This window comes from Dorea sp. AM58-8 (genome assembly GCF_003464045.1).
GTDB lineage: Bacteria > Bacillota > Clostridia > Lachnospirales > Lachnospiraceae > Claveliimonas > Claveliimonas ammoniilytica.
The window spans coordinates 115343-173013 of record NZ_QSDM01000004.1 but is presented as its reverse complement, the minus strand read 5'-3'; the positions used below and the strand labels follow the sequence as shown (position 1 = coordinate 173013).

Below are 57671 nucleotides of genomic sequence, written 5' to 3'. Positions count from 1 at the left end.
TTGAACCATTGACCGTAAAGCGTACAACCATTCGCAACCGTATTGCAATGACACCAATGGGAACAAATTATGGTGAAGCAAACGGAGAAATGAGCAACCGTCATATGAATTATTATTCACTTCGTGCAAAGGGTGGCGTTGGTCTTATCATATTAGAAAATGCAAACGTAGAATATCCGGTTGGATCAAATGGTACAAGCCAGATCCGTATTGATCATGACAGTTATATGCCGCGTTATTATCAGCTGGTAGAAAGTCTTCATAAGGATGGAGCAACTGTTGCAATTCAGATCAACCATGCAGGTGCATCCGCATCTTCAACGAGAACCGGAGTGGAAACTGTTTCTTCTTCTAATGTTCCAACAAAAGCCGGCGGAGAGATTCCTCGCCCGATGACAAAAGAAGAAATCTTGACAACCGTTAAGAAATATGCAGAAGCAGCAAGGCGTATTCAGGCAATCGGATTCGATGCAATAGAAATTCACTGCGGACATTCTTACCTGATGAGCCAGTTTATTTCTCCATACTATAACAAGAGAACAGACGAGTTCGGTGGATCTGTAGAAAATCGTCTTCGTTTTCCTCGTATGATCCTTGAGGCAGTAAGAAAAGAAGTCGGACCTTGGTTCCCGATCATCGTTCGTGTTTCTGCCGAAGAACGAGTACCTGGCGGAAATACACTGGAGGATACATTAGAGTATCTTGAATATCTTGATGAGTTCGTAGATATGTACGATGTATCATGCGGATTGAATCCATCACTTCAGTATCAGATTGATTCAAACTTCCTTCCAGATGGATGGCGTTCCTACATGTCAAGAGCTGTAAAAGATAAATTCGGCAAACCTGTAATCAACACCGGAAACTACCGTGATCCTAAAATTGTAGAAAAAGTACTCGAGAGCGGTGATGTAGATATCGTCGGAATGGGACGTGGTCTTATTGCTGAACCAAACTGGGTAAAGAAAGTACAGTCAGGTGAAGAAGATATGCTCCGTAAGTGTATCTCTTGTAATGTCGGATGTGCAGGCAACCGTATCGGAGTGAACCGTCCGATCCGCTGTACCGTAAACCCGGCCGTTCCGGAAGGAGACATTTATAAAAAACTGAAAGTTAATAAAAACTGTAATGTAGTAGTCATCGGAGCAGGTACAGCAGGTATGGAAGCTGCCTGTACAGCCGCTGAAGTCGGATGTAATGTCTTCCTTCTTGAAAAGAAAGATCATATCGGCGGCCTTTCCTCCTTCATTTCCAACTTGCCTAGCAAGACACGTATGAAAGATTTTCCGAAATATCTGGAAAACCGTGCATCCAAGCTGGATAACTTATATACATTCCTGAACACAGAGGCCAATGTTGAGCTGATCAAGAAGTTCAAACCAAACATCATTGTAAATGCAACAGGTTCTGTTCCGCTTGTTCCACCGATAAAAGGTCTGAAAGAAAACCTGGAAGCAGGAAATGTCAGTACCATCTTCGACATGATCAATAATGTAAATGACGGTAAATATCCTGATGACGTCTGCAACGGAAAGAAAGTCGTAGTAATCGGTGGTGGATCTGTTGGTCTTGACGTAATTGAATATTTTGCACCACGTGGAGCAGAATGTACAATCGTTGATATACTGCCACAGATTGGTATGCTCGCCGATCCTATCACAAAATGCTCTATGCGTGAAACGCACGACAAATATGGCGTAAAAGAATATGTGGATACAGCTCTTCAGGAGGTAAAGGAAAATTCATTTGTTGTAAAACTTCCAAACGGAGAAATTACAGAGCTTGCATTTGACCTTGGATTCAACTGCCTTGGTATGAAAGCAAACAATCCACTGCTTCCGGAGCTGAAAGAAGCATTCGATGATACAGATGTAGCCATCTATCAGGTAGGAGATTCTGTACGTGCCCGTCGTATTATGGAAGGTACCATGGACGGACGTGCCGTACTGAATGTACTGGAAGCACACGGATATCTTGACCTTGATGAAATCAAATAATTATCTGTGATGCTGTTCCGGACACGGATTGCCCCTAAGCAGACAACGTACCCCGTCTGCTTAGGGGTTATTTTATTCCAAATAAATGCTATAAAAAGGACTGCACACTATTTTCGTGTACAGTCCTGTATCATTCGCACTTATTTTCTTATTTGGAACTTGAATCTGATGAAGATGATGAATCAGACTTCTTATCACTCTTTACCTGAATACAATTCTCTGCCAGGAAGTCTTTTACTTTATTAGTGATCACGATATTCTTAAGTGTATCTTCGCTTGCGATCTCTTTCAATGCATCAACATCTTCGTATCCGTACTGCTCTGCCAGCTTCTTATACTCTTTGTTCAGTTCCTTCTTGCTTGGTGTCAGCTTTTCTTTATCAGCGATTGCCTGTGCTACCAGTCTCTGCTTTACCGTCTCTTTGGCTGCATCTTTGACCTGCTTATTGAAGTCATCCTCTGACATGCTGTAATACTGTGCCAGGAAGTCTTCAAATCCCAGTCCGTAGGAATCTGCAGCATTCTGATACTGCTCTTTGATCTGATTCTCAATATCCTCTACGTCTCCGTCCGGATATTTCTTAACTTCAGCCTTCTCAAGTACTGCATTCCATGCCTCATCCTGAAGCTGTGTATCATAGTCTGTCGTGCTGCTCTCAGTAAGCTGCTTTTTAATCTCTTTCTTATACTCTTTGACCGTCTTAGACTTCTCAGATACTTCCTGTACGAACTCATCGTTCAGTTCCGGAAGCTGCGTCTCACCATTAATGTAATTAACTGTAATGGTAAATGTAACATCCTTTCCTGCCAGATCCGGATTATTGCTGTAATCATCCGGGAACTTGCCATTCCAGTCAAATGTCTCACCTGGTGTGTGACCGATAATAGAATCCTCAAATCCATCGATAAAAGAACCTGATCCGATCTTAAGATCATATCCTTCAGAACTTCCTCCGTCAAATGCTTCTCCATTCATCTTACCTACAAAGTCAATATTAACCGTATCTCCGGCGATAACACCTCGGTCTGTGATCTGCTCGGAAGTAGCATACTGATTGCGAACTGCCTCAATGTAATTATTGACATCATCATCTGTCACTTCAGCCGGCTCTTCCACGTCGTCTACTTCGATACCTTTATATCCACCTACTGTTACGTAATCATTGGATGCGTCATTGCTGGAACATCCTGACAAAAGCATAGATGCTGCAAGCGTTCCTGCAACTAACATTGCTAATTTCTTTTTCATAAATACACCTCGTACTTTCTTTCATCAAACGCTCTTAAGTATATCACATTTAACTTTTCAAAAAAACCTTTTTCACAGAATCTTTATAAAACCGGCGACAGCAGCCTTGATACCTGTTCCTTGATCCGGATCACCATGCCACGGTTCCGGTACATCTTGCGTGTAACCAGCGTGGACTTCTCCATATCATTATGAAATGCCTGTTCCAGCTGTCTGGTCACTCTGGCACTATAGATTACCGCGTTAACCTCAAAGTTCAGTGCAAAGCTTCGAATATCCATATTCGCAGTGCCCATACAGGTCACCTGTCCATCCACGCACAGACACTTGGCGTGCAGGAATCCATTATCATAAGTATAGCATTTGGCACCTGCTTCTATCATCTCCCCAAGATAAGAGTACGTTGCCCAGTATACAAATGGATGATCCGGCTTGCATGGTATCATGATTCTCACATCTACACCTGACTTGGCCGCGATCTTAAGTGCATCCAGAATATCGGTATCCGGTATAAAATATGGTGTCTGAATACAGATGCTTTTCTTTGCCAGGTGGATCAGATGCAGGTAATTATCGCGGATCTCCTGGCTGTGAGAGTCCGGTCCACTGGATATGATCTGCACCGGCTCCCTGCCGTTGCGTTCAAAGTGCGGTGTCTCAAACAGGCGGTCATCCAGGAAAAGGTTCTCTGATGCCGCATAGTTCCAGTCCAGAATAAAACGAATGGCAAGCGACAGTACTGCGGAGCCTTCCAGGCAGATATGTGTATCTCTCCAATAACCGATTTCGGATCTCTGCCCAGATATTCCCTGCCGATATTGAATCCTCCAACAAAACCAATCCGCCCATCAATCACTGCAATTTTACGATGATTACGATAATTTACACGGAGCTGCAATTTACCAAGTACTGCCGGAAAGAACTCTGCCACATGGATGCCTTCTGCTTCCAGCCGTTCCCAGTCCTTATTATGCATGGTGCGACACCCCATACTATCAAACAGCACACGTACCTCTACGCCCTGTCTCGCCTTACGGATCAGCACTTCCTCAATCTGCTTCCACAATTCATCCCTCTTGATAATATAATATTGCAGATGAATATAACTTCTGGCGTGTTCCATTTCCCAGAGAAGTGCTTTGAACTTCTCCTTACCATCTGTGTAAATACGAATGTCATTATTATCTGTAAGCACCGCCTCACAGGCATTCAAGTTGTATAGCATCAACTGCCTGTACCTGTCAAGCTCGGGATCTCTGAACCTGAGTTCCCGCCGATAGATGGATTCTCCCTGCTTGCGGACGGCATATTTAACCTGACCTTCAATCTCCTTCATTCGAAACATTCGATCTTTATGAAAATTCTGTCCCAACACCAGGTACAGGATAAATCCGAGACCCGGAATAAAATAAAGCACCAGAAGCCACGTCCATACAGTCGTCGGATTGCGCCTCTGGAAGAAAATAATCAATATAGACAGTATAATATTAATAATCAGCAGATGATCCATAATCCACCAGAATGACAGGTGGATTCCATCCATCAAAAGCTCTATCATATCTTCACCTCTGCACTCTCAGAACTTATTCCTCTGATAATGCTTCATTATACAATGGTTCTTTTATAAAAGTAACCCCCTAATCATGTAAATTGCTTGCGTTAAGAGAAAAACGATGTTAGAATATGTATTGATTCAGTCGAGACAGGTATATTCTGTTTCACCACAGATCAGAATACATATTTAGGAGGGTTCCCGTGAGTAAAGGTACAATCATTTTATTAATCATATTAGCAATCGTTCTCGTTGCATTGGGTCTTCTGTACTACTTCGGCAATCGTATGCAGAAAAAGCAAGAAGCACAACAGGAGCAGTTAGCCGCAGCAGCACAGCAGGTCAGTCTTCTGGTCATTGATAAGAAGAAGATGAAGCTGAAAGATGCCGGTTTCCCACAGATCATCGTTGACAACACACCAAAGTACCTGAGACGTTCCAAGGTGCCGGTTGTTAAGGCTAAGATCGGTCCGAGAATCATGACCATGATGTGCGACACACAGATCTATGATCTGATCCCGGTTAAGAAGGAAGTCAAAGCTACTGTAAGCGGTATCTATATCACAGGCGTAAGAGGTATCCGTGGTTCACTTGAGACGCCACAGAAGAAAAAAGGCTTCTTCGCAAGACTTCGTAACAAATAATTTCATAATGACATTTAAAAAGAGAAGGTTTTTGCGAACCTTCTCTTTTATATTTTAATTCAGATATGACTTATCCGTCACACTGGATCCCGGAAGCGGGAAACCATTGTCGAAATACTCATCATTTTCGCCCAGTTCTCTCTCAGATAACAGTTCCGTAGATACCTTACCATTATTTAATGTGATACGGCTGATCATCTCATATCCCATATGACCCTGAAGCTGCAGAATGGAATTGCCACTTCCTCCTTTCGCATCTTCATAGAACATGGTGTGTCCACCTGGTATCGTATCCAGATACACGGCAGCTCCGTTCTCGATTGTATAGATATAATACTGATAATCTGCCTCACAGGTTCCTTCCTGCAGCAGAAGTTCTTTTACACCGTCATTGTCAATATCATAGATATAATAATAATTGTATTCTCCATATGCGGCATTCACCTCATCCAGCAGTCCGCCATACAACGTATAGTAATCCGGCGCACTGTTCTGTGACGGCGTCTGCGCTGTAGATGAATCATCTTCCAACGTGTCATCAGATATGTACTGCGGCTGCATATCACCGTATTTAATCTCCAGCTTTACCTTGCCAAGAGCTGACACATCTCCGGTGTCAAAATATGCATAAGGATCTCCACCTTCATTTTCTCCGTGAATACGGAGTAATGTATGGTCTGCCTGATCCATAAAGCGGAACACCGGCATATTATCGCTTCGTATCCAATCTGCATCCTTAGGAAGTCCGATCTGTTCCAACAGATCTGCCATCTGATTTGCCACATCCGCTTCACCGGACCACTCTGAGCCTGCAATCGGATTCTCCTGTCCGGCCTGTACCTGGAATGTTCCATCCGTATAGGTAAGTACAAACGACTTGATCAGCGTTCCATTTGCATACATATAGACATCATTGACACAACTGCCACAGATATAGATCGTGTCGTCACTCTTCTTCAGGAAAATGCCATCATCCTCCTTGTCTCCATACCCAAGCACCGGAATAAGTCCTTCATAGGTTGCCTGAAGCTTCAGTTCCCCATCTTCCATCTCGTACATCTGCAGGTCAACTTCATTGCGCACAATGCTGTCATCATAGTCCTGAGAGAACTCCTTTGCATTATCCAGCGTCAATACCAGCAGTTCTTCCTCGCCGTCATTATCATAGTCTGCTATATACCAGTTCAGTACACCCTTCAGATCATGCAGTGATTCTACCCAGATCACACCAGCTGCATTCTTCTTATACTCACAGGTAAGATCATCCGAAGCATCGCAGCTGCCTTCCTCTTTCTTCAATGTCTTTTCCGGATATGTATAGATCTGGTAACGGGTCTCTACCGCCTTAATCTCACTTTTATCCACATATTTGACCGCTTTTTCCAGTACTTTCTGTGCCTCTTCCGGCTTATCCTGTATAATATACAGATCAGCAAGTCCCAGATACGGCTTACTCTTCTCCGGTTTCAGCTTGATCGCATCCAGATATTCCTTTTTTGCCTTGGAATAATCAAGATCCTTCATGCTTTTTTCAGCCTTAACAAGCTTACCTTCGTACTCTTTCTTATCGGACTGTTTTTTCACCACTACAATCGCCACAACAGCAATGATAAATAAAATCAGAATAATTAACACAATCCATGGCCATTTTTTCTTTTTCTTCTTCGGAGGATGCTTCACATCCGATGGCTTCTTTTCTTTTCCTGATGGTGGTATCACCGGAATCTCATCCTCCACCACCGATGTACCGCATTTGGGGCAGAACTTTCCGTCATCCGGAATCTGCTCCCCACATTTCGTACAAAACATAGCTTCACCTTCTTTCTATCCCACACTTCGGATATTCACCTTTAACTGACATTCCGATACTGCTTCTTCATTTACATCCAGTCCATAGGAAATCTCGACATCTATGTTCTCTTCTTCCACATGAACCTGAATATCTCTCGTATGGATACCTACCAGCACCTCACCGTATGGTGTCTGGTAATTCGTCATATTCATCTTGTCCTTCTCGAATACCATCCTGCTTCCGCTGCGACCGTTTTTTGTAACCTCAAACATGCTGTCACCGGTAATCTTTACCGTATTACGGATAGACCCCGGCATCCCCTCTACGATCTCATCATAAATCACATAATGTTTGCCATTCTTCAGATAATACGTAGCCGGAGTGATGACTTCGATCGGTTCTGCTTCTTCTCCATCGGCATTCCAGTCTCCATAATGCAGACCTGTAATACTGATCAGTACATCCTTTTTCATACCTGTTCACCTGATACTTTCTCTAATAGTCCTCGATATTAATCTGCCGGATCGTTCCCACATCATATGGTAATACGGAATTGGCAAATTGCTTGAATTTCTCTGCCGCATCACTGACATAGAACTCGTACTTGTTAAATTCGTTTACGCCGCGACTGATACCGCATTCTTCCAGAATCTTCTTCAGATCCATAGCTGTCTCATACGCCGGATTCACAATGTGTACCCGATCTCCCATATAACGCATGATTGCTGACCGCAATAACGGGTAATGGGTACATCCAAGAATCATGGTATCCACTTCCGAATCGCGGATCTCACGCAGATAAATATCAATTACTTCTTCGGTAACATGATGCTTGGCAAATCCTTCTTCCACTAATGGCACGAATAGCGGACATGCTTTACCGACTACTTCTGCCTCCGGATCCATTTCCTTAATAATTCTTGTGTACATATTACTGCGGATCGTGCCCTCTGTTCCGATTACACCGATCTTTTTATTTCTCGTCTCTTTGACCGCTGCCCGTGCTCCCGGCTCGATCACGCCAATGATCGGGGTATCGCATTCCTTCTGCACGGCTTCCAATGCCTGTGCTGTCGCCGTATTACATGCGATGACGATTGCTTTTACTTTTTTCGTCTGCAGGAAACGAATGATCTGCTTTGCAAAACGGATGATCGACTCCTTTGACTTACTTCCATAAGGCAGCCTTGCCGTATCTCCAAAATACACGATATTCTCATCCGGAAGCTGACGCATGATCTCCCTCGCTACCGTCAGTCCTCCGACGCCGGAATCAAAGACTCCGATCGGTGCTTTTCTTAATTCTTCTGTATTCACAGTACCCCCTACCTTTCAATAGACTTTTCCACAACTCTAATCCGGTCTTCTCCATAATAGTTCTTCAGCTTCACGATCAGTGCCGGTTCCGCGCACACATTACGTCCTGCCGAAAGCCGCTTGATCGCACGCTCTTTCTTACAGTAAATAACCACTGTATCATTGCCCTCACTCTCTCCAAGCATATCAAAGAGATGTGGTTCATCTTCCCCATATTCCAGCTTGTCTCCGTACTGGATCCACAACTCTCTCTTTGTCTGTTCAAACGGAATGATCGTCTCGCAGATCAATTTGCTCGGCGCATCATCTTCTTCAGACACACGACCTTTTACAAAAACCTTACTGTCCTCGTTCAGATAATTCTGATTGCGCTCATAGTCTCTCGGAAATACCACAACTTCTACCGTTCCCATTAGATCTTCGATGGTCAGGAACGCCATGGTCTTGTTATTCCTTGTATATTTGATCGTCTTATTGGTAATCATACCACCAACGATTTCCTTCGCTCCGTCACGAACCCTTGACCTTCCGGTCTCGTCATCAATCTGGAAGTCCAGCGTTGTTCTGGAAATGCTCTTTTTCCACTTCTCTTCGTAATCCTCTAACGGATGTCCGGTCAGATAAACTCCAAGTACTTCTTTCTCGAACGCAAGCTTATTCTCTTTCTCGTACTCTCCCACTTTCGGAAGCGGAATCTCGAATTCTTTCTTCTGCTCATCATCCACCAGATCAAACAGTGACATCTGCCCGGTCATGGAATATTTCCGCTCCTGATTGACCTGATCCATGATCTGAATGTAGATCATCATGAACTGCTTACGGGTGCCGCCCAGGCTGTCAAATACGCCCGCCTTGATAAAGTTCTCAATCGTACGCTTATTGACTTCCCTGCCACCCATGCGCTCGATAAAGTCCTTCAGGTGCTTAAACTCACCGCGCTCTTTCCGCTCTTCAATGATTGCCTGGATCACCGGTCGTCCCACGCTCTTAATTGCAGTCAGACCAAAACGGATATTGCCGTTCTCTACCGAAAATGTTCCCACACTTTTATTAATATCCGGCGGCAGGATCTGGATGCCCATCTGGCGGCAGCTATAGATATACTCAGCCACCTTACCGGAATTATCTATGACTGAAGTCAGCAGTGCTGCCATAAATTCTACCGGATAGTAGTATTTCAAATATGCAGTCTGATAAGATACCACTGCATACGCCGCTGCATGCGACTTGTTAAATGCGTACTTTGCAAAGTCGATCATCTCATCATAGATTTTATTCGCTGTTGCTTCATCGATACCATTCTTAATGCAGCCCGGTACGCCTTCTTCCTCATTGCCGTATACAAAGTTCTGACGCTCCCGCTGCATAACCTCGCCCTTTTTCTTGGACATAGCACGGCGCAGCAGATCGCTTCGTCCCAGTGTATAGCCCGCCAGATCACGCACGATCTGCATAACCTGTTCCTGGTAGACGATACATCCGTAAGTCGGTTCCAGGATCGATTCCAGCTGCGGACAATCGTAGATGATATCATCTCTGTTATTCTTACCTTTAATGTACTGCGGGATAAAGTCCATCGGTCCCGGACGATACAACGCGATACCCGCGATAATATCCTCCAGGCTGTAAGGCTTCAGTTCCTTCATGAAACTCTTCATGCCCGCACTTTCAAGCTGGAAGATACCGTCTGTCTTACCTGTTCCGATATAATCCAGTACCTTTTTATCATCATAATCGATCTGGTTCAGATCCAGTGCCTTTCCTGTATCCTTCCCGATCATCTCCACTGCATCACGGATCACCGTCAGGTTGCGGAGTCCCAGAAAGTCCATTTTCAGAAGTCCCAGTTCCTCCAGTGTCGTCATGGTAAACTGCGTTACCACTGCACCGTCTGATCCCAAAGACAACGGCACGTATTCATCCACCGACTTCTGACTGATCACGACGCCCGCCGCATGCATGGACGTATGTCTCGGAAGACCTTCCAGACGTTTGGACATATCCACAAGTTCCTGGACCTGCTCGTCTTCCTGATACAGCTTGCGGAACTCTCCATTGGCCGCAAGTGCCTTATCCAGTGTGATATTTAACTCCTGTGGCACCATTTTCGCAATACTGTCCACGAACGCATATGGAAGATCCATCACACGTCCCACATCACGGATCACGCCACGTGCTGCCAGCGTACCAAAGGTTACGATCTGCACCACACAGTCGGCACCGTATTTACGGCTGACATACTCGATCATCGCCTGTCTGCCCTCTGGTTCAAAGTCCACGTCAATATCAGGCATGGATACACGCTCCGGATTCAGGAACCGCTCAAAGAGCAGCTGATACCGGATCGGATCGATGGTCGTGATCCCCAGACAGTAAGAGACAAGACTTCCGGCAGCGGAGCCACGCCCCGGTCCTACCATGATGCCATGATCCTTTGCATATTTGATAAAATCCCACACGATCAGGAAATAATCCACATATCCCATGGTCTTAATAACCGATAATTCATAATCCAGCCTTGTCGTCAGTTCTTCTGACACCGGCTGATAGCGCTCCGCCAGTCCTTCATGGCAGAGCTTATTCAGGTACTCCCAGGATGTCCAGCCGTCCGGCACGTCATATTTCGGAAGCTTTGTCACACCGAATTCAATCTCCACCTGACAACGGTCTGCGATCTTCTGAGTATTTTCGAGTGCTTCCAGCGCATATGGAAACAGCGCCTTCATCTCTTCTTCGGACTTAATGTAATACTGTCCGCCCTCGTAACGCATACGGTCTTCGTCTGCCAGTTTCTTACCGGTCTGCAGACACAGCAGAATGTCGTGCGGCTTCACATCATCCGCATACGTATAATGCACGTCATTCGTTGCAACCAGCGGAATCCCTGTCTCCCTGCTCATGCGCAGCAAACCCTGATTCACCAGTTGCTGCTCCGCAATTCCATGATCCTGAAGCTCCAGAAAGAAATTCCCCTTTCCGAAAATGTGCTCGTATCTCAGTGCTGCTTCTTTACCCTCTTCGTAGAGTCCGCGCGCCACGTATCTCTGCACTTCTCCTGCCAGACACGCACTCAGCGCAATAATGCCCTCGTGAAACTCTTCCAGCACCTCCAGGTCTACTCTTGGCTTGTAATAATAGCCCTCGGTAAATCCCCGGGACACGATTTTCATCAGATTGTGATAGCCTGTGTCATTCTCTGCCAGCAGCACCAGGTGATAATAGCGATCTTCATTGCCCTGTCCCGGCTCTTTGCTGAATCTGGAGCCCGGTGCCACATAGACCTCGCTTCCAAGAACCGGATGAATCCCTGCTGCCTTCGCCGCACGGTAGAAATCAATCACTCCATACATCACACCATGGTCTGTGATCGCCACACTGTTCATGCCAAGTTCTTTTACTCGTGCTACACATTCTTTAATTTTATTGGAACCGTCCAGCAGACTGTACTCTGTATGGACATGTAAATGTGCAAATGCCATTCCATTTTCCTGCTTTCTTCTGTGTCGGCTTGTGCCTTATTTTGCCCGGATGCCATCCGGTGTAATCTCGATCTTACCTGCCTTCAGCAGTCTTCCTACTGCGCGCTTAAACGCATTTCTGCTGAGTCCGGTCTCACGCTTGATCGTCTCCGCATCTGCCTTATCCGTAAATGGATATCCACCTCCACGGCTGTTCATATCCTTCAGGATCTTCTCCGCATCGACATCCATCTGGATAAATGCTTTCTCACGGACACTGAGATCCAGCTTACCATCTGACTTCACACCTGCTACTCTCGCTTCTACACGCTCACCCACATGGAATTTACCATAGGCTTCACGCTTCGGGATCAGTGCGCAATACTGGTCATCTACTGCTACAAACCATCCGAAATTATCACTATGTTCGTAAATGATGCCCTGCACCTTGTCATCTTTCTTATAAGGAGAGTCCTTGCGCAGCATCTCATATACCTTCATAGTTGCACAGAGTCTGCCGGACTTGTCCACATAGAGTCCGACCAGACACTCCTCTCCCTTTTTCAGCTTTGCCGTCTGCTCGCGGAATGGGAGCAGCAAATCCTTCTCCAGTCCCCAGTCTAAGAACGCACCGATGCGTCCGGTATCTGCTACCGTAAGTGCTTTCACTTCACCTAATGTGATCTTCGGCTCTGCTGTCGTCGCGATCAGTCTGTCCTGTGAATCCTTATAGATAAATACTTCTATCGGATCACCGATCTCGATGCCTTCCGGCACCTGTTTGCCCGGAAGCAGCACCTTATCATCATCGGTTCCCAGATATACACCAAATTCTACTTTTTTTACTACCATTAAGGTAACTCGTTTTCCAAGATTCTGTTCTATCGTCATTCTTTATTCTCCTGTAAATTCTACTACGGCATAGATGTGTCCTTCCGGATCACACAGTTCTACTACCGTACGGTTATCTTCTTCTGCCACCCTCGGCAGGATACTGTCATTATACACTGCTGAGTGCTTATACTCCACACGAACCTGATGAACGTTCAGTTCTTTCTCTACAGCTTCCAGCGCCATCTGTACATACTGACAGTTATTCACATGTTCATTCGTATCAATGTGATACTTGCGCACTTTGAATGTCTCTCCGTCTGTCATCTTTTCCGGCAGACGAATCTTGCGTGGCTCATAATGCATCTCAAGCGGCGCTTCCATCCCATATGCATCAATCTCATCCTGTCCCGGCTTAACCGGGCGACCTTTTTGCTTATCCATAAATGTCCATACCGAATTGGCATAAGCCACAGCCTGACCAGACTCATCCACCATCTGGAAATTACGCTCTGCCAGAATTCCTTTGAAACTGGTGGCCCATGTGCTCACCTTTACCCGTTCTCCGATCTTTGGGTAACGCTCGACTACGACCTGCCAGTAAGACAGTACCCATGCCTTTCCTTCTGTCTGAAAACGTTCTACGCCATAACCGATGTCTTCTGACTGAAAGGTACTGCAATCCTGAAAATAATTGATAATTCCCGGCAGTGTGATCGTCCGGTGATGATCGATCTCGCTGTATCTGATCCTGCTGTCAAATGTATAATACACGTTATCTGTCTCCTTCGTATCCTCCGAAAAAGAACCATTTGATCCGAAAGTCGGATGTACAGGTTACCATCTCATAGGCATCCTCATCAACCAGTGTCCTGAGTTCCTGCATGTCCTTCTTATCCGCTTCCACATGCACCGCATCCGTAAAGCAGAGCCCCGGATACAGGCAACACCACCAGTTGTGACCTTCCCCGCTACCAATCCGTATGCGCAGTGCTTCGTATTCACCTTCCGGAAATGTAAGTGTTCCGTAGGTTTTCTCCGGAAATTCATCTCTCGTAAGCTCTGCCGTAACCGTATCTGAACTTCCTGCCCGTCGTACTGTCTCCTGTGCCAGCTCCTTAATCTCCGTAAGATGCTCCCCGATAAATACTTCCATTTCTTTCCTGTCTGCATCCTCCGGCCGGTTCTCATGCAGCCATGCCACAACTTCTTCCTTTACCTGCATCTTGATCTGCTGGTCTCGCAGACTGTCGCTGTCTGCCAGTACATGAAGTCTCAGAACCTGTCCCGCCAGGCTTTCTGTGGCGGCTTCTGTCCTCGCTTCCACCAGCATACCGCGCTGCCACACAAGCCATGCAGTCAGCATCATAGCCATGAAAACTGCAAAGATCAGACAACCGCTCTGCATGATTCTTTCTCGCTCTTTCTGTTGTTTTCTATAATTGTTATAATAGTGTTCCATTATGTACACACTCCCTTCTGTTAGGAGTATATACATATTGTTCCGTCTTTAATCGCGCCCGCTCTTTTTATTGCGGATAAATTCTGCAATCGCCTTTTCCTGATTATCAATGTGCCTGCAAATAATGTCCTTTGCCTGTGCCTTGTCATGTTTTATTACTGCCTGGATCAGGAACTCATGCTCTTCAAGGAGCTGCTCGTACACTTCGTTATTCTTCAGATATTCTACCCGGTAACGGTACATCTGCTCCCGCAGATTATTCAGAATCTGGATCAGTTTCTGATTATCTGTCGCCATATTAATCGCATCATGAAATGCCACATCTGCCTCTGCAATTCTTGTTACATCATCTCCGCTCAGACTCTCTTTAAATACCTGTGCCGCCTGTTTCATCTCCTCAATCTGCGCCTGTGTAGCATGTTCACATGCAAGCTTCACAGACAGTTCTTCCAGTGCCTCTCTCACTTCCAGCACATCCCGCAGATTCTGTTCTGTAATCTCTGCCACCTCAGCTCCCCTTCTCGGGATCATCAGCACCAGACCTTCCAGCTCAAGCTTACGGATTGCCTCCCGGATCGGTGTCCGGCTGACTCCAAGCTTATTCGCAAGCTGGATCTCCATCAGCCTCTCGCCGGGCTTCAGTTCGCCTCTTAAAATCGCCTGCCGCAGTGTATTAAACACTACGTCGCGAAGTGGCAGATATTCGTTCATAGTCACTTCAAAATTGGGTTCTTTCATGGCTTCCTCCTTACATTGTGAACATTGGTCACATACACCTGTCTTGCCAGACCTCTGCTCTTTATCTTGCGGGCACCTTCCTTAGCTGCACCTCTTGTCTTATAAATGCCAAATACCGTCGGACCACTGCCGCTCATCATAGCTCCGAGTGCTCCCGTCTCCAGCATCATTTCCTTAATCTCTCCGATCACCGGATACTCCGGTATCATAACCTGCTCCAGTACATTACCCATACCTGCTGCCACTTCTCTGATATCGCTCTGCTCCAGTCCGCGGATCACACGTTCGAGATCCGGATGATCGACATGCTCCAGCGCATCATATCTGGCATATACTTTTTCTGTGGACGCAGACAGCGGTGGCTTTGCAATCAGGATATAGCATCTCGGGCATGGCGGAAGTGGTGTCAGCACTTCTCCGATCCCCTCTGCCAGTACGCTTCCACGCATAATGCAGTATGGCACATCAGCTCCCAGCTTCACGCCCCGCTCCTTTAACGCTTCTTCCGACAGGCGTAAGTGATACATCCGATTCATACCAAAGAGCACCGCTGCCGCATCAGCACTTCCGCCGGCCATACCTGCTGCCACCGGAATATGCTTCTCCAGCGTAATGCGGATACCTCCTTTGATATGAAATTCTTCCTTTAAAATTGCTGCTGCCTTATATGCAATGTTATTCTCATTATTCGGAAGATAAGCCAGATTACTCCGAATCTGAATCTCATCCCCCTCCGTCTTTTCCAAGAGCACCCGATCATAGAGATACACGGTCTGCATCACCATCCGCACCTCGTGATATCCATTCTCCATCTGTCCCAGAATATCAAGACCGAGATTTAGCTTTCCCAGTGCTTTCAACTCTAATTTATCCATTGTATTCTCCTTGTATCTTGTATACAAAATTCCTTCCTACAGTATACCCAGATTTTCCTTGAAAATCAATATTTTTTCGCCTGTTTTCGGCTCTCCCTCGCCAATTTCATTTACCTCTCGGATACGCTTCTCCGTCGTATGATATTTTCTGGCAAGATCCCACAATTTATCCCCATTTTTCATTACATAACCAACAATCCCCGGCGCCTCCGAAAGTGCTTTTTTATCCAACGGTTCTGTGTGGATCTCACAGATGTTCGACACCATTTCTCTGCGTTTCAAAAAAATCTGAAACTCCAGCACGGCTTGATCTCAGCCTCACCATTTCCCAGCAGACTGACCACCGGCTGTCCGCAAGTGCTCTGGAGCTCATATTCCATTCCCGCCTCTGCACTTCTGCATTCTGCCACATAGGTAAATGGCACCATACCCTGCCAGATTTCAAATGGCTCTGCATCATCTGCCCGAATGTACAGGAAACCGATCTGCAAAATCCCTTCGCACATAATCCCATCTGCCACGATCTCCGTGTGCTCGATTCTGACTTTTCCGGATGTATGACAGATCTGCAGCACCTGGTCATCAAGCTCCGGGACCTGGATCTGTTCTGTCATTGAATACTCACATGCTTTCTGCATCACAAGCTCTGACAGTTCTATCTCTTCTTTTTCCAGTGTGACCTGCTCTTTTAACGAATACATATCTTCCAGCACATCCGCCTGTTCCTCGCCATACACAACCGCACATACTTCCATGACTGCTTCTATTTCAAAGATCCGCAGTTCTCCATCCTCATCCAGTTTCACATCCACCATCGCATCCACGATTTTTGGCTCTGCCTGATAATACATTGTCTCATCCACACCATAACAGTCGATTTTTCCTTCATAAGGCACCGCCTGTTCTGTCCAGCCAAGCTTTCCCTCCGTCGATTCATACAGTACAAAGATTGACAGTTCTCCACGCATCTGCAATGCATCGGATATCAGTCGAATCTCAGTCCGTTTCTGTGTAATATCGGTAAACAGCACCTTTCCCACAGGATCCGATTGTTTCGGAAGAGCACACTTTTCTTTAATCCGGAATGATTCACGGCAGCTCTTATGAAGCGTCAGGATTTCTACATTCTTCCAGCGTCTGCACAACCCTTCCTCTTCTTCTACATCCAGCGTCAGATACTGTTCTTCCTCTCCCTGGGAAATAATCTCAAGTTCTGCCATAGCACGAAGCCTGAGTTTTCTTGCGTGTACGATCGTTACTGTTAATTCTACACTGCTCTCTTTCATCCACAGCATTCCGAGCACTTCTTCCTCTGCATACACCATTTCCTCAAATGGGAGTTTTCCCTGGAGCACACTGATGCCACCATCATCTCCACCGGCAAGATAAAGAATCTGGTATTGAATGCGCCCGGACACCCGCACATAACTGCCGGACTGTTTCATATCTTCCACCCGGAGCATCCCCTGACTGTACACGATTCGTCCCACGTCACCTTTGTCATCCGGCACATTTACATCACCGTCCACATAAAACTGGTCCGACATCTTCCTCCCTGTTACACTTTTTCTGACTGCTTTTTTTAGCTGTTCCATCCGAATCCTCCTGTTTTGCTATTCTGCTTATTATATTTTTCCTATATTTCTACTTTGTTATGACATGTTTGGGATTATAATCCGTCTGAATCACCAGATATGGGCAAGTCGTTCCTTGTTCTGTATCGGTATCCGGTTCCGGCCCCAGAAGCGTGGTTGCAAACACCAGTACATTACTGCTCTCGTAAAATGCATCCACCTGAATCTGATAACCTGCCGTATCCTGCTTCCCATACCCCCGTGCAATATAAAGCCTGCCTTCATTTGCCCAGGTATATAGAAATGACTCCTGCTCCTGATCTGCAATCGCCTGCCGCATTTCTTCCGGCACATCATATTCATCTACAACAGTATATGGCAGATCTCTTACTTTTCGGATATCTATACGTATTACGCTGCATCCGCACAACAGTGCTGCACAGATTGCACCCACAAAGAATATTTTCCTTATATTTTTATATGTTCGTCCTTTTCCCTCCCTCATTACACAATCCCCCAGACCTGCTCTCGGCTGTTCAAGAATGCCTCCCAGCTGATATACATATCTACGCGGAATCACTAGGAAAAATGCGTAATTTATGATAAAATAATATGATACCAGAGTCCAAAAGTCTAAATCCACATGAGCTTGCTCATAAGTGGATGAAAAACCTTGGGACAATCTGCAGGCATCATCAGAATTTTATCATTCTATAACAAACTAAGGAGACAAGTAACACATGAATGGAACATCTTTGCCGCGTACATCCGGCATTCTATTACATCCCACTTCACTTCCTTCCCCGTATGGGATCGGTGATCTGGGCCGCAGTGCTTATGAATTCATAGATTTTCTGCACAGGCAGGTCAGCATCTCTGGCAGGTGCTTCCTCTGACACACACAGGATTCGGAGATTCCCCATATCAGAGTTTCTCCGCTTTTGCAGGACAGCCTCTGTTGATCAGTCCGGCTTATTTGCAGGAACTTCAACTGGTCAGCCAGGATGACCTGAATTCCTGTCCACAAGGCGATCCGACACAGGTAGATTACGGTGCAGTGATCCCTTGGAAAAATGGTCTTCTCCGCAAGGCCTTTCAGTCTTTTCAGGAGGGACGTGCTTCTCACCTGAACTGGGATTTTGAGAATTTCTGCCGGGAGCAGGATGCATGGCTCTCAGATTATTCGTTATTTATGGCCATGAAAGATTGTCACGAGGGACGCTGCTGGCTGGACTGGCCAGAGGACTGCCGGAGACCGGATCCAGACAAAAAGGCAGCCCTCAGAGCAGAACTTACGAATGAATCACGTTTCTATGCATTCGTCCAGTTCCTGTTCTTTCGTGAATGGATGGATCTGAAACGTTATGCTAATGAAAAGGGCGTACGTATCATCGGAGACATTCCGATCTTTGTATCCATGGACAGTGCCGATGTGTGGGGCAACCAGCATCTGTTCCAGCTAGACACCAAGGGGTTCCCAACTGCAGTTGCAGGAGTACCGCCGGACTATTTCTCTGCTACCGGCCAGCTCTGGGGCAATCCACTTTACGACTGGGATGCTCATGACTGCGAAGGCTACCAGTGGTGGATCTCTCGTGTAAAGAATCAATTACAGATCCTGGACATTCTCCGGATCGATCATTTCCGGGGATTTGAAGCATACTGGGCCGTCCCATATGGTGAGCCGACTGCAGTAAACGGTCAATGGCAGAAAGGTCCGGAAGGAAAATTATTCTCAGCTATCCAGAATGCACTGGGGGAGAGTCTTCCGATCATCGCAGAGGATCTCGGTGTGATCACACCTGAAGTAGAAGCACTCCGTGACAGCTTCGCATTTCCGGGCATGAAAGTGCTGCAGTTTGCCTTTGAAGACACAGGAGAAAGCAGTTTCCTGCCACATCAGTTCACGACTCCGAACTGTGTCTGCTACACCGGAACTCACGATAATGACACCACACTCGGATGGTATGAGACGCTCCGCGATGACTGCAAGCACAAGCTCCGCCGTTATCTGCACGCAGTCGACACCGATACCATCAGCCTCCAGCTGATCCGTCTGTGTCTGTCAAGCACCGCTGCCTATGCGATCTTTCCATTGCAGGATGTACTGGACATCGGCAAAGAAGGACGCATGAACATGCCTGGCCGTGCTGCCGGTAACTGGAGCTGGCGTTTTCGTTCCGGCCTCCTCACCGAAGATCTGGCCAGAGAACTGCGCGATATGTCACAGCTCTACGGCAGATATTAAGGAGGATAGTTATGATTCGATTTATATTTGTTGCATTATTTTTGTTTTTATATCTGATCCTGGGCATCCCGGTCTATCTGATCCTGCGTCTCATATGTAAGATCAACAAAAAAGCCGGGGACTATGCTTCCCTGCGATTGGTGCAGTGGGCATTCCGCGTAATCCTGAAGATCAGCGGCACCGAGATCACTGTACTCGGAGAGGAAAATGTACCTGACGAAGCGGTTCTCTTTGTAGGTAATCACAGAAGCTACTTTGACATTCTGCTGACCTATTCTCGCTGCAAGCATCTGACCGGATACGTAGCAAAAAAAGAGATGTTAAAGTATCCTCTGCTCCGCGACTGGATGAAGGCACTCTACTGCCTGTTTCTAGACCGCGACAATGTACGTGAAGGGCTGAAGACGATTCTGCAGGCTATCGACTATGTCAAAGAAGGCATATCCATCTGCATTTTCCCAGAGGGAACCCGGAATACAGGCGACGAATTAAGTCTGCTGCCATTCAAAGGCGGTGCGCTGAAGATTGCCGAGAAATCCGGCTGTGCCATTATTCCGCTTTCCCTGAATAATACCATCGAAATCTTTGAAGCACATCTCCCGCGGATCAAGAAGACACACGTAATCATTGAATACGGCGCTCCAATCTATCCAAAAGATCTGGATCGGGAGACACGCAAACATCTGGATACCTATGTGAGTGATATTATCCGGGAGACAATTCGCAAAAATGCCGCCCTGGTGTAAAGCAATCTTTTAATTTGCGATTCAGGATGATATAATAAGGTATTAAGATGTACAGTGCGGAGCAATTCGTCGGCATCTGTTTAGATTTAAATGAAACAAAAAATGTATAAAGGAGTTAAATCAAGATGAATCAAAGAGATTTAACCTTGCTGACTGATTTTTATGAATTAACCATGATGCAGGGCTATTATGAAAAGGGCCAGAATGAGATCGTTATTTTTGATGTATTTTATCGTCAGAATCCCTGCAATGGAGGTTACGCAATCTGCGCCGGACTGGAACAGGTCATTGAATACGTAAAAGGACTGAATTTCACATATGAGGATGTTGACTATCTCAGAAGCCTCGGCATCTTTGACGAGGAATTTCTGCACTACTTAAGTGGATTCCACTTCAGTGGTGACATCTATGCGATCCCGGAAGGAAGCGTCATTTTCCCAAAGGAACCACTACTTAAAGTTGTCGCTCCGATCATGGAAGCTCAGCTTGTAGAGACTGCGATCCTGAATATTATCAATCACCAGTCTCTAATCGCCACCAAGGCTTCCCGCGTTGTATTTGCAGCAGCCGGCGATGGAATTATGGAATTTGGCTGCGCCGTGCTCAGGGACCGGATGCAGGTCTTTACGGTGCAAGAGCAGCTGTGATCGGCGGATGTGTAGGTACTTCCAATGTACTTGCAGGTAAGCTTTTTGATGTACCGGTGCTCGGAACCCACGCACACAGCTGGATCATGAGCTTCCCGGATGAATACACTGCATTTAAGGCTTACGCTGATCTCTATCCGGATAACTGCACTCTGCTCGTTGATACGTATGACACTCTGAAATCCGGTGTGCCGAACGCAATCCGCGTATTTCAGGAAATGCGTGACGCAGGTGTGAAGCTGACCCGCTACGGCATCCGTCTGGACAGCGGTGACCTGGCTTACCTGTCTAAAAAAGCACGTAAGATGCTGGATGAAGCCGGATTCGAAGATGCTACGATTGCAGCATCCAATGACCTGGATGAATATCTGCTTCATGACCTGAAGATCCAGGGCGCAGCAATCACTTCCTGGGGTGTAGGTACCAACCTGATCACCTCCAAGGATTGTCCTTCATTCGGAGGCGTATATAAACTTGCTGCTATCAAGACAGAGGATGGCGAATTCGTACCGAAGATTAAGCTGTCTGAGAATACAGAAAAGATTACCAATCCTGGTAACAAGACCATTTACCGAATCTATGATAAGGCAACCGGTAAGATCCGTGCTGATCTGATCTGCTTTGTAGGCGAAGCATTTAACCCGGATGAAGATCTTGTGATCTTCGATCCACTGGAGACATGGAAAAAAACCAAGCTCAAAGGCGGCTCTTACAGCATGCGAGAACTGATGGTGCCAGTCTTCCACAACGGCGAGTGCATTTACCAGTCACCATCTGTAAAAGAGATCGCAGCATACTGTACCCAGGAAAAAGCAACTCTGTGGGATGAGACCAAGCGTCTGTTCTATCCACACCGTGTATACGTAGACTTATCTGATAAGCTGTACGCAGTAAAGAAAGAGCTGCTGAATCAGCTTGGAAGAGAATAATTATAAGGGAGTATTAATATTATGAAGATTATTGTATTAGCAGGAGGCTACAGCAACGAACGCGACGTCTCCCTGAATTCCGGTGCCAGTGTCTGCAAGGCACTGCGTGAACGTGGACACCAGGCTTATCTGCTGGACGCATTCATGGGACTTGACTGGGATTCCGACAAATTAGAAGAAGTATTTAACCAGGAAGACGGCGGTCTTGGCATCGCTGCCGATATCCAGATCAAAGAGCCGGATCTGGATGCTCTGTGGGCATCCCGCCCGGGTGATTCTTTAAGTTATCTGGGACCGAATGTATTAGAGCTCTGCTCCATGGCAGATATTACATTTATGGCTCTGCATGGAAGTCTGGGAGAAAATGGCAAACTGCAGGCTGCCTTTGATATCCTCGGCATCCGTTACACCGGACCGAATTCTCTTGGATGTGCCCTGTCTATGGATAAGGGTGTTACCAAAGAAATCTTTCAGGCACAGGGCGTTCCAACACCAGCCGGTACACATCTGTTCCGCAAGGACAAAGACTGCACGCTGGATGAACTGGGATTCCATCTTCCGGTAGTTGTAAAACCTTGTTCCGGCGGATCCAGCATCGGCGTACACATCGTACATACAGATGCGGAATATCGTGATGCCATCGAAACATCATTTAAAAAAGAAGACGAAGTAGTCATCGAGCCATTTATCGACGGACGTGAGTACGCCTGCGGTATCGTAGACGGCAAAGCTCTTCCGTTGGTTGAGATCATTCCAAAGGACGGCGTATTTGACTACGTAAATAAATATCAGATTGGGGGAGCAAGCGAGATCTGTCCTGCACAGTCACTGAATGCTGAGCAGACTGCACAGATTCAGGCTGCCGGCGAAAAAGCATTCGAGGCACTGCGTTTGGATGTATATTCCCGTGCAGACTTTATCGTAGATAACCACACCGGAGAATTCTACTGTCTGGAAGTCAACTCTCTTCCTGGTATGACAGGCGCAAGTCTTCTCCCGAAAGCTGCAAAAGCTGCCGGATACGAATACGGAGAATTCTGCGAACTGATCATCCGCAAATCATTAGAAACCAGATACCAGAATTAGGAGCAAACACATGAAGAATCTTACTTTAAGAAACATCACCCGCGCCTGCCAGGGTACCTATCACGGTGACGAAAGTCTCTTAGACCGGGAAGTTGCCGGCGTTACCATTGACAGCCGCAAGGTAGAAAAGGACTTTCTCTTTGTAGCAATCAACGGAGAACGTTTTAATGCACACCAATTCATCCCGGATACGATCGAGAAGGGCGCACTTTGTGTTGTAGCCCACGAAGATCTGGGTGATACCGATTATCCCTACATACTGGTAGAGGCTACCGGTCAGGCCCTGCTTGACATCGCTAAACTCTACCGTGACTCCTTCGACGTAAAAGTCGTAGGTATCACCGGAAGCGTCGGCAAGACCAGTACCAAGGAAATGATCGCATCCGTACTGGCTCAAAAATACAACGTTCACAAAACACAGGGAAACTTCAATAATGAATGTGGGCTTCCACTGACTATTTTTGAAATGAACGAAGAACATCAGGTATCCGTGCTGGAAATGGGTATCAATCACTTTGGAGAAATGCGCAAGCTTTCCACTGTTGCAAGCCCTGATATCTGCGTAATCACTAATATCGGCGTAGCTCATCTGGAATTCCTGAAAACACGCGAAGGTATCATGCAGGAAAAGACACAGATGTTCCAGGATATGAAGCCGGGTGGTTCCGTTGTATTGAATGGAGACGATCCGCTCCTTTCTACCATTGGACCAGTAAAAGGGTCTGACCCAATCTTCTACGGACTGGATCAGGATAAGAACGTGATATACGCTACAGATATAGAACCATTAGGACTGAAAGGAACTTTCTGCACCATTCATCTGCCGGAAGGAAGCTTCTCCTGCGTTGTACCAATTCCTGGTATCCATATGGTATCCAACGCACTGGCAGGATCCGCAGTCGGTTCCAAACTCGGACTTTCTACCGAAGAGATTAAACGCGGCATCGAATCTCTGCCATCCATTCCGGGACGCAACCATATCATCCAGACCGATCGTCTGATCCTGCTGGACGACTGCTACAATGCCAACCCTGTATCTATGAAGGCATCCCTGGATGTACTGAATATGGGTATCGGACGCAAGGTCGCTGTACTCGGCGATATGGGCGAGCTGGGACCGGATTACGCAGCACTTCATCGTTCTGTCGGTGAATATGCAGCAGAGATTGGTATCGATCTGGTATGTGCCATCGGTCCGATGTCAAAAGAGATTGCCGAAGGTGCTGCTTCAGATGGCACAAAGGCACTCTGGTTTGAGACAAAAGCAGACTTCCTTGCACAGACAAAAGATATTCTGAAAGATGGAGATAATGTGCTAATCAAGGCATCTCACGGAATGGAATTCCCGGAGATTGTAGAAGCATTGAGATGATTTTTAAATATGCCGATGAATATTTTCACAATGTCTGTATATACTTGATTTTAGCTTTCGCATATGTTATACTAGCGTCAGCTAAAGGATATCGTGCCACAGGTGCACAAAGCGAAAGCCCCAGAGACGTCACCTCTGAGGCTTTCTTTTTAGGCTAGTTGTCACTGTCATTTCCGTCTAACCATTTACAAATATAATTTTATCAATTATTATTCATTCATTTTAAATAAGTTTTTTTCATCTTCTTATATAATCCGTAAGCCACAACACATACCACCAACTCCGTCAGCGGAAATGTCATCCACACACCTGTAAGCCCTGCCACATTTGCCATGATAAATGCCAGCGGTATGATCACGATCAGCCCGCGAAGCAATGAGATCATCTGTGCCGGAGCCGCCTGATCTGTTGCCGCAAAGTATATCGCAAGCAGGATATTCGCTCCTACGAACGGACAGGCTGTAAAATAAATCTTAAGTCCTTCTACTGCTATTCTCTGCAGATCCATATCCCGACCGCTGTTAAAGATCATTGCAATCTCATCTGCATTCCAGTAAATCCCCACGTAGATCACAATCGCAAGTACAACTGTAAGCTTCATTGCGCAACCAAGGAATCTATGCACATTCTTTTCCTGGCTGCGCCCGTATTCACGGCTCAAAAGTGGCTGCACCCCTTGCGCGATACCATTATAAATAGCAATTACGACAATGGATATATTAGCTACCACACCATATGCCGCCACGCCTACATTTCCCGCCAGACCAAGGATCAGCAAATTAAATACTGCAATTACCAGTCCGGATGACACTTCTGTTACCAGGGACGGCACACCGAGCCCTGCTGCCGATGCCACGAGTCTCACATCCGGTCGGACACGTATCAATCGAAACCGATTCTTCTTTTTCACAAAATGCTGCAACAATATTAATATACTGATAATCGGAGCAACTGCCGTTGCAAGTACCGCACCGAAGAGTCCCAGTCCCATCGGGAATACAAAGATGTAATCAAATACAATATTAAACAGACATCCACTCAGCATCGCAGTCATTGCCAGAGACGTATTGCCGTCATTCCGGATCATGGCACCAAGCAGATTATTAATCATAAACATTGGAGAAAACAATAAAATCACCTGCAGATACGTTCTTGTCATATCGTATACTTCTGCATTGGCTCCCACAAACGCCGTGATTGGATCTGCTGCCAACAGACCGATCAACATATAGATTACAGCCAGCACCGTCACCACACACAAGCTGCTGGTAAACAGCACATCGCCACGTTTTTCATTTCCCGTGCCCTTCATAATGCCGTATTTTGTTCCGCTCCCGATACCCAGCATAAAGCCACAGCCGTTCATCACACTGAATACCGGTATTGCCAGATTCAGCGCCGTCAGACCATCTGCCCCGACACCTTTCGATATAAAATACGTATCAGCCAGAATATAGCAGGATACACCAAGCTGACTGAGCACGCTCTGTGACACGTATCTTCCAAATTCCTGCAAAGTATTCTCTTTTCCTGCCATACCTCATCCCCCTGTATTCAGCTAAGTAAAGCGGACATTCGCAATCCGCTTCGCTACTTGCTCATGAACGCAGTCGCTTCGCGATCTGTCAGTGGGAGCTTTCAACTCCCACTGACATAAGCATCCCCCATCACCCGCCGCTTAGTACTCCGCGCACTTGAAGCGGGGGGAATGCTTATCTGCGTTCATTTTCACTGATTTGTGGTAAATTCTCCATGCAATCAATGCCGTGATCGTCTCTGAAATCCAGAATGCATGCCATACCCATTCCGCGCCACCGATTCGACATAAGATCCATGCTGCCGGAACAATTGTGATCAGATATCGGAACAATGAAATCTGGAAAGATTCTTTTCCTTTTCCCAGTCCTTCCAGTGCTCCCGATGTGGTCACCGATACTGCTGAGATCACAAAGCCCATACTAATCACACGAAGTGCTGTCTGTCCGATCCGGATCGTCTCGTTATTTGTCGTAAAGAATCCAATCAGCTGGCCAGATGCCAGCAGACAGAGTATCGTACCAAGAATCATAATACTTCCTGTCATATAGAGTGTCAATCGATAAATCTTCTTTACACGCTCTTTCTCACCCGCTCCGTAATTATAACCGATTACAGGGCGCATTCCCTGAATGATTCCATTTGCCGGCAGATACAAAAATGTCTGCAACTTGTAATAAATACCAAGCACTACTACATAACTTTGCGAATACGCTGCAAGCAGTCCATTTAACAGCGAGATCAGAAGTGACGGAAGTGCCAGATTGAAAATTGCCGGAATCCCCACGCCGTACAGCTTCCGGTCAATCGCGCTGTCCAGATGGCAGTATTTCCATTGGAAATGCACCGTCTGCTTCGGGCTGAGATACGCAACAATATAGATTACCCAGGTCAGGAGCTGACCAAGTCCTGTTGCCAGTGCCGCACCACGGATTCCCATCTCCGGAAATGGACCAATGCCAAAGATCATCAATGGATCCAGGATAATGTTCGCAATCGATCCACACATCAGACTTAGCATGGTAACCTTCATATTACCTGTTGCCTGAAATAACTTTTCAAATACCAGCTCGATCATAATCGTCGGCGCAAATAAAAATACGATTACAGAATACTGCATACCCATTTCGATCACTTCTGCATCTCCGGTGAACATTCTAAGAAATACCGGCATTAACAGAATCCCTGCTGCCATCATAATCACACTGTGGATTAATGCAAATATAAATCCATGCGTTGCTGCAATATCTGCTTTTTCTCTGTTACCCGCTCCCAGATGAAATGCAATTACTGCATTAATACCTATACCAAAACCAATTGCAATCGCATTCATCAGATTCTGCAGCGGATATACAAGTGACAATGCCGTCATTGCCTTCTCATTGATCTGCGCTACAAACAGACTGTCCACAATGTTATAAAGTGAATTTACCAGCATGGACACTACCATCGGTAATGCCATAGATGTCAGCAGTGGCAAAATCGGCTTCTCTTTCATAAAAGTATCGTTCATCATATCCTCCCTCATAACTCCTGATATCTTATTACAGAACAAAGAATGTGCCTTGGCACATTCTCGCGCCTGCGGCGGTCGCTTGCGACATCTACCTCATCCGCCGCAGTGCGCATCCTCGCGGAGCGTTTTTTACTTTACAGGAAAGCAATTTCCTGTAAAGTAAAAAAACGCCATACAACCACTATCATAGTGATCGTATGGCGAAAAATGGTTACACCAGAAAAATCCATACAGGTTTTAGCTTCCCTAACATAACAGAATCTGTCTTATCTGTCAAGTTCCTCCCCTTCTAGCTTATGGATCAGTTCCTCTTTGGAAATATCACCGCGTATCCTTTTAACCAGAAGCCTTACGTCTTCTACCAGAATACTCAGGTAACGGAAGAAGGATTCTGCTGCAAACGAGAACATGACAAACAGCAAAATACAAATTGTGGACATACCACTCATAGCAAACAGCTGATTCAGGAATACTCCACAGAAAATCATCCCCACAATACATCCGCTGAATACCGCCAGGCGGACACTGTTCATCGGCTGACAGATCTTATACAGGATCATGAATCCAACAATCGCCAGAAGCATCGTAGCTGCCGTTGCGATATCCTCTGACGGGAGTCCGAATACATGTCCGCATACAACCAGTGCTCCCACTGCAAACACATCCGTAAGTCCCGCCGGAAGTGCTTTCAGAAGGACATTGGTCATAAAATGTCCCTTGATACGAGTCTTATTCGGTTCCAACGCCAGGAAGAATCCCGGAATACCAATCGTAAACATGCTGATCAGAGATACCTGCGACGGTTCCAGTGGATAGCTGATCATAAATACCGCAGACAGGATTGACAGCAGTAACGAGAATATATTCTTAACCAGGAACAAACTCGCTGACCGCTGGATATTATTAACTACACGTCGTCCTTCTAATACTACGGAAGGCATACAGGAGAAATCCGACTCCAACAGCACTACCTGCGCAGCCTGGGTAGCTGCCTCGCTTCCGGATGCCATCGCGATACTGCAATCCGCATCCTTCAGCGCAAGCACGTCATTGACACCATCACCGGTCATGGCAACCGTGTTGCCTGCTTTCTGCAGCGCATGTACAAACTGTCTCTTCTGATTCGGCGTTACACGGCCGAATACGGTGTATTTCTCCATGGCTCTTGCCACCTGTTCATCCGTCTTCAGAGTAGACGCATCTACATAGTGCTCAGCTCCGGCAATCCCCGCCTGAGCTGCGACCTCAGATACGGTCATCGGATTATCACCGGAAATGACCTTGATCTGCACATCCTGCTCCGCAAAATATTCAAACGTCTCTTTTGCCTTGTCACGGATTGGATTGGCAAGCGTGACATATCCTAACGGCACTACTTTTTCAGTCAGTTTCTTACCGTCAATCTCACCTTCATATTTACCAAATACCAGCACACGATATCCTTTTTTCGCATACTGTTCTATCTCTGCTTCATAGAGAATGTAGTCATCCCGAAGCACCATCTCCGGAGCACCGAGTACATAGGCCCCATCCTCAAATGTAACACTGCTATACTTCACCGCTGAAGAGAATGAAGTCATGCTCACTGCTTTCTTCCCTGTATTCTCTGTGAAGTAAGCTTTCAACGCTTCCATAGTGATATTATCAGCCGTCATCGCTGCCGCAAAATCACCGATCATCTGATCCAGAGGTGGGTACTTCTCCTTTTCCTTCCCACTGGAATAATCTAACGTCTCGACTGCTTCATGGACCGCCATGGTGTTCTCGGTAATCGTTCCCGTCTTATCCACACACAGCACATTGACCCTGGCAAGTGTTTCGATGCTCTTCATATCGTGAAGCAGTACCTGCTGCTTGGCAAGACGCATGGCACTGACCGCCAATGCAACAGTTGCCAGCAGATACAGTCCCTCCGGGATCATACCGATCACTGCCGCTACCATCGAAGTCACACTGCTCTGGAACGGATCGTGGTTAAAGAAAAAGCTCTGCACTACCAGAATAATACCAATCGGAATGATCGCAATACCGACCCATTTGACCAGCTTATCCAGTGCACGGATCATCTCTGACTGCTCGCCCTCGCCCATCTTCTTCGCTTCCAGTGTCAGCTTGGAAATATAGGAATCCTCTCCAACCTTGTCAAGTCTGGCATGACACTTGCCGGATATTACAAAGCTTCCAGACATGAGCTGATCTCCTCTGCGCTTCGTGATCTCATCTGATTCACCGGTCAGCAGTGATTCATTCACCTGCACCTCTCCGGCAGACACGATTGCATCTGCACAGATCTGATTGCCTGCACTGAAAATCACGATATCATCCAGCACCAGATCCTCCGAAGCCACCTGCTGCACCTTACCGTCTCGCACTACCTTGGCATGTGGCGCATTCAACATACTCATCTTATCCAATATGTTCTTCGCCCGAATCTCCTGATAAATACCGATTAACGTATTACCAATAATAACCGGCAGAAATGTCAGGTTACGGAATGATCCTACAATGATCAGCAACACCGCCAGCACGAAAAAGATCAGGTTGAAGTAAGTAAATGTATTCTCCCTGACAATATCTTTGGTCGTCTTAGACGGAGCCTCCACAGACAGATTCCGCCATCCCTGCAGTCGATGCTCCATAACCTGATTCGTCGTCAGTCCTTCATGATAATCCGGATCATACCTCTCCGGCGTAATCCGTTCTCTGCGTCTCGGCTGCTCCTCCGCAGTTCGTCTTTTTACTGGTTTCTTACCTTTATGTGCCATAATTATCTATCTTCACTTCCTGTACTTTATCCGACGTTATTTCTCAACATCTTTTTCCATTATACGCCAATTTTCTTTCATGTCTATGAAGAAAGTATGAAACTTTCCTTAATGAATTGTTCAATCATCCTAACGCTACGTCAAGTACCATCATAACCACAAAGCCAAGTGCAAATCCCACCGTTCCTATATTGCTGTGTTCTCCTTCGCTTGTCTCCGGTATCAGTTCCTCCACAACTACGTAGATCATGGCACCTGCTGCAAATGCAAGCAGATAGGGAAGTACCTGTATCAACACATCTTTCAATAATATCGTAATTCCGGCTGCAATCGGTTCTACGATCCCTGATCCCGCTCCGTACAGAAATGCTTTGCCTTTGTTCATGTTCTCTTCACTTCGAAGCGGCATGGATACGATGGCTCCCTCCGGAAAATTCTGGATCGCAATTCCGACCGCCAATGCAAATGCTCCCGCCAGCGTGATATCTGTATGCTCAGCCGCGATTCCTGCAAATACAACTCCCACAGCCATTCCTTCCGGGATATTATGGATTGTCACAGCCATGACCATCTTCATGCTCCGGCTCCAGTTCTTCTTTACGCCTTCCGCTTCTTCCTGTCCGAGGTGCTGATGTGGCACATAACTGTCCATCAGCAGAAGTGTAAGTATTCCAACCATAAATCCGAGTGCCGCCGGGATAAAGTGAAGCTTACCCATGGACTCAGACATTTCCATAGCAGGAATTAAAAGTGACCACACAGAGGCGGCCACCATAATGCCGGACGCGAAACCCAGAAGTGCTTTCTGGACTCCCGCCCGAATATCATTTTTTAATAAGAACACACATGCAGCACCCAGCGCTGTACCGGCAAACGGTATCATAATACCCAAAAATATATTCATATACTCTCCTGTATTCTCATCTTACATTGTCATCTTATGCCAGATAACAATATCAGTTAATTAAAATATACCAGTTCGTCTTCCGGCTCCTGAATCGGTTCCAAGGATTCCAGTGTGATCACCGGTCCTCTGCCACGATAAGCACGCTTAAATTCAAAGCCTACTTTACCTCTGGCTCTTACCCAGGTATTGGCTTTCATATCTTCGATTGCCATATGCTTGCAGATAAAGCCAAGGAATGTAATATCATCTGCGCAGCAGGTCATAGCACTTCTTCCAAGTACAAATTCACCCTTCGGAAATCCTTTGGCCTTTCTTGCTCTTCCCTGAATCTCCACAACCTTGCCTTTATACTTTTCCGGGTTGTCCATCATATCTACATACCAGATACCGTAATCCATATCCTCAATCTTAATAACCGGTGCATCCAGATCATAAGGCATCTGATCGCTGAAGATATCTTCAATCTCGCCTTCTGCACCCTCAAAGATAATCTGTGCTCCCTGATTTACTACTTTTACACTTCTGCGGTAACCGGCTAACGGCATATCCTCCGTACAACGGTTAAACAGTACCATATCTGCATTACGCACCATTTCTACAAAAAGCGATTTCATATTGGCAATATACACATCAAATGTACTTGCATCTACGGTTGTGATCTCCTGGATCAGCCCCCAGCCATCCGGCACATTCAGCGCCTCCATCTTGCTGACCGGATACATACCATTACATTCAAAGATCACACGCTCCGGATGGTACTTATCTTCTACTTCCTGAAGGAATTCCTTTGTCAGTTCTTCCGGATCTTCTACGGTAACAATCTTCGCTTTTGCACGTGCAAGAAGGTCTTCTTCATATTCCTCTTCGCCTTCCTCACACAGAATAATAACCGTCGTTCCGTCTATTTTAAAATACTGTTTATCAATCGTCTGTTTCAGGAAAGAAGTCTTACCACTCTCCAAAAATCCAGTCATCAGATAAACTACTACTCTTGCGTCATCTACCATCTGCATAATCAGTCACCTATACCTCAAATAATTCTGCCAGTGCGTCCTCTTTCAGTTCAGAACCGATTACACAGATGCGTCCTGTGAATTCAGGCTCTCCTGTTCTGACTTCCTGCTCACCCGGAACCATGTCAAAGTAAATCCACTGTCCGTCATCACCTGCAACCATACCTTTTGCTCTCAATACTACACCATAAGTATCGGCTGCATCCAGTGCTGCAAGTTTCACTTTTAATTCTTCTTTATTGAATTTCTTCACAGTCTCTTTGCCCCAGCTTGAGAATACATCGTCTGCATGATGATGTCCATGGTGGTGATGATCATGGTCATGGCAACCACAGGTACAGTTTTCATCATGCTCATGGTAATGCTCATGCTCGTGATGATGGTCGTGTTCGTCATGGGCATGGTGATGCTCGTGTTCATCATGCTCGTGATGATGGTGTTCGTGCTCGTCGTGGTCATGATCATGGCAGCCACAGGTGCAGTCCTCGCCATGCTCGTGATGATGTTCATGTTCATGGTCATGCTGATGGCGCAGTTCCTCTTCTAACATCTGCTTTTCCAGAGAATCCACATGTTCCATCGTCTCCAGAATCTTAGCACCATCCAACTGTTCGATCGGAGTTGTGATAATTGCCGCATTTGCATTCATCTCACGAAGCATCTTAACAGCCTCTTCAACCTTGCCTTCCTTAGCCACATCCGTACGGCTCAGGATAATAGCTCCTGCTGTTTCTACCTGATTGCTGTAGAACTCACCGAAGTTCTTCAGATACAGTTTGCACTTATTCACATCTACAACTGTTGTGTAGCTGTTCAATACGATATCTACACTGTCTTTTACATTCTCCACTGCTTTGATCACATCAGACAGCTTGCCAACTCCGGATGGCTCGATCAGAATACGATCCGGATGGTATGTCTCAATTACTTCCTTTAAAGAAGTACCGAAATCACCTACCAATGAACAGCAGATACATCCGGAATTCATCTCACGGATCTCTACTCCAGCTTCCTTCAGAAACCCTCCATCAATACCGATCTCACCGAATTCGTTCTCGATCAGTACTACCTGCTCGTTCTGAAATGCTTCTTTCAAAAGCTTTTTAATCAACGTAGTCTTGCCGGCTCCAAGAAAGCCGCTGATAATATCTATCTTTGTCATCTTAATACACTCTCCTTTTTTAGTCCTAAACTTTGTTTTAGCACAAATATCACAAAAAGTAAAGCCGCCATCCGTATTCTTTCCTATTATAGAGAAATCGTATCATTCATTTGACATTTCCTCTGAAACTTGGTAGTATAAAAAAGATATTCCTAAACCAGTTTAATAATAAGAAAGAAGGTTACTTATGAATATATTTCTGGATGTTCTCCAGGATACCGTATCAGACAGCCTGCATATGCTGCCTTTTTTATTTGCGGCATTTCTGCTGATCGAGACTCTGGAACATTACTCAACAACATTTATCAATCAGGCACTGATAAAGATTAATAAAGCGGGTCCGTTAGTCGGTGCTATCCTTGGCTGTATCCCACAGTGCGGATTCTCCGTTATGTCTGCGAATCTGTATTCCAGCGGTGTCGTATCCCTGGGTACAATGCTTGCTGTCTTTCTGGCGACTTCCGATGAAGCGATCCTGCTTCTGCTCGGTCACCCGGAAAGCGCAGGAAGTATCTGGACACTGTTGACAGCAAAACTGCTCATCGCTGTAATTGCCGGTTATATCACAGATTTGTTTCTGGCGAAGCGAATCTCCACACCAAAGCACTTCGGTGATCTCTGCGACCACTGTGGCTGCCATGAGCATCACGGCATTGTACTTCCGGCATTCAAGCATACACTGAAGCTTTTTGCATACATTTTTGTATTCTCAGGCTTATTGAATCTGATTATTGCTTATGCAGATCTGCATACACTTTCAACCATTCTGTTAAGCGGGAGCCTGTTGCAGCCATTTCTGGCCGCACTGATCGGATTTATTCCAAACTGTGCAGCATCCGTAGTACTGACAGAATTATACCTTAGTGGAACACTGTCTTTTGCTTCTGTCGTTGCTGGTCTCTGCACCAATGCAGGTGTCGGACTCGTTGTCCTGTTCGAAGTCGATAAAAATCGTAAAGAAGACCTTAAAATCGTAGGTCTCCTTTACTTCTTTGCAGTAGCAGCCGGACTGATCCTCTCTATTTTTTAAGAGGCTGTCCGGTCATCTGCTCATGTTCACTTTTAATCTCATGATATAATCTTACAGAATTCCATTCCTGATTCACCGGTGTCAGCACCGCTTTTAACGGTATATACACTCTTTCTTTGCGCAGATAATTAAGCAGCAGATCCATCTGCCTGCCAAGCTGGCATATCACCAGCATCTCATCGTCAAAACTTTCCAGAACTTCCTGTTTACAATCGCCATCCGGTACTTCCGACGATGCCTCAAAAAGAGTACGGATTGCTCTTCCGTAGTCTTCTTTAGCAACCATCTTTACTCTTATCCCATGCATTCCGCAAAATGCCTGGATCTTATTCTTTCTCTTTCTATCCGTAAAATTATAAATCAATATCGTAGGTTTTACTGACATACCGCTGTCTCCAATGCAATCTCCATCATCTGTCTGAATCCATTCTGTCGTTCTTCGGCACTGAGCGATTCTCCATTTACGATCGAATCCGATACGGTAAATATTCCCAGTGCTTTCACCCCAGCCCGTGCTGCCTCACAGTATAATGCATAGCTCTCCATCTCTATGCCAAGCACGCCAAGCTCTGCCCAACGTTTCCATTCCGGAGTCTCTGTATAAAACAGATCCGAAGACAATACATTGCCCACATGACTGACTGCCTGCAATCGGTCAGCAGCTTCTTTTGCTGTACTTAAAAGACCGAAATCCGCGATCGCACTGAATGTGCCCGGCAGCTGATACTGATGTGCATAATTACTGTCTGTGCAGGATGCCTGCGCCATGATAATATCTCCCAACAGAATATCTCCCCGTATTGCTCCACAGGAACCAATCCGAATCAGATTCTTCACTCCATATACGTGGATCAACTCATGACTGTATATTCCCATTGAAGGCATTCCCATGCCCGTCCCCATAACAGAAATGCGCTTTCCTTTATATGTTCCGGTATATCCAAACATATTCCGTACTGAATTAAACTGAACCAAGTCTCCCAGATAGGTTTCTGCAATGAACTTCGCCCGGAGCGGATCTCCCGGAAGCAGAATTGTCTCCGCAATATCGCCTGGGTTTGCTGTATTATGTGGTGTAGCCATAATCATACCTCCCTGTGTTAAATTAACTATAGTATACCACAGAGGGATTAATCCAGTCCTGCTCTTTCCCGAAATTCTTCGATTGACGATGCCTTAGCTGCAATAAGATTCCATTTCTTGATTACGTCCAAATCAATCTCTCCTCGCATCCGTACCCACATATCGTCTGGAATTTCACCCAATTCATCTAACAAGCTAAACAAAATTTCAAGTGCTCCTGCCGCTTTCGCATCTGCGATTTTCTCCCTCTCTCTCGTGATCCCTTTCATATACTGTGCCTCCATTTCCGCATTTGATCGTATTGATTCGATAATCTCATGGAGTCTTTTAAGACGCGGATCACTGTTTCCTTCCAATACTTCTTCAGAGCTGTTCTCTACGTAATGCAAAAAATTAATCAGCGTCGAGTCTTCTTCCTCATCATTCATGCCTTTTGTATTTAATATAATCTTAGAAGTCTCATCACCTAATTCCAGATCATCAACTTCCAGACAACGATTGCTGAAAGAATATCGATATTGACCATAGCCATACAGATCAAAGCCACATATAACAACTATCACCGATGGTTTTAACTTATCAAAACTCTCTTCCCCACTTTTCAACATCGGTGCATCAATCAAGCTCTGATAAAATCTGGTACGTTTCGGAATATTGCCACGTTTTCTCTTTTGCATTTCCACATCATAAACGGTACCCTCTTCAGTCTCCACATAGAAATCCAGTCTGGCGCCACGCTTTCCCGGCAGGTTATGTATTACTTTCTGGTTCTCCCGCCATCTTATCTCCTTAATGTGAATCCCCATTGCCAGTTCCAGAATAAGCTTACAGCTTTCCAAATCTTCCGTTACTACATCAAACATATAATCATCCACAAGATCTAACTCTCCGAATGATTTCTCACACTCATAATCCTCCATCAGATTATCATTCATTCTTTTGTCCATCCATTTCCTCCTCATTATATAATAGTTTCATTTATATTGCAATATCCATGTATTATCCAATTTAAAAATGTTTCAAATACGATTTTTCCATTTCCCGGTAATTTCATGTTTTTGCGTATTTTTAATGTTTTTCATCTTTTCTATCGGATTACATATATACTACATGTACATATTCTATTCGTCAACTATTATTTTCAACTTTTTCTTGTTTTTCGATTGAATCCATGTCGGCTACATGCTAAAATCTATTCAGAACATTTTGGAGGTCACAACATTATGAATGCAAATCATTTTATAATAAAGCATGCTTCCCAGGAAGATATCCCAGCTCTCACAGCCGTTGAAAGGGAATGCTTCCCGGCTGCAGAAGCAGCATCCGAAGAAGAGATCGCCGCCAGAGTACATGCATATGGAAAGCATTTCTGGCTTCTCTTTGAAGGCAAGAAGCTGATTGCTTTTGTGGATGGTATGACGACTGATCAGACTGATCTGACCGATGACATGTACGAGAACGCGAGCCTGCATGATGAGAACGGCGCATGGCAGATGATCTTCGGTGTGAATACGATTCCTTCCCATCGCAGACAGGGACACGCAGGTCTTCTGATCCGCCAGGCAATCGAAGATGCCAGAGCCCAGGGTCGCAAAGGTCTCGTTCTCACATGCAAAGAAGCATTGATTCATTATTACGCCAGCTTTGGATTTGAAAATGAAGGTATCTCTGAATCAGTACACGGTAATGTCACCTGGTATCAGATGCGTCTGACATTTCCTGAAAAATAACCACTATCAGTTTTCACACGGAGATCTCTCATGAAAGAAAAAATCGGTATAACAGCCTGCTCGGATCCCATGAAGCCTGAATTTCAGTCCAATATGGATCGGCTGTGCGCTATTTTAAGTGATGTCGGATATGAACCAGTCATCAGTAATTGTATATATCCTAAAATATATCCCGAAGCATACGGTCTTCACGGCACCGGATCAGAACGCGCTGCGGAATTAATGCAGCTATATACAGATCCTGCGATTACATCGATCTTCGACATATCCGGTGGGGATATGTCCAATGAACTGCTGCCTTATCTGGATTTTGAAGTGATCAGGAATTCTGAAAAAAAGTTTTACGGATACAGTGATCTGACTACGATTTTGAATGCTATTTATGCCAAGACAGGCAAAGAAGCAGTTCTTTATCAAATCCGTAACCTTCTTTATCGACACGGTGAGGTGCAGCGCCGCGATTTTATCAACACACTGCAAAAGAATGGTAATGAGCTCTATGATCTGGATTATCATTTCGTCCAGGGTACTGCTATGGAAGGTGTTATGATCGGCGGTAATATCCGCTGCTTTCTGAAGCTTGCCGGAACCGAATATGTGCCGGATCTTCACGATAAAATCCTGCTGCTGGAAGCATTGAACACGAGCGTCCCACAGCTTATCACCTTCTTAAGCCAACTAAAGCAGCTTCATGCATTTGATCAGGTGAATGGCATTCTGCTCGGCACATTCACTAAGATAGAAAAAGAGCAGGTACAGCCGGATGCAGTCACGCTGGTCAAAGAATTTGCCGGATCAGAGCTTCCGATTGCTAAGACTGCTTACATTGGGCACGGTTCAGATTCCAAAGGAGCCGTCATTGGCAGATACTATTGCTTTTAAAAATCTGTAAAACTAAAAAATACTTATACCACAAGGAGACTACACTATGAAGATTACCATGTTAGGAACAGGCAATGCCCTGGTAACAGAGTGTTACAACACCTGTTTTGTATTAGAAGATGAAGGAAAATATTTTATGATAGACGGAGGCGGCGGCAACGAAGTGCTCAAGCAGTTGAAGCGTGCCGGGCTGAACTGGATGGATATGCGCGATATCTTTGTCACGCACAAGCATATCGACCACATTCTCGGCATCGTCTGGATGATGCGCCTGATCTGCCAGAATATGAATAAAGGAACTTACGAGGGTGATGCATTTATTTATGGGCACGATGAAGTGATCGCACTTCTAAAAGATATGGCAGAGAAATTATTACAGCCAAAGCAGATAAAAATGATTGGGGATCGTCTGCATCTGATCACAGTTCATGACGGTGAGACCAGAAAAATCATGGACAGAGATGTTACATTTTTCGATATTCATTCTACCAAAGCAAAGCAATATGGCTTCACCCTTAATATGGGCAATGGAGACAAATTCACCTGCTGCGGTGATGAGCCTTATAATGATGCGGAGCGCCCATACGCTGAGAACAGTAAGTGGCTGCTGCACGAAGCATTCTGTCTCTACAGCCAGGCAGACCGTTTTTCGCCGTATGAGAAACATCATTCTACGGTAAAGGATGCCTGTGAGCTTGCCGAAGAATTACATGTATCAAACCTCCTCCTTTACCATACAGAGGATAAAAATATTACCCATAGAAAAGAATTATATACCGCGGAAGGAACCGAGTATTACCACGGTAATCTCTACATTCCGGAAGATCTGGAAACAATAGAATTATAAGAAATTATAAGATCTGATGGAATCCCCTGATATACCAAATCTACTTCCATGTATACCAGGGCAGGATCACACTCCTGCCCCGGTACGGGATGGTATATCAAGCTATGCGAAACGTCACTTTATAATGCCAGGTTCAAAGAGAAGTCTAACGGTGCTTCTGAATGAAACATCTGCTTCTTCTTAAGCCCCAGATATTTGCCCAGACGATTCAGCACGGCATCATCCATCAGACGGCTATACTCCAATTTGATCGGACATAACTTCTTTCTGCGCTTTACCATCTGCTCCATCAGCATATACCGGTTCTCATATCCCGGGATCTTTACCATTCTCGGAAATACTTCCATATTGCACGGTACGATTCCAAGCTTTTCATGGCCTTTCTTTTCCAGCACAACTACCGCATGGATATCCTTATTCTTCAGAAACGGAAATGGCTGTTTCTTACCAACAATCTGCGGCGACAGAAGCGGCTGCACTTCCTCTGCAAAATATGTATCCAGGAACCGGAGAGCAAGCAGCTGTTCCTCACAGGTCATTCCTGTTTTGTTATCCTTGATCTTCTGCGACAGATGCATCTGATCATACAGCGATCCGCACCGTACCATAAAATCTTCCTATCTATCTTCCTCTCGTTAAATAAGGTCAAATCCATGTAAAGTGCAGGCACGATTGCTGCCCGACGTTCGACATGAATTTATCTTGTACTCTGCCTTTTCGCAGCCAAATGTGATAGAATAATAGAAATAAATTCATCATCCCACAAAGGAAAGGAGCATAATATACATGAAATTTCATATGCCAGTAAAAGTATATTGCGAACACAACTGCGTGAAAACTTACAGCGACGAATGGACCTCTCTCGGACACAAAGCCCTGATCGTAACTGGACGCAGTTCCGCGAAAAACGGAGCCCTTGCAGATGTGACTGATTCATTAGATGCGCATCACATCTCCTACTGTATCTTCGACCGTACTGAGGAGAATCCTTCAATAGAAATGGTTATGCAGGTACGCGACATGGGTATCCGTGAAAATGTCGACTTCGTCATCGGTATCGGCGGTGGTTCTCCAATGGATGCAGCCAAGGCAATCGCCCTTATGATCTATCACAAAGATAGGGATGCCGACTATCTCTATCAACAGGGAGACAGCACGGCACTTCCAATCGTAGAAGTTCCTACAACCTGCGGAACCGGTTCTGAGGTAACACCGATTTCCGTGCTGACAATCCACGCCAAACGCACCAAGTCCAGCATCCCACACCGTATCTTTCCACAGTATGCATTAGTGGATGGCAAATATCTGGCAAGCGCACCTAAGAAGATCCTGGTAAATACATCTGTAGATTCACTTGGTCATCTTATCGAAAGCTATATCAATCTTGGTGCAAGCCCGTTCAGCCGTATGATCTCAGAATATGGTATGGCACTCTGGAAAGATGTAAAACCTGCCCTTCTGAGCGATCATGTAACAGATGAAGACCGTGACCGCATGATGCTCACCTCCACACTTGCAGGTATGGCAATCACCCATGCTGGCACAACCCTGCCACATGGTTTAAGCTATTTTCTCACTTACGAGATGCATATTCCACATGGACAGGCTGTGGGATATTTCCAGCCGGGCTATGTAGCCGCTGCCGCTCCTAAGACACAGGCAAAAGTTCTAGAATTGATCGGCTGCAAAGATATCGCTGAATTCACCAATCTGATCCACACTCTGCTCGGACCACTCGAAATAGCACCGGATATGGTCGATACCGCCATTAAAGGTATCATGGCAAACGAACGCAAATTAAAACCAGTACCATACGAAGTAACCGAAGACACACTTCGCAAATTCTTCGAAATGGCAATGTAGCACAACAGGACAGATCAAAAGATCTGCCCTGCCATAATATCTATATGCCTTATAGATACACTATTATTTTATCTTACCCATATACCAGACAATCCGTCCTTTTATATCATCGATCTTCACCGTCCCTATCTCACGTGAATCTCTGGATATCTCCCGGTTATCACCAAGCACAAAGACCTGCTTATCATCTACCACCAATGGATAGGTAATATCATCTGACTTTGCATTAGTCTCACCGATTGCCTGTTCTGTCACTAGTTCTTCTCCATTGACGTAGATCTTGCCATTCTGGATATTCACTGTATCACCGGCCACTGCCACAATACGTTTCACATATTCTTCGCCATTCGGTCGTTTGATCGCGACAACATCTCCCACACGATATTCGGTATTCTTCCTTTTATATATCACCACATCCTGGTCATGCAATGTCGGATACATTGAATTCCCCTGTACGGTCGATATGCCCATCAACATATAAAATATCAGAAGAACTACAATAATTACTGCAATTGACTGCAGTGCAATAACGAAACGTTGAACCCGCCTCTCATGCGCTCTTTTCCGCTTCGTCTCCGGATCCACATCTTCCAGAATCTTCTTCTTGATATCATCTATGTCCATTCCAACGCCTTCTTTCTAACGCACGAGTTTCCCCATTGCTTATCATAACGGTAAACGACCGCAGCAGAAACTCCTGCCACGGTCATTTATAACTCAGGATCTCTCAGCTTTCACTGAACATGCGGTCAAGCTTACTCCGCCGTCTGATCCCACCTAACAATAATATACTCTTCCTGATGTACCCACATCATTAAAGTTCCTTATCTGCCTCAACTGAATCTTCCGCATACAGTTCAGATAACTGATCTTCCAGTTCATCCTGTTCGTCTTTTAACTTGCTGCGCTTTACCGCAAATGCAACAACCACGATTACCAGAATAACCAATGCAAGAAGGTCCCACCAGCAAAAGCCGAGTCTTGTATGTTCAAAAATATATGACATATATGTTCCCTCCTTTTATTATACTTCCTGTGCAGGTTTTTTGTCCAGTTCTTCTCGGAGGTCCTGGATCTTTTGATCCAGTTCCTCCTCAAAATCTTTTTCACGTTTCTTCTGATTATGACGATGAACCAATATCATAACAACCAGAATCACTGCAACAATCAATGCCGGTATATCCCAGGAATGTATTCCCAAATTATGCACAAATTCAAAATAACGCATATGCTTACCTCCTTTTCATCATTTGCTGTTCCTTAGCTATTCTTCTGCTCCTTTGAAGTTGGAAGTCCTCTCTTTACCAGTTCGGTATCCAGTTCTTCGCGAAGTTCAAAATTCTTCTTCTGTCTCTTCTTCATGTTGTGTGTGAAGAATCCGTAAAGAATTGCTGTCAGCAACATGATCAGGAAATGAAGGATACAGCACTTATGCTCATCCAAATTCTGGTTAGCCAACGGCACATCTCCATCATCTGAGCTGAATACTTCCTGTACGTCTGCTGCTACGTCTTTGATTGTATCTACAACCCTATCCAGTACGCCCGGGTTATCCGACGGTGTTGCCGGTGGGGTTGGTGTAACTGATGGATTATTATTAGTCGGTGCTGTTACAGTCAGCGTTCCAAGATTCTCACTAACTGTGTAGTTCGTTTCTTTCGCTGTCTGATTCCATACCAGGGAATAGCTGTTGGTTGCCGTTCCTACATTAGTAATGGTTCCTGTTGTTGCAAATGAAACAGTTTCACCATTTACCAGTCCGGTAATTGTTCCGGCTGCCGTCAGCGGTGTTCCATCATATACCTTGCTTGCATTTGGAGTAGTAACTGTTACAGTTGCAGGATTAACAACAATCTCTCCTGTTACTCTCGTAATCTTAAGATTAGCTGTTACATCTACGCCCGCTGCATTCACAATTACCAGTCTGTCTGCGTCCGCTGTCACCGCTTCTGTCGTTACATCTGTTGCTGTTGCATCAGACTCTGCTGTCTGCAGTGTATATCCTTCTGGGAGTTCACTTACTTCTACTGTTGCGCCATGTGGCTGTCCATCGTATGTGAATGTTCCTCCGGTTGTTGTTACTACGATTTCATCTTCTGTCTCTTTGACTACCAGTTTGCCAAGTGACACTTCCTTAATAATGTAGTTAGATTCTTTTGCTGTTGTTTCTTTGCTCTCCCAATCCAACTCATAGGTGTTATCACTATTGCCAACTTCTGTCTGAGTTCCTGTCGTCTTATGAGCTACAACTTCACGATTCTTCAGACCTTCGATCGTCATGTTCTCATTGGTCAATGGCTTGCCATCATAAGTCTTCTCAGCTTTCTCAGTTCTAATAATCAACGGAGCAGCAAAAATGTTGTATACTCTTGTGACTGTGCCAGTATAGTTACCTTTTCCGGTAATTGTAACTGTAATCGTCTTAACATCTTTGAAGTCTTTCTTATCGTAGCTTACTTCGTAGTCGGTACCTTCTGTAAGCGCATTACCATTCTTGTCAGTTACAGCCGGTGACCACTTATGAGCCTGTCCATCGTATTCTACATTAGATGGGCTATCAATCTGGATACCATCATAAGATGGATCTGGCTTCTCAGGATTTGGACCCGGATTAATGGACTGCGGTGTAACTTCCAGCGTTCCAAGCTTTTCTCCAGTCACCTTGTAGTTTCTTTCCTGAGCTGTCTTATCCCATACTATTTCATAAGTATTGTTACTCTTACCAACTTCTGTCTGTTTTCCGGTTGTTCTGAGTGTTAACTCTTCTCCAGCCACAAGACCATCTACACTGCCGCCTGCAGTCAGAGGTTCACCATCATATACCTTTTCATCACTATCTGTTGTAACTGACAGTTCTCTTGGCAGAATCTGATAACTTTTCTCTACTGTTCCCTTATAGTTACCTATACCAGTGATTGTTGCTTTGATTGCTCCTGTTACATTAGTGAAATCATCTTTATCATAAGATACTGTATAATCTGTACCCTCTACAAGTACATTACCTTTCGCATCCGTAACAGTCGGTGCCCACTTCTGTTCAGCACCATTGTAAGTCTTATTCTCCGGATCATCGATCTGAACATTCCTATATGACTCTGGATCCTTCGGATCAAGGCTCTGTTCTGTTACTTTCAATGTACCAACAGAATCGGTTATCGTATAGTTACCTGAAACTGCATTCTGATCCCATGTTAACTCATAATTATTAGCACTTTCGCCTTTAACCGTCTGATTTCCAGTCATTGTAAGAGTTACATTCTCACCCTCTACAAGTCCTTCAATTCTACCCGGTGCTGTAAGTGGTGTTCCATCGTAAACTTTCTCTGCTGAGTCTGTAGTTACAGTTGCTGCCTTTGGAATAATCTTAATTGTACCATTATTATAAGTAATATTGAGCTTAGCTGTTACATCTTCACCAGCAGCATTCACTATAACAAGCTGATCTGCTGTCGCAGTTACTTCACCATCTGCAACATTTGTTGCTGTTGCAGTAGATGCAGCTGTCTTCAATGTATAACCTGTTGGAAGAGTACTTACACTTACAGTCGCACCATGTGGCTGTCCATCGTATGTAAATGTTCCTCCGGTCGTTGTTACTACAATTTCAGCTGCCGACTCTGTAACTGTCAGCGTTCCAACAGATACACTCGCTATATTGTAGTTAGTCTCTTTTGCAGTCTTATCCCATACAAGTGTATAAGTATTGTCACTGCTTCCTACCGCTGTCTGACTTCCGGTTACTGCAAAACTTACCTCTTCATCATTTACAAGACCTTCGATACGGCCATCCGCTGTCAATGGTGTTCCATCATAAGGCTTATTATCGCTGTCAGTTGTGATAGTCACGTCTACTGGTGTGATCTGGTAAGTTCTTGTCACGCTTCCGCTGTAGTTTCCGATACCTGTGATCGTTACTTCAATTGCTCCTGTTACATTTGTGTAATCAGTCTTGTTGTAACTTACCGTGTAGTCAGTTCCTTCTACAAGAACTTTATCCCCATCTTTTACGGTTGGTGTCCACTTATGTTCTTTTCCATCATAAGTTTTATCTGATGGTTTATTGACTGTTACACCTCTGTAATTCGGATTCTCCGGTACAATACTCTGCTCTGTGATCTTCAGTGTTCCCACACTGTCTTTCACTTCGTAGTTGCTTTCCTTTGCGGTTCCATCCCACTTCAGTTCATAACTGTTCTTTTTGGTTCCCTTATTGGTAATGGTTCCTGTTGTCTTGAAGCTTACGGTCTCTCCCTTTACAATTCCATCGATTGTTCCGGCTGCTGTCAACGGTGTTCCGTCGTATACCTTGCTTGCATCCGGTGTATTGATAGTCACTGGAGCCTTTGTGATCTTGATCGTACCATTATTATAAGTAATCTTCAGATCCTTTGTTACATCTTTACCCTTTGTATTCACGATCACAAGCTTATCTGCTGTCGCTTCCACTCCGGCTTCTGGTGTAACGTCTGTTGCTGTTGCATTGGATACTGCTTTTGTTACCTGGTAGCCTTTCGGCAGTCCTGTTACTGTAACGGTTGCTCCATGGGCCTTTCCATCATAAACATGAGTCTCGCCTGTTGTTGTTACTACAACTTCCTTCGTACTCTCTGTTACGGAAAGGGTTCCTACTTCTTTTTTCTCAAGCTCGTAGTTAGACTTCTTTGCACTTCCTGTCCATTTCAGTTCATAGCTATTCTCGCTGTTTCCTACAACTGTCTGGCTTCCTGTCGTCTTAAAGTCTACGGTCTCACCTTCCACCAGTCCGCTGACTTTACCGCCTGCTGTCAAGGCTTCTCCATCGTATGCCTTGCTGGCTGATTCCGTCTTGATGCTGTACTTTCTTGGCAGGATCTGGTAACTCTTCACTACGCTTCCGCTGTAGTTTCCGATACCTGTGATCGTTACTTCAATTGCTCCTGTTACATTTGTGTAATCAGTCTTGTTGTAACTTACCGTGTAGTCAGTTCCCTCTACAAGAGTCTTATCTCCGTCTTTTACAGTCGGTGTCCACTTATGTTCTTTTCCATCATAAGTCTTATCTGATGGTTTATTGACTGTTACACCTCTGTAATTCGGATTCTCCGGCACAATACTTTGAGGTTTTACCGTCAGTGTTCCACTTTCAAGTCCCACATTATACTTAGATGTCACATCTTTATCACCGTGTTTAATGCTGTAAGCAGTTCCGGCAATAACGTTATATGAAGTTCCCACCTCTGTACGGCTTCCGCTTGTCGTTGCTGTAAGTACATCTCCATCTAACAGGATACCTTGCGTATAAGTATACTTTTCTTCAGTAAGAGGGGTTCCGTCATATACTTTCTCAGCACTTCCGGCTTTGATTGTGATCTTTTCTTTTGGATAATTCTTCTTATAAGTTACCGTTACTGTTACATCATCTTTCAAAACTGTAACTGTAACTTTTTCCTGATCTGCTGTATATCCTTCGATATTCGGCGATGTCTGGCTCACAGACTTTCCAGTCTCTACATCCTTAAAAATTACAGAATCTGCTGCTTTGCTTCCATCTTCATATACATAGTTAATCGTAACGTTATGCTTTTCAATCTTCTTAATTGTAAGCAACCCATCCAGATGCCACTGTTTTGTGGAACCAGTCTCATTACCGTAATCAGATGCTCCGCTTGCAATTTTAAGCCCATATCCGCTTGCTGACCAATTCACATTGCTTCCCTGCAGGTCAATGCCCTGTGATACCGACTGATTTCCTGAATAATAATGAATATTACCAAGTGCTGCCTGTACTGCTGAACTATATTCCGGATAATACCTGTCCAAATTCTTCTCATCCGCTGCTGGAACACTGTCGCTGGAGACATCTACATATCCTATCGTATACCATCCATCTTTGTTAATGTTCCATCCACTGGTACTTACACCAGCTGCGACATTTAACTTAACATACACATAAATTCTGGTCATTGCTTTCTTTGTTACTGTTACATCAAATGTCTCACTTTGTTCATACCAATAACCGAGATATCTACTATACCAGGAATGAGTTACGGTTACATTGCCCGCCTTTTTTCCAGTAAGCACTGCACTGGTACTGTTATTCGCATTAGCAGTAATCGATGCTTTATTATCATCGCTAACGCTCCACTTATCATAATTGCCGCCACGATCACTGGTAAGTGTAATTGTACTTCCAACTTCTACAGATGTTGGTCCAGAGATTGACATCAATGCAATGCCATTCTCTTCATCTATATCCTGTTCTGATACTCCAGGTTTCTGTACTTCTTCCGTTTCAGCATCAGTGCTCTCTTCTGTCTGAGTTTCTACCTTATCAACTGCCGTAACCGATCATCAGGCTGCGAAAAAATCCGCCACTCATGTCCACGATTATTATGAAGCATCGAATCAAGCCGAGGAGCAGCTTGCTTCCATTGACGAAGTCCTGCAGACCGCATGGCGAGACGCGCCCGACCAGGCATCTTATTATGATATAATCCGTGCTCATTATGCAGATGCTACAGGTGTCTCTTTATCAGAAACAGACTCCGGAATGACTTTGTCCTGGAAAAATGATCTCAGTGACTCACAGGCACTACAGGTCAGTCTCGATGTGCTCTATCCGGCTAATGCGACCGGAGATGCATCAGACACATCACAAGATACATCTGAAATTTCACAGCCGGTGCTGTACCAGATCTCAGCCTGGCAGGTCATTGCAACCCGCGAATGGAACGGCGATAATTCCCTTAATCTCATGAACAAATAACAAATGCTTATATCTTATAATACACACATATAAGGAGGACTTTATGGATCTCACTACTCAGCAATTACTGAAAAAAGCAGTTGCCCTGCATGCATCCGATATCTTTATCGTAGCCGGACGCCCGGCTTCGATCCGACTGAACGGAAGTATCATCATGGAAAATAGCGAACGCCTGATGCCAGACGATACACACCTTCTTCTGAAGCAGATTTATCAGCTGGCCGATAATCGTGATATGGACACTCTAATCCGCACCGGAGACGATGACTTTTCATTCTCTGTTCAGAATCTGTCTCGCTTCCGTGTCAGTGCTTTCAAACAGCGCGGATCACTTTCTGCCGTTATCCGTGTCATTTCTTTTGAACTTCCGGATCGCCGCGAAAGACACATTCCAGAACGCATCATTAATCTTGCCGATTATTCCAAGGGACTTGTTCTGGTAACCGGACCGGCCGGCAATGGTAAATCCACTACACTGGCGTGTATTATTGACCATATTAATCACACACAGGAAAAACATATCATTACATTGGAAGATCCGTTGGAATACCTGCACCGGCATGATAAGAGCATCGTCAGCCAGCGAGAGATTAATGCCGACACTGAGAGCTACGTTACTGCTCTTCGCGCATCTCTGCGACAGAGCCCAGATGTCATTCTCCTCGGAGAAATGCGTGACTATGAGACTACACAGGTAGCCATGACTGCTGCCGAGACCGGTCACCTGATCTTCTCTACACTGCATACCATCGGTGCGGCCAATACCATTGACCGAATCATTGACGTATTCCCACCGAACCAGCAGCGTCAGATCGCAGTCCAGTTATCCATGGTACTTCAGGCAGTCGTTTCTCAGCAATTAGTACCTTCCACCGATGGCAGACAGGTACCTGCATTTGAAATCATGACCGTTACCCCGGCAATTCGCAATATGATCCGCGATAACAAAATCCCACAGATTGACGGTTTGATCTATTCCTCTGCGAATAATGACCTGATTTCTATGGACACAAGTCTTCTTGGATTATATAAAGACGGTAAAATTACCGAAGAAACGGCCCTGACCTACGCAACCAATCCAGAGATGTTAAAACGAAGATTACGATAAATCATCAGTAATGCAGAAAGGAGAAGCCGTGCACGAATCACTTCATGCACGACTTCTCCTTTTATTATTGTAATTAGCAATTATTTACTTACAGCTTCTGTTTCGATGATAAACTTCGTACTACCATTCATTCCGTCTTTGATTCCGGCATATGATTTGTAATCCTCACTGAGTTCTTTCATCGCATTAATTCTTGATGTTACTTTTCCGATATCTCCACCAAAAGCATCTGCCAGTTTGTCAATTGCCTCTGACTTATACTCTGCAATTCCACTTGCCAATGTATCTGCTCCGGATGCCAACACGCCAACACCGCTCACAAGCTGTTCACCGCCATTCTTCAATGTAGACATACCGGATTTCAGGGTACTGCTCTTCTGATTTAATTCATTAGCTCCGTCTGCAAGCTGACTCACTCCGGATGCTAATGCTTCAACTCCCGTTGTAAGTCCCGGCTGGTCTGCTGTTCCGGTTCCAAGCTTTGTCTGTAATTCATCAATACCTGCACTAACTGCTGCAACTCCACCAGCAACTGTAGCTGTCGGATTTGCCGGATCTACTGTTGTCAAAGCTGATGATGCGGCACTCAACTGAGATGCAGCACCTGACATTCCTTCACTGTACTCGTTTGCTGCATATGCCACTTTTTTGTTCGTCTCATCTGAAGCCGCATTTACCGCACTAGCTATCGCGGTATCTACAGCATCTTTCTGCTCCTTACTCAATCCAGCCTGGTCAAGACCGGCAGATACATTACTGACAATCTGTTGTTTTTCTTTATCCGTTAATGCTGTCTGATTTGCCAGTCCCTTAATATTTTCACCGGACTTATTCAAGTTGTCTATAGCCGTATTAATGCCTGATGCCACTGTATTAAGTCCACTCTGCACACCAGAAACACCTGTTGCCAACTTGCCAGTTCCTTCTACCGCTGCACTTACGCCATTCTTAACCAGTGCCATATTAGAATTTATTGCATTTGCTCCATCCGCTACGCCTGCGACTCCATCCGTATATGCTGTCACTCCATCTGCCAGCTTATCCACACCGCTGATCAATTCTCCACTCTTGCCGTTCAGTGTGTTTGTACCCTCTGCCAGTTCTTTTGATCCGTCTACCAGCTGATTGGTTGCATCTTCCAGTTTATTAATGGAATCATCCAGATCATCGAAGCTGTCTACATCGTCCAGACCGATGCTGTCTAACAAGTTCGCAGATGCCATGGTATAAGTTGCTCCTACACTCACATCCGTTACATCAGCAGTGATCGTTACACTACTTGGAATATCAACATCCAGATTTGAACTATCTAATCCAAGATCCTCACTTAATCCCGGAAATGCAACACCTACAACGATATTTTTATCTCCGTCAGATACGATTTTTCCATTATCGATTGTGACATTCGTATACTCATCTGTCGGAAGCATCATTGCTGTTGCTAAGGTAAATGGAGTATACATCTCTGTCTGTTGTCCATCTACATCTACATTCTGTTTGGATTTGTTCTCATAGTTGATTGTCATCTCCAGTTTTCCGCTCTTGCCGGCCAGATCCTTCGGAGAGATTTCTTTGCCGTCCAGTTTGTAGGTGATGCTCATATTTACCGGAAGCTCTTCGTCTGTAGTTCCCTGATAATAAATGTCTTTTCCTTTTGATTCCCAGACAATCGAATCATCTGATCCCTCTTTATATTTTTCATTACCTTTTACATTCTCTACATCTTCCAGGACTGTTTCGTCATCTACAGAACCTTTTTCGGTATTTTTCAACCACTCTGTAACCGTTGTTTTTTTCACCTTACCGGATGCATCTGCATTTACATACACAGATTCATCTTTGTAAGTTTCTCCATTACTTTCTGTTGTTGTATCGCCAAGGACAGTTTCCGCTGCCTCTTTCAAAGTCTCTGTATCTTCCTCTTCTGCCTTCACTTCTGACATGGACTTCTGTTCAAATCCATAAGTTCCTGCTCCAACCGCAGCAAGCACTGCTGCCATTGATCCTGCCATGACACGTTTACTCAATTTATTTTTCATGATGACTATCCCCTTTCTTTATGATGCACTCGGTGTACTTTCTAATTGTTCTTGCTTAAATCCCTTCGTTGTCTTGATGATCACTTTATCAAATATCATGAACATTGCCGGCAATATAAGCAGAACGACAACCGTACTGATGACTGCTCCTCGTGCTAACAATGTACAGATAGATCCGATCATCTCTACCTTTGAGTAGCAGGCCACACCAAATGTTGCTGCGAAGAAACTCAGCCCACTGCTGATGATAGACGGCATACTTGTTCTATGTGCAATGCCAATTGCTTCCATCTTATCTTTTCCTTTCATACGCTCTTTCTGATAACGTGTGGTCATCAGAATCGCATAGTCTACGGTAGCTCCCAACTGGATCGCTCCGATAACAATGCTTGCTACGAACGGAAGACTGATCCCCTGATAATACGGGATTGCCATATTTACAAATATCGCAAACTCAATAACTGCTACCAATATGATCGGTAAGGATATTGATTTGAATACCAGTAAGATAATGATAAATATTGCTATGATTGATATCGCATTGACTCTTACCAGGTCTACATTAGTTACATCCTCCAGGTCTTTCATCAATGGTGCTTCACCGATGACCATTCCGGTATCATCGTATTTCTTTACAATCTTATCAATCTGCGCAATCTGTGCATTCACTTCGTCTGTCGCCGACTCATACTTGGAGCATACAAATGCCAGTTCATGATCATCACTCTCGAGCATGCTCTTGACATCATCCGGGATCATAGAATCAGGAACTCCGGCACCTACCAGAGAGTTCATTCCCAATGTCCATTTCACACCATCGACATCGTCAATCTTCTTGAACATTTCCTCTTTATCTTTTACACTCATACCTTTATCCAGCATGATGATATGCATATTGCTGAGGTTAAAATCTTTTTTCAATTCATCATTTGCAATGTTACAATCCAATGTACTCGGAAGCGACTGTGCAATATTATAATAAATCTTTGTATGGTTATTACCGTAAATTGCCGGGAACAACAATACCAGGAAAATAACGATCCAGGCTTTATAATGTTTTGTAATAAATGCAGATGGCTTATCGAGATTGCTAAGTAACAACTTATGTCTGGTCTTTTCAATCGGTCCATCAAATACCAGTACCAGTGCCGGAAGAATTGTTACGCAACAGATAACTCCGACTAATACACCTTTTGCCATTACGATACCGAGATCTCGTCCCAGTGCAAATGTCATAACACACAGTGCCAGGAATCCTGCGACGGTTGTTACAGAACTTCCTGCAACAGACTTGAACGTGTTGGATATCGCATGTCCCATGGCTCTTTCTTTATCACCCGGGAATCTTAGTTTATTTTCCTCATAACTGTTCAGCAGGAAAATGGAATAATCCATTGTAACACCAAGCTGTAATACCGCGGTCAACGCTTTTGTAATATATGATGTCTCACCGAGGAAAATATTACTTCCCAGATTATATAAAATCGCAAGTCCGATACTCAACAAGAACAAGAACGGAACTACAAAAGATCCTGATGTAAGTTCCAGCACAATCAGACTTAATACCGCTGCAATGACGACATATATTGGAAGCTCCTGCATTGCCACGTTCTTAATATCGGTTACAACACCGGTCATACCGGCGATAAAACACTGCTTACTTGCAATCGATCTGAGTTCTGTGACTGCATTCATTGCATCATCGGAAGATGTTGTATTATCGAATAACACCAACATCATCGTAGCGTCTCCCTCGAAGAATGATTCTCTCAAATCCTTTGGAATCATTTCTACCGGAAGGCTAATGTCTGCTACATCGTCGTACCAGAGAACATCTTTGACATGATCGACTTTTTCAAATTTCTCTTCCAGTTTCTGTACATCTTTCAGATCCGTATCTTCTACTACGACCATGGAGAATGCTCCCATGCCATATTCATCTACCAGAATATCCTGTCCCTTAACCGTCTCAAGATGCTCCGGCAGATAGCTTAACAGATCATAATTTACTCTTGTCTTAGCCATTCCGATGATTGATGGGATTATTAACAGGAATCCGATAAGCAGAATTAAGACCCTCTGCTTGGCTATCCATTTACCTACCTTAACCATGATGTCCACTCCTTTATTTATGACCGGTAGTCATTTTTATTACACTGGAACTATACTCCCACAAAAAGCAATAGTCAACACTATTTTTGACCTTTTTTTGACTTTTGGTCATTTTTTAAACATTCGCTGTTCTGAAGTGCTCTTAATTGTTCAATTTTTCATCTGGGACAACTAATATATCATTTGATTTTATACGCAACAAAGCTGCCGCACTAATCGAATAGTGCGACAGCCTTGTTATTAATTTATCACATTTTTATAAAAGGGTATCTGATATCTTTGATTATGCTTCCGGTCCTGCTGATACCAGTGCCTTACCAGCTTCATTACCTTCATATTTTGCGAAATTCTTTACGAATCTTGAAGCAAGATCCTTTGCCTTTGCTTCCCACTCAGAAGCATCTGCATAAGTATCTCTTGGATCCAGAATTGCAGGATCTACACCTGAAAGTTCTGTCGGTACTTCGAAGTTGAAGTATGGGATCTTCTTAGTCGGTGCATTCTTAATGTCTCCGTTCAGGATTGCATCGATGATTCCACGGGTATCCTTGATAGAGATACGTTTACCTGTTCCATTCCATCCTGTATTAACAAGGTAAGCCTTTGCTCCACTCTTCTCCATCTTCTTAACAAGCTCTTCTGCGTACTTGGTTGGATGCAGTTCCAGGAATGCCTGACCGAAGCAAGCTGAGAATGTAGGTGTAGGCTCTGTGATTCCACGCTCCGTACCTGCAAGCTTAGCTGTGAATCCTGACAGGAAGTAGTACTGAGTCTGCTCCGGTGTCAGTACAGATACCGGCGGAAGTACACCAAATGCATCTGCTGACAGGAAGATTACGTTCTTAGCTGCCGGTGCAGAAGAAATCGGACGTACGATATTCTGAATATGGTCGATTGGGTAAGATACACGAGTATTCTCTGTCACACTCTTATCAGCAAAGTCAATCTTACCATTCTCGTCCAGAGTTACATTTTCAAGCAATGCATTTCTCTTAATCGCATTGTAGATATCCGGCTCAGATTCCTTATCGAGGTTGATAACTTTCGCGTAGCATCCACCCTCAAAGTTGAATACACCATTGTCATCCCAGCCGTGCTCATCATCACCGATCAGCAGACGCTTAGGATCTGTAGACAGTGTTGTCTTACCTGTTCCTGACAGACCAAAGAAGATAGCTGTGTTCTCACCGTTCATATCTGTGTTAGCTGAGCAGTGCATTGCAGCCATGCCCTTCAGCGGCAGGAAATAGTTCATCATAGAGAACATACCTTTCTTCATCTCTCCGCCGTACCATGTGTTCACGATCACCTGCTCACGGCTTGTGATATTGAACATAACAGCTGTCTCAGAGTTCAGTCCGAGCTCTTTATAATTCGTTACCTTTGCCTTAGAAGCATTGTACACAACGAAGTCTGGTTCAAAGTCCTTCAGTTCTTCTTCTGTCGGCTTAATGAACATATTAGTTACGAAATGAGCCTGCCATGCTACTTCTACGATAAAGCGGATTGCCATACGAGTATCCTTATTTGCTCCGCAGAATGCATCTACAACATAGAGTTTCTTATTAGAAAGCTCCTTCACTGCTAACTCTTTTACAGAGTTCCATGCTTCCTGTGTAGCCGGATGGTTATCATTCTTGTATTCCTCAGATGTCCACCATACGGTATCCTTAGAATTCTCATCCATTACGATAAATTTATCTTTTGGAGAACGACCTGTGTAAATACCAGTCATAACATTGACTGCACCAAGTTCACTGACCTGTCCTTTCTCATATCCTGTAAGTTCCGGTTTCGTTTCTTCCTCAAACAGAGTCTCGTAGGAAGGATTATACACGATCTCGGTTGTTCCTGTAATACCATATTTGCTCAAATCAATCTTCGCCATGTCCAATACCCCTTTTCTTTCGATATTATTAGTGTCATACCAATGTGGAAAATGTTTCCTGCTTTTCCCTTATCCTAATTATATGGATATTTTTTATAAAATCAAGTCAAAAATGAATTTTCAGACATCTTTTCTTGCGTTTTTTGTCATTTCAATAGATATTTAATGATATTCCGGTCTGTTTTTGAAAGTTTTCACATGCATCCTTAGCAATTATTGTTCTATTTGTGCCCCAATATGTTCTCCCATCTTCACCAGAGTCTCTGCATATTCTATGGTATTGGTGCGCAGATCCTGATCGGGTATCACCTTCCCTGGCTCCGTCATTACGATGATCGTTGATCCGCCGAATTCAAATCTTCCTTTTTCTTCACCTCTGTGCACCTCACATGGCTGTTTCACATAATTGCAGATCTTCCCCACCATCAGTGCACCGACTTCCATCGTAAGCACCGTTCCAAGTTTTCTCGTCTTCAACAGACAGTATTCTCTGGTATTCATCTTATAGATCGGATAGCAGTCATTTGCCACCGGATTCACCGTGTGAAGCACTCCCTCAATCCTTCTCCCGGAAGATCTGTAACCATCTGACACATAGCAATAACGGTGATAATCATCCACTGTCAGACGGATCACATAGATCCAGCCGCCCATATACCGGTCAGCCAATTTGTCATCCCGAAGAAGCTGACGCACCGTATAAGGCGTATGTTTAATCCAAAATGTGCCATTTTCCTCAATCGGATACACACTCACTTTACCGTCACTCGGACTGATCAGCATATTCTCCCGTATATCAGCCGGACGCTCTGCTGCCCGTATTCTTCTGGTAAAGAATTCATTATAAGACGCAAATTCCTGCTTCTCATAGATGGACAGGTCGATTCCATTACTTTTCACAAATGGACGAATCCCCAGCTTCGATATCCGGGTATTCAAAAATGCCCCGCCTATGCGGGACACTATTGGTGACAGAAGCGGACGGATCAACAGTCTGGTCACAGCATGTCCATAGACAAATGCAAGCAGTCTGTCCTGTCCATTCTCTCCATTATATTCATTTCCTTTACGATCTCTGTATCTCATACTGACCCCCATCATTTACCAGACATGTAGTCCACGAAGCACTGCCAGTGCCACAATGATAACCATGATAGTCTGTCCCAGCTTTTTCGGCTTACGGAGTCTGAAATTCGTAATAAATAAAAGTCCAATGACCAATACCAGTGCATGCAGCGCAATAATAAATTCTCGCTCCAACAGCGGACGGAATACAACCAAAATCGGGAGTGCAATTGCCATAGAAGTGATTGGCAGGCCCTGATAACATTCTCTGTTTTCCTCTGTTTCATTCTGGCGGATCTCTTCGGACACGTTAAACCATGCCAGACGGATCAGTCCTGCCAGCACATAGAACATAAGAATCGCTATGCCTACAATGTGATTCATTCCCATGCGATATGCGATCAACGACGGAGCCACACCAAAGCAGATGATGTCTGCCAGCGAATCAATCTGAATACCAAAACGTTTCTCCACTTCTGTGCGGTTCTTTTTTGTCCGGGCAATCTTACCGTCAAACATATCACAGAATCCAGATACTGCCAGACAGACGACTGCCATTTTCGGACAGCCATTCAAGGAGAACAGCATTCCTCCCATAGATATCAACACACTCACATAAGTCAACACTACTGTGTAATCATAAACTCCTAACATATTAATCCTCTTCTCTTCTTCCTATTGTAAAATTTGCCACGATCGTAAATATCGCACTGATAAACAACTCCGTGTAATAGCCAAGTCCCCGGCTTAAGATCATACCCGGAAGCAATAACTGGCTTCCGAATATCGGTAAGAATATTCGAAGGAACAACTGCTCGCTGATTCCCATGCCTCCCGGAAGCGGCAGCATATCCACTGCTACTGCGATCGTTCCCTGCAAGATCACAATAACCACCGCTGACGTTCCCGACAAACCAAATGCACGATATACAAACCATGTTACTGCAAATAACGCAAATCTCTGGAATACGGTAATTCCAAATACTTCTATCAATACTTTTACATGTTCTTTCAGATATACCGCTGTTGCCCGGTACTGGTCCATCGATGCCTCCAGCTTCTCAAGTCTTGATCTTCGCGGCTTCATCAAATGCATTTTCTCTATAAGGGCAAGTCCCTTTACCATGATGTCTCTTGCAAGCACTGGATGAAATACCAGGATCAGCATCGCTGTTACACAGAATACGTTCAATGCCGTGCCCAGATAAAATACATGACGTACATTCCACAGATATGCGTGAATAAATCCCTGCCCGAATATCGTCAGCGCCACACCAATCACAACAAGTACCAACTTATATGTAATCGTCACGATCATCAGCACCAGTGTAGACACCGGAATGGGGATCTTCTCTTTCTTCATATAATAAATCTGCGCCGGCTGTCCCCCCGAAGCAGACGGTGTGATGCAGCTAAAGAAAAATCCCACCGATGAAAACAAAAAACAGGTTCTCTTTTTCAGACGTATCCCAAGTGTATGCATCATATAATAAATGATAATGGATTCTCCCCAGATAAATACCACAACGCAGACAACGCCCGGTATCAGCCACAGGGGATTGATCGTTTTTATAATCTGTGCAATCTCTCCCAGGTCTTCTCCATGGAATACTCCATAGATTGTTCCAACAAAAACCACAAGCAGAAATACCACATTAAATATTGTTTTCTTTTTATTTTCCATTCTTCTTCCCACTCAATCTTCCGGCAATCCAACCGGCTACGGTCTCCGTAACTTTCTGCAGGAGCTTATATCCGTCCCTCCGGTTGCTGATATAGCAGACAAGTTCTGCCAGCAGGATTCCGCCGGCTACATCGATCAGCACATGCTGTCTGAGCGCCAGCGTCGATACAAATACCAAT

The 57671-nt window shown here is 44.9% G+C and carries 46 protein-coding genes and 3 pseudogenes (2 of these 49 running past the window's edge); 14 read left to right on the top strand and 35 right to left on the bottom strand.

From position 1 onward, the window contains the following. Window positions 1–1997, top strand: partial view of an oxidoreductase gene (locus DXA18_RS05135; RefSeq protein ID WP_118382981.1) — the 3' portion only. Its footprint begins 25 nt before the window's first position; 1997 of the gene's 2022 nt are visible here — the last part of the coding sequence; the start codon falls outside the window, past its left edge; the stop codon is at window positions 1995–1997. 148 nt (window positions 1998–2145) lie between these two features. Here the strand turns inward: DXA18_RS05135 and tig are convergent, their stop codons facing one another. Continuing rightward, complete coding sequence (tig, locus tag DXA18_RS05130; RefSeq protein WP_118382980.1) at window positions 2146–3246, bottom strand: trigger factor; 1101 nt, start codon at window positions 3244–3246, stop codon at window positions 2146–2148. A gap of 83 nt (window positions 3247–3329) precedes the next feature. After that, a pseudogene (cls, locus tag DXA18_RS17315) lies at window positions 3330–4804 on the bottom strand (cardiolipin synthase). A gap of 197 nt (window positions 4805–5001) precedes the next feature. On the opposite strand from cls, the gene DXA18_RS05120 reads away from it, so the two are divergent. Next, a complete protein-coding gene (locus tag DXA18_RS05120) occupies window positions 5002–5442 on the top strand; it encodes a hypothetical protein (RefSeq protein WP_118382979.1) in 441 nt (146 codons plus the stop codon). 54 nt (window positions 5443–5496) lie between these two features. Here DXA18_RS05120 and DXA18_RS05115 read toward each other — a convergent pair whose 3' ends face one another. From DXA18_RS05115 to DXA18_RS05060, 12 genes are read right to left on the bottom strand one after another with little or no spacing between them, the layout of a single operon-like run. Then, window positions 5497–7251: a zinc ribbon domain-containing protein gene (locus DXA18_RS05115; protein ID WP_118382978.1), complete on the bottom strand. Its 1755-nt coding sequence runs from the start codon at window positions 7249–7251 to the stop codon at window positions 5497–5499. Window positions 7252–7266: 15 nt separating this feature from the next. Next, on the bottom strand, window positions 7267–7707 hold the full coding sequence (locus tag DXA18_RS05110; RefSeq protein WP_118382977.1) for a DUF1934 domain-containing protein: 441 nt from the start codon (window positions 7705–7707) through the stop codon (window positions 7267–7269). Between the two features lie 22 nt (window positions 7708–7729). Continuing rightward, window positions 7730–8551: a glutamate racemase gene (murI, locus tag DXA18_RS05105; protein ID WP_118382976.1), complete on the bottom strand. Its 822-nt coding sequence runs from the start codon at window positions 8549–8551 to the stop codon at window positions 7730–7732. 8 nt (window positions 8552–8559) lie between these two features. Continuing rightward, window positions 8560–12030, bottom strand: a complete 3471-nt coding sequence (locus tag DXA18_RS05100) for a DNA polymerase III subunit alpha (RefSeq protein WP_118382975.1) — start codon at window positions 12028–12030, stop codon at window positions 8560–8562. Window positions 12031–12066: 36 nt separating this feature from the next. Next, the gene (locus DXA18_RS05095) at window positions 12067–12900 is read right to left on the bottom strand and encodes a CvfB family protein (RefSeq protein ID WP_118382974.1); all 834 of its coding nucleotides are present in this window, start codon (window positions 12898–12900) and stop codon (window positions 12067–12069) included. A gap of 3 nt (window positions 12901–12903) precedes the next feature. Next, on the bottom strand, window positions 12904–13614 hold the full coding sequence (locus tag DXA18_RS05090) for an acyl-[acyl-carrier-protein] thioesterase (RefSeq protein WP_118382973.1): 711 nt from the start codon (window positions 13612–13614) through the stop codon (window positions 12904–12906). Window position 13615: 1 nt separating this feature from the next. Next, entirely contained in the window at window positions 13616–14302 is a 687-nt protein-coding gene (spoIIR, locus tag DXA18_RS05085) for a stage II sporulation protein R (protein ID WP_158567090.1), read from the bottom strand. A 48-nt stretch (window positions 14303–14350) separates the two neighbouring features. Next, the gene (locus DXA18_RS05080) at window positions 14351–15040 is read right to left on the bottom strand and encodes a GntR family transcriptional regulator (protein WP_118382971.1); all 690 of its coding nucleotides are present in this window, start codon (window positions 15038–15040) and stop codon (window positions 14351–14353) included. Continuing rightward, complete coding sequence (gene ispE / locus DXA18_RS05075) at window positions 15037–15915, bottom strand: 4-(cytidine 5'-diphospho)-2-C-methyl-D-erythritol kinase (RefSeq protein ID WP_118382970.1); 879 nt, start codon at window positions 15913–15915, stop codon at window positions 15037–15039. Before ispE ends, DXA18_RS05080 begins: the two co-directional genes overlap by 4 nt. A 36-nt stretch (window positions 15916–15951) precedes the next feature. Next, window positions 15952–16197, bottom strand: coding sequence for a LysM peptidoglycan-binding domain-containing protein (locus DXA18_RS05070; protein WP_147345573.1), 246 nt, complete (start codon window positions 16195–16197; stop codon window positions 15952–15954). Next, window positions 16194–17510: a DUF3794 domain-containing protein gene (locus DXA18_RS05065; protein WP_118382968.1), complete on the bottom strand. Its 1317-nt coding sequence runs from the start codon at window positions 17508–17510 to the stop codon at window positions 16194–16196. The genes DXA18_RS05070 and DXA18_RS05065 overlap by 4 nt, the downstream gene beginning before the upstream one ends. A 49-nt stretch (window positions 17511–17559) precedes the next feature. Then, window positions 17560–17994, bottom strand: a complete 435-nt coding sequence (locus DXA18_RS05060) for a protease complex subunit PrcB family protein (RefSeq protein ID WP_147345572.1) — start codon at window positions 17992–17994, stop codon at window positions 17560–17562. A gap of 235 nt (window positions 17995–18229) precedes the next feature. On the opposite strand from DXA18_RS05060, the pseudogene malQ reads away from it, so the two are divergent. The 5 genes and pseudogenes from malQ (at window position 18230) to DXA18_RS05035 (ending at window position 24517) form a co-directional block, all read left to right on the top strand. Continuing rightward, window positions 18230–19737 (top strand): annotated as a pseudogene (gene malQ, locus DXA18_RS05055) (4-alpha-glucanotransferase). Window positions 19738–19748: 11 nt separating this feature from the next. Further along, the gene (locus tag DXA18_RS05050; protein WP_118382966.1) at window positions 19749–20483 is read left to right on the top strand and encodes a lysophospholipid acyltransferase family protein; all 735 of its coding nucleotides are present in this window, start codon (window positions 19749–19751) and stop codon (window positions 20481–20483) included. A 125-nt stretch (window positions 20484–20608) separates the two neighbouring features. Further along, window positions 20609–22059, top strand: a pseudogene (locus DXA18_RS17305) (nicotinate phosphoribosyltransferase). A 21-nt stretch (window positions 22060–22080) separates the two neighbouring features. Beyond that, entirely contained in the window at window positions 22081–23145 is a 1065-nt protein-coding gene (locus DXA18_RS05040) for a D-alanine--D-alanine ligase family protein (RefSeq protein ID WP_118382965.1), read from the top strand. A 10-nt stretch (window positions 23146–23155) separates the two neighbouring features. Further along, window positions 23156–24517, top strand: a complete 1362-nt coding sequence (locus DXA18_RS05035) for a UDP-N-acetylmuramoyl-tripeptide--D-alanyl-D-alanine ligase (protein ID WP_118382964.1) — start codon at window positions 23156–23158, stop codon at window positions 24515–24517. Window positions 24518–24734: 217 nt separating this feature from the next. On the opposite strand, the gene DXA18_RS05030 is transcribed toward DXA18_RS05035, so the two are convergent. The 6 genes from DXA18_RS05030 to DXA18_RS05005 all read right to left on the bottom strand — a co-directional run bounded on the left by DXA18_RS05030 (window position 24735) and on the right by DXA18_RS05005 (window position 33416). Continuing rightward, window positions 24735–26054, bottom strand: a complete 1320-nt coding sequence (locus DXA18_RS05030) for an MATE family efflux transporter (protein WP_118382963.1) — start codon at window positions 26052–26054, stop codon at window positions 24735–24737. 141 nt (window positions 26055–26195) lie between these two features. Next, window positions 26196–27566 (bottom strand): MATE family efflux transporter, encoded by a 1371-nt coding sequence (locus DXA18_RS05025; RefSeq protein ID WP_118382962.1) that lies wholly within the window; start codon window positions 27564–27566, stop codon window positions 26196–26198. A gap of 269 nt (window positions 27567–27835) precedes the next feature. Next, on the bottom strand, window positions 27836–30334 hold the full coding sequence (locus tag DXA18_RS05020; protein WP_118382961.1) for a cation-translocating P-type ATPase: 2499 nt from the start codon (window positions 30332–30334) through the stop codon (window positions 27836–27838). A 124-nt stretch (window positions 30335–30458) separates the two neighbouring features. Beyond that, window positions 30459–31238 (bottom strand): ZIP family metal transporter, encoded by a 780-nt coding sequence (locus DXA18_RS05015; RefSeq protein ID WP_118382960.1) that lies wholly within the window; start codon window positions 31236–31238, stop codon window positions 30459–30461. 56 nt (window positions 31239–31294) lie between these two features. After that, on the bottom strand, window positions 31295–32254 hold the full coding sequence (locus DXA18_RS05010; protein ID WP_243007042.1) for a TIGR03943 family putative permease subunit: 960 nt from the start codon (window positions 32252–32254) through the stop codon (window positions 31295–31297). 10 nt (window positions 32255–32264) lie between these two features. Continuing rightward, complete coding sequence (locus DXA18_RS05005; RefSeq protein WP_118382959.1) at window positions 32265–33416, bottom strand: CobW family GTP-binding protein; 1152 nt, start codon at window positions 33414–33416, stop codon at window positions 32265–32267. Between the two features lie 187 nt (window positions 33417–33603). Here DXA18_RS05005 and DXA18_RS05000 point away from each other — a divergent pair, with 187 nt between their 5' ends. Further along, entirely contained in the window at window positions 33604–34446 is an 843-nt protein-coding gene (locus DXA18_RS05000; RefSeq protein WP_118382958.1) for a putative manganese transporter, read from the top strand. Here DXA18_RS05000 and DXA18_RS04995 read toward each other — a convergent pair. The 3 genes from DXA18_RS04995 to DXA18_RS04985 are packed head-to-tail and all read right to left on the bottom strand — an operon-like array spanning window position 34436 to window position 36476. Next, window positions 34436–34831 (bottom strand): DUF3783 domain-containing protein, encoded by a 396-nt coding sequence (locus DXA18_RS04995; protein WP_118382957.1) that lies wholly within the window; start codon window positions 34829–34831, stop codon window positions 34436–34438. The two genes, DXA18_RS05000 and DXA18_RS04995, sit on opposite strands and share 11 nt — an antisense overlap. Then, on the bottom strand, window positions 34822–35529 hold the full coding sequence (gene deoD, locus DXA18_RS04990; RefSeq protein WP_118382956.1) for a purine-nucleoside phosphorylase: 708 nt from the start codon (window positions 35527–35529) through the stop codon (window positions 34822–34824). The genes DXA18_RS04995 and deoD overlap by 10 nt, the downstream gene beginning before the upstream one ends. Window positions 35530–35576: 47 nt before the next feature. After that, a complete protein-coding gene (locus tag DXA18_RS04985; RefSeq protein ID WP_118382955.1) occupies window positions 35577–36476 on the bottom strand; it encodes an Rpn family recombination-promoting nuclease/putative transposase in 900 nt (299 codons plus the stop codon). Between the two features lie 276 nt (window positions 36477–36752). Here DXA18_RS04985 and DXA18_RS04980 point away from each other — a divergent pair, with 276 nt between their 5' ends. Genes DXA18_RS04980 through DXA18_RS04970 form a run of 3 tightly spaced genes read left to right on the top strand, consistent with a single transcriptional unit; the run spans window position 36753 to window position 38988 of the window. Further along, complete coding sequence (locus tag DXA18_RS04980; protein ID WP_118382954.1) at window positions 36753–37259, top strand: GNAT family N-acetyltransferase; 507 nt, start codon at window positions 36753–36755, stop codon at window positions 37257–37259. Between the two features lie 30 nt (window positions 37260–37289). After that, entirely contained in the window at window positions 37290–38141 is an 852-nt protein-coding gene (locus tag DXA18_RS04975; RefSeq protein ID WP_118382953.1) for an LD-carboxypeptidase, read from the top strand. Window positions 38142–38187: 46 nt separating this feature from the next. Next, window positions 38188–38988, top strand: coding sequence for an MBL fold metallo-hydrolase (locus DXA18_RS04970; protein ID WP_118382952.1), 801 nt, complete (start codon window positions 38188–38190; stop codon window positions 38986–38988). Window positions 38989–39107: 119 nt separating this feature from the next. On the opposite strand, the gene DXA18_RS04965 is transcribed toward DXA18_RS04970, so the two are convergent. Continuing rightward, window positions 39108–39596, bottom strand: coding sequence for a hypothetical protein (locus tag DXA18_RS04965; RefSeq protein ID WP_118382951.1), 489 nt, complete (start codon window positions 39594–39596; stop codon window positions 39108–39110). A gap of 178 nt (window positions 39597–39774) precedes the next feature. Here DXA18_RS04965 and DXA18_RS04960 point away from each other — a divergent pair, with 178 nt between their 5' ends. Then, window positions 39775–40851, top strand: a complete 1077-nt coding sequence (locus tag DXA18_RS04960) for an iron-containing alcohol dehydrogenase family protein (protein ID WP_118382950.1) — start codon at window positions 39775–39777, stop codon at window positions 40849–40851. Between the two features lie 63 nt (window positions 40852–40914). On the opposite strand, the gene lepB is transcribed toward DXA18_RS04960, so the two are convergent. The 4 genes from lepB to DXA18_RS04940 form a co-directional block, all read right to left on the bottom strand. Next, window positions 40915–41475, bottom strand: a complete 561-nt coding sequence (gene lepB, locus DXA18_RS04955; RefSeq protein WP_118382949.1) for a signal peptidase I — start codon at window positions 41473–41475, stop codon at window positions 40915–40917. 190 nt (window positions 41476–41665) lie between these two features. Next, the gene (locus DXA18_RS04950; RefSeq protein WP_118382948.1) at window positions 41666–41857 is read right to left on the bottom strand and encodes a hypothetical protein; all 192 of its coding nucleotides are present in this window, start codon (window positions 41855–41857) and stop codon (window positions 41666–41668) included. A gap of 18 nt (window positions 41858–41875) precedes the next feature. After that, window positions 41876–42079, bottom strand: a complete 204-nt coding sequence (locus tag DXA18_RS04945) for a hypothetical protein (RefSeq protein WP_118382947.1) — start codon at window positions 42077–42079, stop codon at window positions 41876–41878. Window positions 42080–42111: 32 nt separating this feature from the next. Continuing rightward, the gene (locus DXA18_RS04940; RefSeq protein WP_118382946.1) at window positions 42112–47055 is read right to left on the bottom strand and encodes an MBG domain-containing protein; all 4944 of its coding nucleotides are present in this window, start codon (window positions 47053–47055) and stop codon (window positions 42112–42114) included. Window positions 47056–47380: 325 nt separating this feature from the next. Here DXA18_RS04940 and DXA18_RS04935 point away from each other — a divergent pair, with 325 nt between their 5' ends. Then, entirely contained in the window at window positions 47381–47596 is a 216-nt protein-coding gene (locus DXA18_RS04935; RefSeq protein ID WP_118382945.1) for a hypothetical protein, read from the top strand. 43 nt (window positions 47597–47639) lie between these two features. Next, window positions 47640–48704, top strand: a complete 1065-nt coding sequence (locus DXA18_RS04930) for a type IV pilus twitching motility protein PilT (protein ID WP_118382944.1) — start codon at window positions 47640–47642, stop codon at window positions 48702–48704. Between the two features lie 80 nt (window positions 48705–48784). Here DXA18_RS04930 and DXA18_RS04925 read toward each other — a convergent pair whose 3' ends face one another. From DXA18_RS04925 to DXA18_RS04895, 7 genes are all read right to left on the bottom strand, one after another. Then, complete coding sequence (locus tag DXA18_RS04925; protein ID WP_118382943.1) at window positions 48785–50743, bottom strand: hypothetical protein; 1959 nt, start codon at window positions 50741–50743, stop codon at window positions 48785–48787. Window positions 50744–50761: 18 nt separating this feature from the next. Beyond that, window positions 50762–52855 (bottom strand): efflux RND transporter permease subunit, encoded by a 2094-nt coding sequence (locus DXA18_RS04920; protein WP_118382942.1) that lies wholly within the window; start codon window positions 52853–52855, stop codon window positions 50762–50764. Window positions 52856–53138: 283 nt separating this feature from the next. Then, window positions 53139–54743, bottom strand: coding sequence for a phosphoenolpyruvate carboxykinase (ATP) (gene pckA / locus DXA18_RS04915; RefSeq protein WP_118382941.1), 1605 nt, complete (start codon window positions 54741–54743; stop codon window positions 53139–53141). Between the two features lie 213 nt (window positions 54744–54956). Continuing rightward, window positions 54957–55829: a phosphatidylserine decarboxylase gene (locus DXA18_RS04910; protein WP_118382940.1), complete on the bottom strand. Its 873-nt coding sequence runs from the start codon at window positions 55827–55829 to the stop codon at window positions 54957–54959. A gap of 15 nt (window positions 55830–55844) precedes the next feature. Further along, a complete protein-coding gene (locus tag DXA18_RS04905; protein ID WP_118382939.1) occupies window positions 55845–56462 on the bottom strand; it encodes a CDP-alcohol phosphatidyltransferase family protein in 618 nt (205 codons plus the stop codon). A 1-nt stretch (window position 56463) separates the two neighbouring features. Beyond that, on the bottom strand, window positions 56464–57492 hold the full coding sequence (locus tag DXA18_RS04900) for a lysylphosphatidylglycerol synthase transmembrane domain-containing protein (RefSeq protein WP_118382938.1): 1029 nt from the start codon (window positions 57490–57492) through the stop codon (window positions 56464–56466). After that, window positions 57482–57671: the end of a phosphatase PAP2 family protein gene (locus DXA18_RS04895; protein WP_118382937.1), read on the bottom strand. It continues 521 nt past the right edge of the window; 190 of the gene's 711 nt are visible here — the last part of the coding sequence; its start codon lies beyond the right edge, outside the window; the stop codon is at window positions 57482–57484. Before DXA18_RS04895 ends, DXA18_RS04900 begins: the two co-directional genes overlap by 11 nt.

Excerpts from the sequence above, each read along its gene's own strand:
- tig (WP_118382980.1), bottom strand. The coding sequence starts at position 3,246 with ATGAAAAAGAAATTAGCAATGTTAGTTGCAGGAACGCTTGCAGCATCT.
- DXA18_RS05115 (WP_118382978.1), bottom strand. The coding sequence starts at position 7,251 with ATGTTTTGTACGAAATGTGGGGAGCAGATTCCGGATGACGGAAAGTTC.
- DXA18_RS05110 (WP_118382977.1), bottom strand. The coding sequence starts at position 7,707 with ATGAAAAAGGATGTACTGATCAGTATTACAGGTCTGCATTATGGAGAC.
- DXA18_RS05100 (WP_118382975.1), bottom strand. The coding sequence starts at position 12,030 with ATGGCATTTGCACATTTACATGTCCATACAGAGTACAGTCTGCTGGAC.
- DXA18_RS05095 (WP_118382974.1), bottom strand. The coding sequence starts at position 12,900 with ATGACGATAGAACAGAATCTTGGAAAACGAGTTACCTTAATGGTAGTA.
- spoIIR (WP_158567090.1), bottom strand. The coding sequence starts at position 14,302 with ATGGAACACTATTATAACAATTATAGAAAACAACAGAAAGAGCGAGAA.
- DXA18_RS05080 (WP_118382971.1), bottom strand. The coding sequence starts at position 15,040 with ATGAAAGAACCCAATTTTGAAGTGACTATGAACGAATATCTGCCACTT.
- ispE (WP_118382970.1), bottom strand. The coding sequence starts at position 15,915 with ATGGATAAATTAGAGTTGAAAGCACTGGGAAAGCTAAATCTCGGTCTT.
- DXA18_RS05065 (WP_118382968.1), bottom strand. The coding sequence starts at position 17,510 with ATGGAACAGCTAAAAAAAGCAGTCAGAAAAAGTGTAACAGGGAGGAAG.
- DXA18_RS05060 (WP_147345572.1), bottom strand. The coding sequence starts at position 17,994 with ATGAGGGAGGGAAAAGGACGAACATATAAAAATATAAGGAAAATATTC.
- DXA18_RS05050 (WP_118382966.1), top strand. The coding sequence starts at position 19,749 with ATGATTCGATTTATATTTGTTGCATTATTTTTGTTTTTATATCTGATC.
- DXA18_RS05040 (WP_118382965.1), top strand. The coding sequence starts at position 22,081 with ATGAAGATTATTGTATTAGCAGGAGGCTACAGCAACGAACGCGACGTC.
- DXA18_RS05035 (WP_118382964.1), top strand. The coding sequence starts at position 23,156 with ATGAAGAATCTTACTTTAAGAAACATCACCCGCGCCTGCCAGGGTACC.
- DXA18_RS05030 (WP_118382963.1), bottom strand. The coding sequence starts at position 26,054 with ATGGCAGGAAAAGAGAATACTTTGCAGGAATTTGGAAGATACGTGTCA.
- DXA18_RS05025 (WP_118382962.1), bottom strand. The coding sequence starts at position 27,566 with ATGAACGATACTTTTATGAAAGAGAAGCCGATTTTGCCACTGCTGACA.
- DXA18_RS05020 (WP_118382961.1), bottom strand. The coding sequence starts at position 30,334 with ATGGCACATAAAGGTAAGAAACCAGTAAAAAGACGAACTGCGGAGGAG.
- DXA18_RS05015 (WP_118382960.1), bottom strand. The coding sequence starts at position 31,238 with ATGAATATATTTTTGGGTATTATGATACCGTTTGCCGGTACAGCGCTG.
- DXA18_RS05010 (WP_243007042.1), bottom strand. The coding sequence starts at position 32,254 with ATGCAGATGGTAGATGACGCAAGAGTAGTAGTTTATCTGATGACTGGA.
- DXA18_RS05005 (WP_118382959.1), bottom strand. The coding sequence starts at position 33,416 with ATGACAAAGATAGATATTATCAGCGGCTTTCTTGGAGCCGGCAAGACT.
- DXA18_RS05000 (WP_118382958.1), top strand. The coding sequence starts at position 33,604 with ATGAATATATTTCTGGATGTTCTCCAGGATACCGTATCAGACAGCCTG.
- DXA18_RS04995 (WP_118382957.1), bottom strand. The coding sequence starts at position 34,831 with ATGTCAGTAAAACCTACGATATTGATTTATAATTTTACGGATAGAAAG.
- deoD (WP_118382956.1), bottom strand. The coding sequence starts at position 35,529 with ATGGCTACACCACATAATACAGCAAACCCAGGCGATATTGCGGAGACA.
- DXA18_RS04985 (WP_118382955.1), bottom strand. The coding sequence starts at position 36,476 with ATGGACAAAAGAATGAATGATAATCTGATGGAGGATTATGAGTGTGAG.
- DXA18_RS04980 (WP_118382954.1), top strand. The coding sequence starts at position 36,753 with ATGAATGCAAATCATTTTATAATAAAGCATGCTTCCCAGGAAGATATC.
- DXA18_RS04975 (WP_118382953.1), top strand. The coding sequence starts at position 37,290 with ATGAAAGAAAAAATCGGTATAACAGCCTGCTCGGATCCCATGAAGCCT.
- DXA18_RS04970 (WP_118382952.1), top strand. The coding sequence starts at position 38,188 with ATGAAGATTACCATGTTAGGAACAGGCAATGCCCTGGTAACAGAGTGT.
- DXA18_RS04965 (WP_118382951.1), bottom strand. The coding sequence starts at position 39,596 with ATGGTACGGTGCGGATCGCTGTATGATCAGATGCATCTGTCGCAGAAG.
- DXA18_RS04960 (WP_118382950.1), top strand. The coding sequence starts at position 39,775 with ATGAAATTTCATATGCCAGTAAAAGTATATTGCGAACACAACTGCGTG.
- lepB (WP_118382949.1), bottom strand. The coding sequence starts at position 41,475 with ATGGACATAGATGATATCAAGAAGAAGATTCTGGAAGATGTGGATCCG.
- DXA18_RS04950 (WP_118382948.1), bottom strand. The coding sequence starts at position 41,857 with ATGTCATATATTTTTGAACATACAAGACTCGGCTTTTGCTGGTGGGAC.
- DXA18_RS04945 (WP_118382947.1), bottom strand. The coding sequence starts at position 42,079 with ATGCGTTATTTTGAATTTGTGCATAATTTGGGAATACATTCCTGGGAT.
- DXA18_RS04940 (WP_118382946.1), bottom strand. The coding sequence starts at position 47,055 with ATGTCAATCTCTGGACCAACATCTGTAGAAGTTGGAAGTACAATTACA.
- DXA18_RS04935 (WP_118382945.1), top strand. The coding sequence starts at position 47,381 with ATGACTTTGTCCTGGAAAAATGATCTCAGTGACTCACAGGCACTACAG.
- DXA18_RS04930 (WP_118382944.1), top strand. The coding sequence starts at position 47,640 with ATGGATCTCACTACTCAGCAATTACTGAAAAAAGCAGTTGCCCTGCAT.
- DXA18_RS04925 (WP_118382943.1), bottom strand. The coding sequence starts at position 50,743 with ATGAAAAATAAATTGAGTAAACGTGTCATGGCAGGATCAATGGCAGCA.
- DXA18_RS04920 (WP_118382942.1), bottom strand. The coding sequence starts at position 52,855 with ATGGTTAAGGTAGGTAAATGGATAGCCAAGCAGAGGGTCTTAATTCTG.
- pckA (WP_118382941.1), bottom strand. The coding sequence starts at position 54,743 with ATGGCGAAGATTGATTTGAGCAAATATGGTATTACAGGAACAACCGAG.
- DXA18_RS04910 (WP_118382940.1), bottom strand. The coding sequence starts at position 55,829 with ATGAGATACAGAGATCGTAAAGGAAATGAATATAATGGAGAGAATGGA.
- DXA18_RS04905 (WP_118382939.1), bottom strand. The coding sequence starts at position 56,462 with ATGTTAGGAGTTTATGATTACACAGTAGTGTTGACTTATGTGAGTGTG.
- DXA18_RS04900 (WP_118382938.1), bottom strand. The coding sequence starts at position 57,492 with ATGGAAAATAAAAAGAAAACAATATTTAATGTGGTATTTCTGCTTGTG.